Here is a 57,331-nt window from a genome sequence, read left to right as displayed (position 1 = left end):
TCGTGGGAGATGACGATCATCGAGCCGGGCCAGCCGTCGAGGACGTCCTCCAGCTGGGTCAGCGTCTCGATGTCCAGGTCGTTGGTCGGCTCGTCGAGGAAGAGGACGTTCGGCTCGTCCATCAGCAGCCGCAGCAGCTGGAGCCGCCGCCGCTCACCACCGGACAGGTCGCCGACCGGCGTCCACTGCTTCTCCTTGTTGAAGCCGAACGTCTCGCACAGCTGCCCGGCGGTCATCTCGCGCCCCTTGCCGAGGTCGACGCGCTCCCGGACCTGCTGAACGGCCTCCAGCACCCGCAGCGCGGGGTTGAGTTCGGCGACCTCCTGGGAGAGGTAGGCGAGCTTGACGGTCTTGCCCACCACCACCTTCCCGCCCACCGGCTGCGTCTCCCCCTCGCTCCGCGCGGCCTCGGCCATGGCCCGCAGCAGCGAGGTCTTGCCCGCGCCGTTGACCCCGACGAGACCGATCCGGTCGCCGGGACCGAGCTGCCAGGTCACATGCTTCAGCAGCACCTTGGGCCCGGCCTGGACGCTCACGTCCTCCAGCTCGAAGACGGTCTTGCCCAGCCGCGAGGACGCGAACTTCATCAGCTCGCTGCTGTCCCGGGGCGGCGGCACGTCCTTGATGAGTTCGTTGGCCGCCTCGACGCGGAAGCGCGGCTTGGACGTACGGGCGGGAGCGCCCCGCCGCAGCCACGCCAGCTCCTTGCGGACCAGGTTCTGCCGCTTGGTCTCCTCGGTGGCGGCGATCCGCTCCCGCTCGGCACGGGCGAAGACGTAGTCGGAGTAGCCGCCCTCGTACTCGAAGACGTCGCCCTTCTGCACGTCCCACATGCGGGTGCAGACCTGGTCGAGGAACCACCGGTCGTGGGTGACGCAGACGAGCGCGGAGCGGCGCTCGCGCAGATGCCGGGCGAGCCAGGAGATGCCCTCGACGTCGAGGTGGTTGGTGGGCTCGTCGAGGACGATCAGGTCCTGTTCCTCGATGAGCAGCTTGGCCAGCGCGATACGGCGGCGCTCGCCACCGGAGAGCGGTGCGATGACGGTGTCGAGGCCCTGCGGGAAGCCGGGCAGGTCGAGCCCGCCGAAGAGTCCGGTCAGCACGTCGCGGATCTTGGCGTTGCCGGCCCACTCGTGGTCGGCCATGTCCCGAATGACCTCGTGCCGGACGGTGGCGGTGGGGTCCAGGGAGTCGTGCTGGGTGAGGACCCCGAGCCGCAGTCCGCCGGAGTGCGTGACGCGCCCGGTGTCGGCCTCCTCCAGCTTGGCGAGCATGCGGATCAGGGTGGTCTTGCCGTCACCGTTGCGGCCCACGACGCCGATGCGATCGCCCTCGGAGACGCCGAGCGAGACACCGTCCAGCAGGGCACGGGTGCCGTACACCTTGCTGACGTTCTCGACATTGACCAGATTGACGGCCATTTTGCTCCTGCCCAGGGGGATCGATCGACCCTCCAGGGTAGTCGGGCGCACGGGCGTCCCCGCGCCCCGCGTCCGTCCGGCCCGCTCCCCGCGGCGGAGGACGCCCGCTCAGGCTCCGCCGATCACCGTCGCACCCGGCGCCGGCCCCGCCGCCGTACGCACCGTCCGGCACGTCCCCGAGGCCCGCAGCGCGTCCGCGATCTTCGTCGCCGAACCGGCGTCACGGGCGAGGAACGCCGTGGTCGGCCCCGAGCCCGAGACGAGCCCGGCGAGGGCGCCCGCCGCGCCTCCTGCCGCCAGGGTGTCGGCGAGTTCCGGGAAGAGCGAGAGGGCGGCGGGCTGGAGGTCGTTGGAGACGGCCGCGGCGAGCGCGTCCGGGTCGCCCTTCGCGAGCGCGTCGAGCAGTTCCTCCGAGGCGACCGGCTCCGGGACGTCGAGGCCCTCGGTGAGCCGGTCGAACTCGCGGAAGACGGCCGGGGTCGACAGCCCCCGCTCCGCCATCGCGAACACCCACGAGAAGCCGCCGCCGGTGTCGAGGGCGCGCAGCTTCTCGCCCCGGCCCGTCCCGAGCGCGGCCCCGCCGACCAGGCTGAAGGGCACATCGCTGCCCAACTCGGCGCAGATGTCGAGCAGTTCCTCCCGGGAGGCGCCGGTCCCCCACAGCGTGTCGCAGGCCAGCAGCGCACCGGCGCCGTCCGCGCTGCCGCCCGCCATCCCGCCGGCGACGGGGATGTCCTTGGCGATGTGGAGGTGCACGGCGGGCTCGATGCCGTAGCGCTCGCCGAGCACGATCGCCGCGCGGGCCGCCAGATTCGTACGGTCGAGGGGGACCTGACCGGCGTCCGGCCCCGCGCAGGTGACCCGGAGCCCGTCGGCGGGCGTCACGGTCACCTCGTCGTAGAGGCCGACCGCGAGGAAGACGTTGGCCAGGTCGTGGAAGCCGTCGGGGCGGGCGGCGCCCACCCCGAGCTGGACGTTGACCTTGGCGGGGACTCGGACCGTGACGCTCACTGCTCGACCGGCTCCTTCGGGGACGCGGGGGCCTGTCCCCCGGACGACGCGGCCTCCGCGATACGCGCGAACTCCTCCACGGTGAGCGCCTCCCCGCGGGCCTGGGGCGAGACCCCGGCCGCGACGAGCGCGCTCTCGGCCGCCGCCGCCGAACCGGCCCACCCGGCGAGCGCGGCCCGCAGCGTCTTGCGGCGCTGGGCGAAGGCCGCGTCCACGACGGCGAACACCTCGTCCCTGGACGCGGTCGTCCTGATCGGCTCGGTCCTGCGGGTGAGCGCGACCAGCCCGCTGTCGACGTTCGGCGCGGGCCAGAAGACGTTGCGGCCGATCGACCCGGCCCGCTTGACCTCGGCGTACCAGTTGGCCTTCACGGACGGGACGCCGTACACCTTCGAACCGGGCGCCGCGGCGAGCCGGTCGGCGACCTCCGCCTGGACCATGACGAGGGTGCGCTCGATGCTCGGGAAGGTGGCGAGCATGTGCAGCAGGACGGGGACGGCGACGTTGTAGGGGAGGTTCGCGACGAGTGCCGTCGGCGCGGGGCCGGGCAACTCGGTGACCTGCATGGCGTCGGAGTGCACCAGCTGGAAGCGGTCCGCGCGGTCGGGCATGCGGGCGGCGATGGTGGCGGGGAGCGCTCCGGCGAGTACGTCGTCGATCTCCACCGCGGTCACCCGGTCCGCCGCTTCCAGGAGGGCGAGGGTGAGTGAGCCGAGACCCGGGCCCACCTCCACCACGACGTCGTCGGGCTTCACCTCGGCGGTGCGGACGATTCGCCTGACCGTGTTCGCGTCGATCACGAAGTTCTGGCCGCGCTGCTTGGTGGGGCGTACGCCTAGAGCTGCCGCCAGTTCGCGGATGTCCGCGGCACCGAGGAGGGCGTCAGAGGAGGGGCTGGTCACGTGGACAGCCTAGCTGCGGGCCGGTGAGGGTCGAGCGCGCCCACCTGGCGGAGCCGCACCTCGATACGGCCCCGCGCCCCTAGTGTCCTGGTCTTGAGTTCTGCGGTCTGATGGGTGTGTGCCTGGACCGCGGTTAGACCCGCTCGTGCTGTCTGAGGACGAGCGGCAGATGCTTGAGGGATGGGCGAACCGCCGGAAGACCGCTCAGGGCTTGGCCCAGCGGGCGCGGATCGTCCTGGCGTGTGCCACGGGGCAGTCCAACAGTGCCGTGGCACGGGATTTGGGGGTGGCCCGTTCCACGGTGAACACGTGGCGGGCCCGGTTCCTGCGGGACCGGCTGGATGGCCTGGCGGACGAGCCGCGTCCCGGAGTGCCGCGCACCATCACCGACGCTCAGGTGGAGGAGGTGGTGGTGCGCACCCTGGAAGAAGTCCCCGAGGGCGCGACGCACTGGTCCAAGCGGGAACTGGCCAAGCGGGTGGGGATCTCACCGACCAGCGTGCACCGCATCTGGCGGGCGTTCGGCCTCCAGCCGTGGCGCGTCGAGGACTTCAAGATCTCCCCGGACCCGCTGCTGCTCGACAAGATCCGGGACGTGGTCGGTCTGTATCTGGCGCCGCCGGCGAATGCCGCGGTGTTCGCGGTGGACGAGAAACCGCAGATCCAGGCGCTGGAGCGGACCGCGCCCGTGCTGCCGATGGTGCCCGGCACGCCCGAGCGGCGCAGTTTCGACTACGTCCGGCACGGCACGGTGGACCTGTTCGCCGCGCTGAACACGGCCACCGGCAAGGTGATCGGTCATCTGTCCGCGCAGCACCGGGCGGTCGACTTCCGTGACTTCCTCGACGAGATCGACCGCCAGACCGGGCCCGGCCCGGCGATCCACGTGATCTGCGACAACCTCTCGGCCCACAAGGCGCCCGTGGTGCACCGCTGGCTGGTCGAACATCCCCGCGTGCAGTTGCACTTCACCCCGACCTACTCGTCCTGGATCAACCAGGTCGAGCGGTGGTTCGCCGAGCTGGAACGACGCTGCCTGGAGCGCGGCACATTCTGCTCGCTCGACGAGCTCAAGGCCGCACTCGAAGCCTGGATCAAGACCTGGAACATCAACGCCCGGCCCTTCCACTGGACCAAGACCGCCGACCAGATCATCGACCGCATCTGCCGCTACTGCACACGAATCTCCAGACCAGCTCACTAGGTGGGTCCGTGCAGCCTGGTTCCGCAGTGCGGCCAAGGACTCGCACCCCGTCGTACGTACAGCTTCTTCGCCCTGAACGTCTGCTCCGCCGCCGGGGCGTCCTGGGGGCGGCCGGAGCCGCCCAGGCCCTGCCAGGTCCTCGTGTCGAACTGGTAGAGGCCGCCGTACGTCCCCGACGGGTCCACCGCGTTCGGGCGGCCGCCCGACTCGCAGTGGGCCAGGCCCTGCCAGTTGAGGTGGTCGGCGCCCTGTACGGATGTGGGCATCGGTTTCGTGCCGACCTTGACCACCTGGTCGCGGGGCTCCCGGACGACCTCGGTCCGGATGCGGCGGGGCTTCTGCCTGACGCCGTTGACGGTGCGCAGGGAGTAGGTGACCCGGCGGACGCCCGGCACCCCCGCCTGTTCAACGACCTCCGTGCCCTTGAACAGGGACGGGTCGTCGTCGCGCTTCTCGCGGAAGGGGATGCGCTCCTCGCGGATCTCCTTGGTGCCGGTGATCCGCAGCACCGTGACGGTCTGCCCGTCGCGCGGGAAGCTGCCCGGGGCCACCGAGGTCGTGTCCATGCCGCTCAGGGTGACGCCGGCCTCCTCGACGGCCTCGCCGACGGTCGCCGCGTTCGTGCGGATCGTCCGGGCCCGCCCGTCCGCCATGACGGTCACCGAGCGCTCGGTGCGCACGTCGAGCGCGAGCCCTTCGCGGCCGATCCGCCGGGAGCGCGAGGTGGAGAGGTATGCGCCCTCGGCGCGCACGCCGAGCTGTTCGAGCGCCCCCTCCACGGTCCGCGCGGTGGTCCACACCTCGCGCCGCTGCCCGTCGAGGGTGAGCCGCACGGGACGGCCGTAGTGCACCGCGACCTCGTCGCCGCTGGAGAGCCGTTCGCCGGGCGCGGGCGCGATGACGTCGTGCGACCCCACCGCCACGCCCTCCTGGGCGAGCAGTTCGGTGACGTCGTCGGCGAAGGTGTGCAGCGTGCGCGGGGTGCCGTCGACGGTCAGCTCGATCGCCTTGTCCTTGGCGACGAAGGCGCTGGTGCCGCCCGCGAGGAACGCCACCACCAGTGCCTGCGGGAGCAGCCGCCGCATCGCGCTGTCCGGCCGCTCGGTGTACCGCGTCCGGCGCCGGCGCGCGGCCCGGCGGCCCGCCAGGGCGCGCGCGTCGGGGACCGTCTGGTGCGGCAGCGTCGACCCGGGCGTCTCGTAGGCGGGGCGGTAGGTGTCCTCGTGGTGGAGGTCGCCGTACGGCGACTGCGCCGTACCGGGCGCGGGGTACGGCGGAGGGTCGTACGGCTCGGTCGGGCCGTAGGGCTCGTACGCCGTCCCGTACTGCGAGTACTGCGGGCTGCTCACGCCGACACGCTCCAGGGGCCGAGGGGTCCAGAGGGGTCCGGATCGGGCCCACAGAACCTAGCGGAGCGACCGTCACTCTCCAAAGCGACGCGGCTACCCGGAGTTACGTTCGAGTGGGGTCAGTACCCGAAGGCGCGTGCGGTGTTGGCGCCGAGCGCGGTGGCCAGCGCGTCCTCGTCGATGCCGCGCACGGCGGCCAGGGCGCGCACCGTGACCGGAACGAGATAGGGGGCGTTGGGCCGTCCGCGGTACGGCACCGGCGTCAGGAAGGGCGCGTCGGTCTCCACCAGGAGGAGCTCCAGCGGGGCCACCGCCACCGCGTCCCGCAGGTTCTGGGCGTTCTTGAAGGTGACGTTGCCGGCGAAGGACATGAAGTAGCCCTCGCGGGCGCACACTTCGGCCATCTCCGCGTCGCCGGAGTAGCAGTGGAAGACGGTGCGCTCGGGGGCGCCCTCCTCCTTCAGGACGCGCAGCACGTCCTCGTGGGCGTCGCGGTCGTGGATCACCAGGGCCTTGCCGTGCCGCTTGGCGATCTCGATGTGGGCGCGGAAGGAGCTCTCCTGCGCCTCCTTGCCCCCGGGCCCGGTGCGGAAGTAGTCGAGGCCGGTCTCGCCGACGCCTTTGACCTGCGGGAGTCCGGCCAGCCGGTCGATCTCGGCGAGCGCCTCGTCGAGGGCCGCCGTGCCGCCCGCCCGGCGTGCGCCCTGGCGCGACCAGCCGTCGGGGTCGCCGTGGACGATGCGGGGCGCCTCGTTGGGGTGCAGGGCGACGGCCGCGTGGACGGCGTCGTACCGCTCCGCCGTCTCGGCCGCCCACCGCGAGCCGCGCAGGTCACAGCCGACCTGGACGACCGTGGTCACCCCGACCGACGCGGCTTTCGCGAGGGCCTCCTCCACGGTCCCGTCCTGCATGTCCAGGTGGGTGTGGGAGTCGGCGACCGGCACCCTGAGGGGCTCCGGCAGCGGCGGTGCCGCGTTCTTCTCGCGGGGGCTGTTCGAAGGCATGCCCCGATCCTACGAAAGGGGCACGCCCACCCGGACTCCGGTCAGCTCGCCTTGCGCTGGAAGACGTGCAGGAGGTCGGAGAGATGCCAGTGGTGCTGCTCGCCCGGCTCCGGCGCCCCGTCCGCGCTCGCCGGCAACGCCACGGGTCCGGCGGCGGGGGTGCGGTGCTGCCGGTGCGCCGCGTCGCGGGCGGACGCGACCCGGCCGGGCCGCATGATCCGTACGACGTGGTTGTCGCAGTTGGCGCACGTGGGCCGGGACAGCGGGGAGGGCACGACCTGTCCGTTCACCACGTACTGCACGAATTCCCGGCCGTCACCGTCGACGTGGTGCTCTATCTCGTACGACTGCTCCCACCCGTGCCCGCAGCGCATGCAGGCGAAGGAGTAGGACTCGTTGACGACTGCCGTGGCACCCGGGTGCCCTGCGATCTCGCTCATGCCAGCTCCTGTGTGTCCGCTGGATCGAGGGACGGGTACGTCCCTCACCCCAGTGGACGCCTCCACGAGCACGATGGCGACAACCCTGTCGACTGTTGGAGCCGATTTGGACGTTCCTTGCCAAACCGCCTCGCCGCGGGCCCTGTGGCTTTGCATTCCAAGACGCCGCTTTGCACGCACATGGGGCGCACGCTCAAAAGCCATGCGCCCTGCTCAGAGGGGGTGTGACCCACCTCATGCGGCTCATCGGGACGCGGTGTTCTTCGCCGCGACAACCGCATCGAACACCACCCGCTTGGGAACGCCCGCCTCGACGGCCACGGCGGCGATCGCCTCCTTGCGCCGCTCCCCGGCCTCCTCCAGCACCCGCACCCGCCGCACCAGCTCGTCGTCGGAGACCTCCTCGGCCCCCTTCTCCGGCGCCCCCTCGACGACGACGGTGATCTCCCCGCGGACGCCCTCCGCGGCCCACTCGGCGAGCGCCCCCAGCGCCCCCCGCTTGACCTCCTCGTACGTCTTGGTCAGCTCCCGGCAGACCGCGGCCCGCCGCTCCGCCCCGAACACCTCGGCCATCGCCGCGAGGGTGTCGTCGAGCCGGTGGGGCGCCTCGAAGTAGACGAGGGTGCGCCGCTCGGCCGCGACCTCCCGCAGCCGGGACAGCCGTTCGCCCGCCTTGCGGGGCAGGAACCCCTCGAAGCAGAACCGGTCCACCGGCAGCCCGGACAGCGCGAGCGCGGTCAGCACCGCGGACGGCCCCGGTACGGCGGTGACGTGGACGTCCTTCTCCACCGCGGCCGCGACCAGCCGGTACCCGGGGTCCGACACCGACGGCATCCCCGCGTCGGTGACGAGCAGCACGCGGGCGCCGCCGAGGAGTTCCTCGACCAGTTCGGGGGTCCGCGCGGCCTCGTTGCCCTCGAAGTAGGAGACGATCCGGCCCTTGGGCGTCACGCCCAGCGCCTGGGTGAGGCGCCGCAGCCGGCGGGTGTCCTCGGCCGCGATCACCTCGGCTCCCGCCAGTTCCGCCGCCAGCCGGGGAGGAGCGTCCGCGATGTCGCCGATAGGGGTGCCCGCCAGGACAAGGGTTCCAGTCACGCCCCCATCCTCCCAGGGGCCACCGGATCGGGACGCATCCGCACCTCTACCACCCATGCACGGGACGCACACAGCACGGTTCCCTACGATGGCGCGGTGACCAGTACCGCGTCCTCCACGGACACCCGGCATGAGCAGGCCCCCCAGGACCGGCGGCCGTCGTGGCAGCAGAGGCTGCGCCGTTTCGGCTACACCGCACCGGACAGAGTCGATGTGCGCGAGCGCCTGGTGCCGCCGTACGCCGCGCCCAGTCCGCGGATGTGGCAGGTGCTGGGCGTGCCGGGGGCGCTCGCCGACCGGATCACGCGCTGGTCGGGCTGGCTCGGTCCGCTGCTGGTCACGCTGGTCGCGGGCGTGATGCGGTTCTGGAACCTGGGCAGGCCGAAGGCGGTGATATTCGACGAGACGTACTACGCGAAGGACGCGTGGGCGCTCGTCCACCGCGGCTTCGAGCTCAGCTGGGACAAGAACGTCGACAAGCTGATCCTGTCGTCGAACGGCAATGTCCCGCTGCCGACGGACGCCGCCTACGTGGTGCATCCGCCGGTCGGCAAGTACGTCATCGGGCTCGGCGAGCTGATGTTCGGGTTCGATCCGTTCGGCTGGCGGTTCATGACGGCGCTGCTGGGGACGCTGTCCGTCCTGATCGTGTGCCGGGTGGGCCGGCGGATCTTCCGCTCGACCTTCCTGGGCTGTCTGGCGGGCGCGCTGATGGCCGTGGACGGCCTGGCGTTCGTGATGGCCCGCACGGCGCTGCTCGACGGCGTGCTGATGTTCTTCGTGCTGGCCGCGTTCGCGTGCCTGGTCATCGACCGTGACAGAGCGCGGCGGAAACTCGCGGCGGCGCTGCCGGCCGACGAGACGGGACGGGTCCGTCCCGACGCCCTCGTCGGGGACACCCTGCGCCTCGGCTGGCGCCCCTACCGCTGGCTGGCCGGCGTGCTCCTCGGCCTGGCCATGGGCACCAAGTGGAACGGCCTGTTCTTCCTGGTCGCCTTCGGCATCATGGCGGTGCTGTGGGACGCGGGCTCCCGCAAGGTGGCGGGCGCCAGGAACCCCTACGCTGCGGCCTTCAAGTACGACACGGGCATCGCGTTCGTGGCGATGGTGCCGGTCGCGGCGGTCACCTACCTGGCCTCGTGGACCGGCTGGATCCTCTCCCCCGCGGACGGCACCGGCGGCTACTACCGCAACTGGGCCGCGACCGACGGCAAGGGCGGCAGCTGGACGTTCCTGCCCGACTGGTGGCGCAGCCTGATCCACTACGAGCACGAGGTCTACAAGTTCAACATCGGCCTCCAGTCGCCGCACACCTACATGTCCAACCCCTGGAGCTGGCTCGTCGACGGCCGCCCGGTCTCCTTCTTCTACGAGTCCCCCGCACCCGGCACCGACGGCTGCCCCGCCGACGCGGGCGGGAACTGCGCCCGCGAGGTCCTGGCGATCGGCACCCCGCTGCTGTGGTGGGCCGCCTGCTTCGCGGTCCTGTACCTGCTGTGGCGCTGGTTCTTCCGCCGTGACTGGCGGGCGGGCGCCATCGCCTGCGGTATCGCGGCGGGCTACCTCCCCTGGTTCCACTACCAGGAACGCACGATCTTCTTCTTCTACACGATCGTCTTCGTCCCCTTCCTCTGCCTGGCGGTGGCCATGCTCGTCGGCGCCCTCATCGGCCCGCCCCGGGCCTCCGACACCCGCCGCGTGGCGGGCGCCACGGCAGCGGGTGTCCTGGTCCTCTTGATCGCCTGGAACTTCATCTACTTCTGGCCGCTGTACACCGGAACCTCGATCCCGATCGACGACTGGCGGTCGCGGATGTGGATCGACACCTGGGTCTAGGGGGCCGAGGTTCACGTATGTGATTGAGCACCTGCTCCGGCCAATCGGGAAACTCTTGCCCCGGTTGTCACACCACCCGCTTAGAGTGCCCACAGCAACGGGGTAATCGGGGAGGGGGCCGGACATGGCCAAGGGGGTGAAGGTCGCTGTCGTCAGCACGGTGTTCGCCGTGATGGTCGGCGGGGCCGGATACGGGGCGTACAACTTCGTGTCGGCGCTCAGCGACGACGGGGGCGCGAGCGTCAAGCGGAGCGGACCGCCCGACGCCGACGAGATCGAGAAGACCTCGCGGGACTTCTTCGCGGCCTGGGAGAAGGGCGACGCGGCGCGGGCGGCGGCGCTGACGAACAACAGCACGGCGGCCGAGGTGCTGCTGACGGACTTCGGTACGGACGCGCACATCGGTGACGTGCGCGTCACGCCCGGCAAGGCGACCGGCGCGACCGTGCCGTACGCCGTGAAGGCGACCGTGTCGTACGACGGGAAGTCGAAGCCGCTGGCGTACCGGAGCAAGCTGACCGTCGTGCGCGGGGTGACCACCGGGAAGGCGCTGGTCGACTGGCAGCCCTCCGTGGTCCATCCGCAGCTCAAGGACGAGGACCGGCTCGTCACCGGCGAGTCCGCGAACCCGTCCGTCGAAGCGCTGGACCGCGGCGGCAAGGTGCTGACCAAGGAGAAGTACCCCTCGCTCGGCCCGGTCCTGGACGCCCTGCGCGAGCGGTACGGCGACAAGGCCGGCGGCACCCCCGGGATCGAGCTGGTCGTCAAGCACCCCGACCGCACGCCCGACACCTCGCTGCTCACCCTCGCCGAGGGCAAGGCGGGCAGGCTGGAGACCACGATCAGCGCGACCGCGCAGGCCGCTGCCGAGAAGGCCGTGAAGCTGTACGGCGAGTCGTCGCTGGTCGCCGTCAAGCCCAGCACCGGCGAGGTGCTGGCCGTCGCCAACAACCGCGAGGACGGCTTCAACGCGGCCTTCGAGGGCACCAAGGCCCCCGGCTCCACGATGAAGATCGTCACCGCCGCGATGCTCATCGACAACGGCGTGACGTCGATGAACGGCCCGGCGCCCTGCACGGCCGACGCCGTCTGGCAGGGGCAGACCTTCAAGAACCTCACCGGTATGCAGCCCAACGAGGGTGCCTCGCTGGCCAACAGCTTCATGCGGTCCTGCAACACCGCCTTCATCAAGCTGATCGACGAGAAGCCGCTCACCGACGAGTCGTTGACGCTGGAGGCGCAGAACCGGTTCGGGATCGGCGAGGACTGGAAGACCGGCGTGGTCTCCTTCGACGGCAAGGTGCCCGCGGTCAGCGGCCCCGACCGTGCGGCGGGCGCGATCGGCCAGGGCCAGGTCCAGATGAACCCGCTGAACATGGCGTCGATCACGGCCACCGCGATCACCGGCGACTTCCGCCAGCCCTACGTGGTCTCCCCCGAGCTCGACGGCCGTGAACTGGCCACCGCCAGGGGACTGCCGTCCACCACCGCCTCCCAGCTCAAGCAGATGCTGCGGCTGACGGCGACCCAGGGCACCGCGGCCAAGGCGATGGCGGGGCTCGGCGGCGACATCGGCGCCAAGACCGGTTCCGCCGAGGTCGACGGACAGCAGGTCTCCAACAGCTGGTTCACCGGTTTCCGCAACGACGTCGCGGCGGCGGCCATGACCGAGGAGGGCGGCCACGGCGGCGACGCGGCGGGCCCGATTGTCGCAGCTGTGCTACGAGCTGCCGGCTGAAGTCACCCGTGCAGGACAGGGACTCTAGGCTGTTGGCGTCGTTGGGATGCATGAGGGCAACGGGGACCCTGGGATAGCGCGGAGGAAGCGTAAGTCGTGGGTAACAGAAGGCGCGTCGCCGAGCGACGGAAGACCAAGCCCGCCGTGGTCGGCGGGATGATCGCCGTGGTCGTGGGCGGCGCCGGCTTCGGCGTCTACGCGCTCTACGGCGGCGGGGCCGCGGCCGACGACCGGACGGAGAACACGTCCGCGTCGGCCGACCACAAGCCGAAGGTCAAGACGGGCCCGCTGTCCACGGCCGAGGTGACCTCCACCGCGACCGCCTTCCTGACCTCCTGGCAGCAGGGCAAGGTGAGCACGGCCGCCGCCGCGACCAGCGACACCAAGGCGGCCACCGCTCTGCTCACCGGCTACACCAAGGACGCCCACATCACCGGCGTCACCCTCACCCCCGGCACCCGCACCGGCGGCAAGGTGCCCTTCTCAGTGAAGGCCACGGTGGCGTACAAGGGCCTCAGCAAGCCGCTGGCGTACAGCAGTTCACTGACCGTGGTCCGCAACACCGACACCGGCAAGCCGCAGGTCGACTGGGCCCCGGCGATCGTCCACCCGGACCTGAAGGACGGCGACACCCTCGTCACCGGCGAGTCCGGGACCCCGCCCATCAAGGCGGTCGACCGGGACGGCGGTGAGCTGACCGCGGCCAAGTACCCGTCCCTGGGTACCGTGCTGGACGGGCTGCGCGAGAAGTACGGCAAGAAGGCCGGCGGCAAGGCGGGCGTCGAACTGCGGGTGATCCGCGCCGAGTCGGCCAAGTCCAAGGACTCCGACAAGACGCTGGTGGAGCTCAGCGAGGGCACCCCGGGCACCGTGAAGACGACACTGAACCCGGCGCTCCAGGCCGCGGCCGAGCGGCAGGTCAAGACGCAGGCCCGGTCCTCCGTGGTCGTCCTGCGCCCCTCGACCGGCGAGATCCTCGCCGTGGCCAACGCCAACCCCGGCTTCAACGCCGCCTTCCAGGGCTCCCTCGCCCCGGGCTCCACGATGAAGGTCATCACCTCCTCGCTGCTGATCGAGAAGGACCTCGCCTCGGCGGACAAGGCGCACCCGTGCCCCAAGTACTTCACGTACGGCGGCTGGAAGTTCCAGAACGACGACAAGTTCGAGATCAAGGGCGGCACCTTCAAGGCGAGCTTCGCCCGCTCCTGCAACACCGCCTTCATCAGCCAGGCGGGCAAGCTGGACAACGACAGCCTGACCAAGCAGGCCCAGCAGGTCTTCGGTCTCTCCATGGACAACTGGGCGATCGGCGTCCCGTCCTTCGACGGCTCGGTGCCGGTGCAGAGCGCCGCGCAGAAGGCGGCCTCGCTGATCGGCCAGGGCGGGGTCCGGATGAACCCGCTGAACATGGCGTCGGTCTCCGCCACCGTCGAGTCGGGCACCTTCAAGCAGCCTTACCTGGTCTCCCCCACGGTCGACAACCGCACCCTGGCCACGGCCTCCCGGTCGATGTCCGCGGGCACGCTGTCACAGCTGCGTGAGCTGATGGCGTACACGGCGGGCTACGGCACGGCGGCCGAGGCGATGTCCGGGGTCACCGGCAACGTCGGCGCGAAGACCGGCTCAGCCGAGGTCGACGGCCAGAAGAAGCCCAACGGCTGGTTCACCGCCTACCGCGGCGACCTCGCGGCCGCGGGCGTCGCCCAGGCGGGCGGCCACGGCGGCGACACCGCGGGCCCGATCGTGGCGGCACTGCTGAAGATGGGCGGCTGACCACCCACAGCGGTCGGCCACGGACAGACGCGGTCAGCCCCGCACCGGCGCCGTGGCCATGTACGTACGGCGCAAGAACCTGAGCAGCGCCTTCTGCTCGAACTGCACCACCGACACCCCGTGCGGGGAGTGGAACTCGACCACGGCCTGCACCCGCCCGCACGGCCAGACCCGGACCTCACCGCTGCCGACCGGCGCACGCAGCCCCTGCTCCAGCAGGGCGCGCGAGAAGGTCCATTCGTCCGTCCCCGGCAGACCGACCCGTACCGAGCGCGGGTCGGCCTCGGGGTCGTAGCGCAGGACGACCGGGACGGCCGCGTCATCCGCGATGTCCGCGTCCGAAACGATGTGGGCTCGTGCGTACTGTTCGACTACAGACATCGTGACGAACCTCTCACGCTGCGTAACCTGTGCGGAAGCTGTGCATCCATTCTGCTCCCAGCGTCGCACATTTCCCGGATCCCGCCCCCGGAGCCGGAAGCCTGCGACTTGCTGTTCGTGTCACACCTCTCTTGCAAAAGGTTCGCAACAAGCCACATCATCTAACGGTGCATGTGCCTGACGGATTCATAGACGCCCCCATCTCGGCAGCGACCGGAGTGGTCGCCGCGGCCGCCGTGGCGGTGAGCCTGCGCGGCGCCCGCCGTGAGCTTGACGAGCGCACCGCGCCGCTGGCCGGGCTGGTCGCCGCGTTCATCTTCGCCGTGCAGATGCTGAACTTCCCCGTCGCCGCGGGCACCAGCGGACACCTGCTGGGCGGCGCGCTCGCGGCGATCCTGGTGGGCCCCTACACCGGGGTCCTCTGTGTCTCCGTGGTCCTGCTCATGCAGGGCATCCTCTTCGCGGACGGCGGCCTGACCGCGCTCGGCGTGAACATCACCGACATGGCCGTGGTCACCACGGTCGTCGCGTACGCCGTCTTCCGCGGACTGGTGAAGGTGCTGCCGCGCAGGCGCGGTTCGATCACGGCCGCCTCCTTCGTGGCCGCCGTGCTCTCCGTTCCGGCCGCCGCCGTCGCCTTCACCCTGATCTACGCGATCGGCGGCACCACCGACGTCTCCATCGGCAAGGTCGCCACCGCGATGATCGGCGTCCATGTCCTCATCGGCGTCGGCGAGGCCGCGATCACCGCGCTGACGGTCGGCGCCGTCGTCGCCGTACGCCCTGACCTGGTGTACGGCGCGCGAGGGCTCCAGCAGAAGCTCAAGCTGCGGGTCGGCGACGAGCTGGTCGACGTACCGGACACCGCGCCGGTCGCCGCCGCCCGTTCCCACCGCAAGGTGTGGATCACCGGTCTCGTCACCTCCCTGGTCCTCGCCGGGTTCGTGAGCTTCTACGCCTCCGCGAACCCGGACGGCCTGGAGAAGGTCGCCGCCGACAAGGGCATCGACGCGAAGACCGAGGAGCACGCCACCGCGGACTCGCCGCTCGCGGACTACGGCGTGAAGGACGTCGAGAACGCCCGCCTGTCCGGGGGGCTGGCGGGCGTGATCGGCGTCGGCGTGACCGTGGTCGCGGGCACCGGGGTGTTCTGGGCGGTCCGCAGGCGTCGTACGGCCGACGTCTCGCCCGTCCGCACGAGCAGCGTCTGACATGGGTGCGGGGCACGCTCACCGGCTCTACCGGCACGGGCACTCGCCCGTGCACGCCCTGCCGCCGCACACCAAGCTCGCCGCGGTGTTCGCCTTCGTGGTGGTCGTCGTCTCGACCCCGCGCGAGGCGATGTGGGCGTTCGGCCTGTACGCCGTCCTGCTGGGCGTCGTCGCGTACGCCGCCCGCGTGCCCGCCGGGTTCCTGCTGAAGCGGCTGCTGATCGAGGTGCCGTTCGTGGCGTTCGCGGTGCTGATGCCGTTCGTCGCGGAGGGCGAGCGGGTCGAGGTGCTCGGGATGTCGTTGAGCGTCAGCGGCCTGTGGGGAGCCTGGAACGTGCTCGCCAAGGGCACGCTCGGCGTCGCCGCGTCGGTCCTCCTCGCCTCCACCACCGAACTGCGCGAACTCCTCCTGGGCCTCCAGCGGTTGAGGCTCCCGCCGCTGCTCGTCCAGATCGCGTCCTTCATGATCCGCTACGGCGATGTCATCACCGACGAGATGCGGCGGATGCGGATCGCGCGGGAGTCGAGGGGGTTCGAGGCGAGCGGCGTCCGGCACTGGGGCGTCCTCGCGAAGTCGGCCGGGGCCCTGTTCATCCGCGCCTACGAGCGCGGCGAGCGGGTGCACCTGGCCATGGTGAGCCGGGGCTACGCCGGTTCGATGCCGGTCATCGACGAGGTGACCGCGTCCCGGGCGCAGTGGTCGTACGCCTTCGCGCTCCCCGTGGCCGCCCTCGCCGTCTGCGTGTTGGGATGGACCCTGTGACTGCTTCCCTCGAAGTGACCGGACTGGCCTTCGCGTACCCCGACGGGCACCAGGCCCTCTTCGGCGTGGACTTCTCGATCGCGCGCGGCGAGCGGGTCGCCCTGCTCGGCCCGAACGGCGCCGGCAAGACGACCCTGGTGCTGCACCTCAACGGCATCCTGAGCGGCGGGGTGGGCTCGGTGCGGGTGGCCGGGCTGCCCGTCGGCAAGCAGCACATGGCGGAGATCCGGCGCAAGGTCGGCATCGTCTTCCAGGACCCCGACGACCAGCTCTTCATGCCGACCGTGCGCGAGGACGTGGCGTTCGGGCCGGCGGCGGCCGGGCTGAAGGGGGCCGAGCTGGAGGAGCGGGTGCGCGGCGCCCTGGAGCAGGTCGGCATGGCGGACTTCGCGCAGCGGCCCCCGCACCACCTCTCCTTCGGCCAGCGGCGCCGGGTGGCGGTGGCGACCGTGCTCGCGATGGAGCCGGAGATCCTGGTCCTCGACGAGCCGTCCTCCAATCTGGACCCGGCCTCGCGCCGTGAACTCGCCGACATCCTGCGCTCGTTGGACGTGACGGTCCTGATGGTCACGCACGACCTGCCGTACGCCCTGGAGCTGTGCCCGCGCGCGCTGGTCCTGAGCGAGGGCACCATCGCCGCGGACGGTCCGACCGGTGGGTTGCTGGCCGATGACGAGCTGATGCGGGCCCATCGCCTGGAGCTGCCGTTCGGCTTCGATCCCCGTTCCGCCGCGGCGGCCCTCGGCCGTCCGTGACAATGGGCGCGTGACGAACGAAGAGGACCCCGGATCACTGCTGCTCGACGAGCAGTTGTGCTTCGCGCTGTACGCCGCCCAGCGCGCGGTGACCGCCGCGTACCGGCCGCTCCTCGACGAACTCGGCCTCACCTACCCGCAGTACCTGGTGCTGCTGGTGCTGTGGGAGCGCGGCGAGACCACCGTGAAGGAACTCGCGGGGGCCCTGCGCCTGGACTACGGCACGGTCTCGCCGTTGCTCAAGCGGCTGGAGAGCGCGGGCCTGGTACGCCGGCAGCGCGCGCCGAGCGACGAGCGCTCGGTCCTCGTCGCGTGCACGGGGCGCGCCGAGGAGCTCCGGGAGCGCGCGGCCCGGGTGCCCGGCGCGCTGCTCGCGGCGACGGCGCTCGACGGCGCGGAGGCCGCGCGGTTGCGCGAGGAGCTGCGGCGGCTCGCGCAACGGGCTGACGCGGCGGCCGAGCGCCCCCACTGACCTCCTGTTACCCCCAGTCACTACCCCCTGGTAACCCAGCAGCGACCTACTGGCCGGTACCTTGTGCACGATGTACTTGCGCGCACTCGTTCCTTGGGGGCCAGCCATGAGTGACGACACCGTCGTCGACACCCGTCCGACGAAGATCATGTACGTCGCCGAGGCCACCGCGCACGGCGGCCGGGACGGCTATGTCACCAGCCAGGACGGCCAGATCGAGCTGAAGGTCGCGATGCCGCCCGCGCTCGGCGGGGACGGCAACGGCACCAACCCGGAGCAGCTCTTCGCCGCCGGCTACAGCGCGTGCTTCCACAACGCGCTGATCCTCGTCGGCAACCGCGAGGGCTACGACCTGACCGGCTCCACGGTCGCCGCGAAGGTCGGCATCGGCCCCAACAAGCACCGCGGCTACGGCCTCGCGGTCGCCCTCAGCGTCTCCCTGCCGGTCCTCGACGCGGACCTCGCGGCCAAGCTGGTGGACGCGGCCCACGAGGTCTGCCCGTACTCCAACGCGACCCGCGGGAACATCGACGTGACCATTCTGCTTGGCTGAGAGAGGTACGGAGCAGCGGCAGGAGGAGTACGGGCGTGGACGTGAACGGTGCGGTCGCCGAGGGGTTCGAGCCGGTCAGGGACGTGTTCGCACGGAACTTCGAGACGCTCGGGGACCGGGGCGCGGCGCTCGCCGTGTACCGGGACGGGCACAAGGTCGTCGACCTGTGGGCCGGCACCCGGGACATCGACGGCACCGAGCCCTGGCGGCGCGGCACCGCACAGATCGTGCGCTCGGCGACCAAGGGAGTCGCCGCCGTCGTACCCCTGCTGCTGCACCGGCGCGGGGAGCTGGACCTGGACGCGCCGGTGGCCGAGTACTGGCCCGAGTTCAAGGCGCGCGGCAAGGAACGGGTGCTGGTCCGGCACGTCCTGAACCACCGGGCCGGGCTGCCGCTGCTCGACCGGCCGCTCACCCCCGAGGAGTCCCTCGACCCGCTGAAGGGCCCGGAGGCGGTCGCCGCACAGGCACCCGTCTGGGAGCCCGGCACGGACCACGGCTACCACGCGCTGACGTACGGCTGGATGCTGGACGAACTGGTGCGCCGGGTGACCGGGATCGGGGCCGGGGCGTGGATCGCGCGGGAGATCGCCGGGCCGCTCGGGGCCGCGTTCTGGCTCGGGCTGCCCGCGGAGGAGGAGGCCGCCGGGCGGACGGGACGGGTGGGCCGGGTCGAAGGAGCGGAACCCGCCGGTGGCCTGCGGGCCCGTCCCAAGCGGTCCGTCACCGAGGCCTACGACGATCCGGACTCCCTGACCCGCCGCGCGTTCGCCGCGATCACGCCCTTCCCCGACCAGAACGACCCGGCGTACCGGGCGAGCGCGCTGCCCGCGACCAACGGGATCGCCACGGCCGACGGGCTGGCGCGGGTCTACGCGGCGCTGATCGGCGAGGTCGACGGGGTACGCCTCTTCGACCCGGCGACGGTCGCACTCGCCCGGACCGAGGAGTCGGCGGGCCCGGACCGGGTGCTCGTGGTGAACACCCGGTTCGGCCTCGGATTCATGCTGCACGGCAGCGCGTCGCCGTTCCTCGCCCCGGGCTCCTTCGGACACCCCGGCCGCGGCGGCTCCCTGGGCTTCGCCGACCCGGAGTCAGGCATCGCCTTCGGCTACGTCACCAACGGCTTCCGCAAGACGGTGACGGCGGACCCGCGGGCCCAGGCGCTGGTGCGGGCGGTACGGGCGGCCTTGTAGGCAAGGGCCCTAACCGGCGTGCAGCATCAGCCCGATCCCCACGACCAGAAGCCCCGCGGCGGCGATCCTCGGTGCCCCGAAGCGCTCCTTGAAGAAGACGGCGCCGATGGCCGCGCCGACGATGATCGAGGACTCGCGCAGCGCGGCGATCGGTGCCAGTTCCGCCTTGGTCTGGGCCCACAGGACGAGGGCGTACGCCGTCACGGAGAGGGCGGCGCCGAGGAGGCCGACCCGGGCGAACGGCCGTAGCTCGGCGGCGAACCGGCCGCGCCACCGACGCAGGGCGTACACCGGGATCACCGCCCCCTGCACCGCCATCAGCCAGGCGATGTACCCGAGCGAGGAGCCGGAGGCGCGGACGCCGAGGCCGTCGACGACGGTGTACGCGGCGATGGTCAGCCCGGTCGCCAAGGCGGCCCCGATCGCGGCCCAGTCGGGCTTGCGCCCGCGCAGCCCCCACAGCGCGACGCCGGTGAGTCCCGCGCAGGACAGGGCGATTCCGGCGGCGGCCCAGCCGTCGGGCACCTCGTGCGCGAAGAGCGCGGCCAGGAGGGTGACGACCAGGGGCGCGGTGCCGCGCGCGATCGGGTAGGCCTGCCCGAAGTCCCCGAGCCGGAACGACGTCATCAGCAGCGCGTAGTAGGCGATGTGGATACCGGACGAGGCGATGAGATACGGCCACGCGCCCGCCGCCGGCACCGCCGTGAACGGGATCAACGCCAGGCCGATGAGCATCCCGCCGCCCGAGATCAGCGTGAACCCGACCAGCTTGTCGGTGATCCGGTGCGCGATGGCGTTCCAGCCGGCGTGCGTGACGGCCGCGAGCAGGACGGCCGCCGTGACGACGGGGGTCACTCGCGCACGTCCACCAGCACGGCCCCGGCGTGGGCCACCAGGTCCCCGGGCGCCATGGGGAACACGGCGTGCGGATTGCCCGCGGCGGCCCACACGATGTCGTGCCCGAGCAGCGAACGGTCGGCCAGCACCCGGGTCCGCGTCCGGTGCCCGAACGGCGGCACACCCCCGATGGCGTACCCCGTCGTCTCCCGCACCACCTCGGCCTCGGCCCGCGTCACCTTCTCGGCCCCGAGCTCCCGCCGCACCAGCTCGACATCGACCCGGGACGCCCCGTCCATCAGCACCAGCACCGGCACCCCGTCCGCCGCGAAGATCAACGACTTGCAGATCTCGCCGAGTTCGCACCCGATCGCCGCGGCGGCCTCGGCGGCGGTCCTGGTGGCGTCCGGGAACCGCCGGATCCGCCCGCCCAGATGAGCGAGCCCCATCTCCCGCAGGGCTTCGGCGAATCGGGGGTGCGCGGCGTCCGGTGTCGTCATGCCGCCACGCTAGCGGTGGGTGTACGGGGCACGCGACGGAGTTCTCGACCCACGGCACATCCGGCTACCGCGGCCGCGGGCCGTCCGGCAGCGGCGGCAAGCCCCCGCTCCACCGCACCGCCCTGCCCCGCCAACTCCCCGAACAGCCACGGCAACCCGGGTCGACGTGAGGACCGCCGCCCTCTGGCCCGACCCGATCCCCCTCGTGCACGATGCTGCGATGACCCCCTCTCCCGCCATACGCCCCTACGGCCCCCAGGACCGTGACGCCCTCGACGAGATCTGTGTGCGCACCGCGCACCTGGGGCAGGACAGCCGGCCGCACTACGTCGACCCCGGGGTCTTCCCGGCGGCCTTCGCGGCGCCGTACGCGTATCTGGAGCCGGAGCTCGCCTTCGTGCTGGACGACGGGGAGGGCCGGGCCGTCGGGTATGTCGTGGGGACCGCCGACACGTGGCGGTTCGTCGAGGAGTACCGCGCGCGGTGGCTCCCGCTGGCAGCCGAGCGGTATCCGGAGCCCGGCCGCCCGCCGCGGACCCCGGACGAGGAGATCGTCGCGCTGCTGCACCGCCCGGAGCGGATGCTGGTGCCCGAAGTCGCCGGATATCCCGCCCACTTGCACATCGATCTGCTGCCGGAGTGGCAGGGCCGGGGGTACGGGCGGGCGCTCATGGCGGCGCTCTTCCGCGCGCTGCACGAGCGGGGCGTGGCCGCCGTACACCTGTGCATGGTCTCCGCCAACACCCCCGCCCGCGCCTTCTACGACCGTCTCGGCTTCCACGAGATCGCCGTACCGGACGCCGGACCCGTCACCTATCTCGGCCGCCCCACGGCAGCGGAGAGCCGGTGAGGGGGCACCCTCACCGGCTCGTCCTTCTCCGAGGCATTGCCTCACACGCCGTGTCTCAGACGCGCACCAGCTCCCGGTCCCCGTCGGGGTCCGTGTCCTTCTCGTCGTGGGCGCGCAGTCCCTCGCCCTCGACGTCGACGTTGGGCAGCGCGCGGTCCAGCCACTTCGGCAGCCACCAGGCGCGGCGGCCGAGTCAATAGAGGAGCGGAGCACGCGCAGGCGGTCCGGCGCAGGCGGACCATGTCGAACGCGTGGTCGGCGGGTCGCTGAATGGTGGGACGGGTGTGCGGAAATCGTCTCTTCGTACGGATGACCAAGTAGGTTCACGTGTCATGAAGCTGGTGGTGCAGGTCAAGCTGTTGCCAACGCCCGTACAGACGGCGGCGCTTGAGGCGACCCTGCCTGCTTGCAACGAGGCCGCGTCCTGGGCATCCGAGGTCGCCTTCGCCACCGGCGTGACGCGGAACTTCGCGCTGCGCGAGCACACCTACTCCGAGATCAAACAGCGGTGGGGCCTGGGCGCGCAGGCAGCCCAGCACGTCATCAAGAAGACCTGTGACGCGTACACCACCCTCAAGGCGAACCTGAAGGCCGGGAACCTGGGCAAGCCGGGGTCCAAGCGGTACCGGCGGGCCGCCGAGAACCCGATCACGTTCCGGCCCGAGGGTGCACAGCCCTACGACGACCGGATGCTGTCCTGGCAGATCACAGACCGCACCGTCTCCCTCTGGACCCTGTCCGGGCGGGTGAAGGGCGTGGCGTTCACCGCCGCCCCGGATCAGCTGGCCCGCCTGGCTCGGTATCGCAAGGGCGAATCCGACCTGCTGCACCGGGACGGCATGTGGTTCCTGCTGGCCACCTGCGAGGTCCCCGAGGCCGAGCCGAACGCTGACCCGGACGGCTTCCTCGGTATCGATTTGGGCATCGTGAACATCGCCACCACCTCGGACGGGCAGATCATGGCTGGTCGCGCCCTGAACCGGGTACGGCTGCGTGAACGCACGCTGCGCACCAAGCTGCAAAAGAAGAACACCCCGTCCGCCAAACGCCGCCTCAAGAAACGTAGGCGCAAGGAGGCACGACGGGCCAAGGACATCAACCACAAGATCGCGAAGCATGTGGTGGCCGAGGCAGAACGCACCGGTCGCGGGATCGCCCTCGAAGACCTCACGGGCATCCGCGAGCGGGTACGGCTTCGAAAGCCCCAACGGGCCGCCCACTCCAGCTGGTCTTTTGCCCAGCTCGGAGCGTTCATCGCGTACAAGGCCCGTCGGGCGGGGGTGCCGGTGGTGTACGTCGATCCGGCGTACACCTCGCGCACCTGCGCCGAGTGTGGCCACACCGACACGGCGAACCGGGTCTCACAGGCCTGGTTCGCATGCCGGTCCTGCGGATTCGTTGACCATGCGGACCGGAACGGCTCCCGCAACATCCGCGCCCGTGCGGAAGAGTTGTGGCGACGCGGGGCTCAGTCAACCGCCCCAGACCCGCCCCCGACACCCGAGGGCGGGACCGGACGCAAGCGCAGCACCACAGCCAGTGGCGCCCGCTGTGCAAGCCCGTCGCCTTAGCGACTGGTCGTTGACGGCAGGGGTGATCAACCCGGTGGGTGGCAGGGGTGATCGGCCCGACGACGTGAGCGGGTACGTCAGGTGAGGGAGTTGCGGGGAGGGGTCAGTCGCTGGTGATGCCGAGGGCGGGGAGGACGACGGCGTCGATGTACGAAAGGAGGAACTCCTGCGTCGGCGGCAGTTCGTCGATCATCGTCCGGGCGGCGAAACCGCCCAGCATCATGTGCATCATGAACTTGATCGCCGGGTTGTCCGCACGGACCTCGCCCCGGTCGATCGCCCGCTGCACCACTCGGTGGAACTCCGCGAGCTCCGGTTCGATGAGGTGCGCGCGGAACGCCTGGAGGAGGTCCGGGTTGCCGTGGACCGCCATGGCCAGCCCTCGCATCAGCGCGGAGTTCTGCTCCATCTCGCAGTCGTCCGAGCGCTGGGTGAGGGCGTGCAGGTCGCCCCTGAGCGATCCGGTGTCGACCTCGTCGAGGCCGAGACCGCCGGGCTTGCTGTGCCGCACCGCCTTCGCCACCAACTCGGCCTTGCCGCCCCACTGGCGGTAGAGCGTGGCCTTGCTGGACCGGGTGCGCGCGGCTACGGCGTCCATGGTGAGGGCGTCGTAGCCGACCTCCCGGAGCAGGTCGAGCACGGCCTCGTACAACTCGGCCTCGCGCTCGGGGGTGATACGGCTGCGACGTGCTGTCGTGACCTCGGTCATGCCTCTCACCCTTCCCGATCCGGACTTTGAACGACACGGTTTCGTACGACGTTTCGTACGACACGAATGTAGCGCACTCGCCAGCGAAACGAAACGGTTTCGTTCGTGTTGTGGGTCACCCGGTCCGATGGCCGGGTGATTTTTCATAAGTTGCTCCGGTCCATCCCCCGGAAAAGCATGGGGAGGTGAGCTATCTGCGCCTTCCGCATCTGAGCGGCGACCTGCTGTGCTTCGTCGCCGAGGACGACCTCTGGCTGGCCCCTCTCGACGGCCCGGGCCGGGCCTGGCGGCTGACCGTCGACCGCACCAAGGTCGGCCACCCCCGCTTCTCGCCCGACGGGACCCGTATCGCGTACACGAGCTGGCGCAGTCTCGTGCCCGAGATCCACCTGGCCGACGTGGACGGCGGTCCCGGCCGACGGCTCACCTACTGGGGCTCCACCGACACCCAGGTCACCGGCTGGACCCCGAACGGCGAGATCCTCGCCGTCGCCTCCCACGGCGAGCCCTTCTCCTACTTCACCTGGGCCTACAAGGTCCCCACCGACGGCTCCCCCGGCCGCAAGCTCCCCTGGGGCCCGGTCTCCGACATCCAGGTCGCCGACCGCAGGACCCTGCTGCTCACCGGCACCCCGCCGCACGAACCGGCCGGCTGGAAGCGGTACCGGGGCGGCGCCACGGGCCGGCTCTGGCTGCACGGCGAACGCCTGCTCCCGGATCTCGCCGGCCACCTCCACTCCCCCATGTTCGTCGGCGAGCGGATCGCCTTCCTCTCCGACCACGAGGGCGTCGGCAACCTCTACTCCTGCGCCCCCGACGGCTCCGGCCTGCGCCGCCACACCGACCACGACGCCTTCTACGCCCGGCACGCGGCGAGCGACGGCACCCGGGTGGTGTACCAGTGCGGGGGCGACCTGTGGATCGTGGACGACCTCTCCTCGTCGCAGCCCCGCAAGCTGGACGTACGGCTCAGCGGGCCGCGCGCGGGACGCCGTACGTACCAGGTGCCGGCCGCCCAGCACGTGGACGGCATCTCGGTCGACGAGACGGGCCGCGCGAGCGCCGTCGTCGTACGCGGCAGCCTGTACTGGCTGACCCACCGCGACGGCCCGGCGCGCACCATCACGGACACTCCGGGGGTACGGGTCCGGCTCCCGGAGATGCTCGGTTCCGTCGGCCAGGTCGCGTACGTGACGGACGCCGAGGGCGAGGACGCCGTCGAGGTCGCCTATCTGCCCCGGGCGACCGGCGACCGCGAGCCCCGGCGGCTGGCCTCGGGCGAGCTGGGCCGGGTCCTGGAGCTGGTCTCCGACCCGAGGGGCGAGCGCCTGGCCATCGCGGCGCACGACGGCCGCGTCCTGCTGATCGACGCCACGGAGGACTCGAACGGGGAGGTCACGGAACTGATCCGGTCGGTCAACGGCCCGGTCCGGGACCTCGCCTTCTCCCCCGACGGCTCGTGGCTGACCTGGTCGCACCCCGGGATCGGCCGCTCCCTGCGCCAGATCAAGATGGCCCGTATGAAGGACCGCCTGATCGTCGACGTGACGAACGGCCGCTTCGAGGACGAGAACCCGGTCTTCACCCGCGACGGCCGCTATCTGGCCTTCCTGTCCTGGCGGGGCTTCGACCCGGTCTACGACGTCCACACCGGCGACCTGTCCTTCCCGCTGGGCTGCCGCCCCTACCTGGTCCCGCTGTCCTCGGCGACCCCCTCACCGTTCGCACTGAACCCCGAGGGCCGACCCGCCGCCGGGGGCCTCGACCCGGCCTCCGACGACGAGGGCGGCGACGGCAGTGCCGTCACGGTCGAGATCGAGGGCCTGGAGAGCCGGGTCACCCCCTTCCCGGTCCCCGCCTCCAAGTACTCGGCGCTGTACCCGGTCGCGGGCGGCGGACTGGTCTGGCTGCGCTGGCCGATCTCGGGCGCGCTCGGCGAGACCTTCGTCAACCCGGACGACACCTCCGAGCGCCCGACCCTCGAACACTTCGGCATCAGCAAGGCGAAGAAGTCCGAACTGGTCGAGCACCTCGACTGGTTCGCGGTCAGCGGCGACGGCTCACGGCTGGTCGTCGTGGACGAGGGCGAGCTGCGCGCCACGCCCTCGACGGAGTCCGGCGACAGCGACTCGACCGTCTGGATCGACCTGCGCCGCATCCTCCACGAGGTCGACCCGCCCGCCGAGTGGCGCCAGTCGTACGAGGAGGCGGGCCGTCTGATCCGGGCCTACTTCTGGGACCCGGGGATGTGCGGCATCGACTGGGACGCGGTCCTCGCCCAGTACCGCCCGCTGGTCGAACGGGTCGCCTCCCCCGACGAGTTCGCGGATCTGCTGCGCGAGGTCCTCGGCGAACTGGGCACCTCGCACGCCTACGTCACCGCGGCCCGCCGCAACGAGGGCCCGCCCCACTACCAGCGCCGCCAGGGCCTGCTGGGCGCCAACCTCGTACCGCGGGACGGCGGTTGGACCGTCAAGCGCATCCTCCCCGGCGACTCCTCGGACTCCAAGGCCCGCTCCCCGCTGGCCGGCACCGGCATCCGCGAGGGCGCGGTCCTCACCCACGTGGACGGCCGCCCGGTCGACGGGACGGCGGGCCCGTATCCACTGCTCGCGGCGGCGGGCGGTACGACGGTGGAGCTGACGTTCACCCCGGCCGAGGGCGAGGGCAGGTCCCGCCGGGTGGCGGTGGTCCCCCTCCTCGACGAGCGGCCGCTGCGCTACCAGGACTGGGTGGCCAAACGCCGGGCCGTCGTACGGGAGTTGAGCGGCGGCCGCTGCGGCTATCTGCACATCCCCGACATGGGCGGCTCGGGCTGGGCCCAGTTCAACCGGGACCTGCGCATGGAGGTCTCCCGCCCCGCCCTGCTCGTCGACGTACGCGGCAACGCGGGCGGCCACATCAGCGAGCTGGTGGTGGAGAAGCTGACCCGCACGATCCTCGGCTGGGACCTGACGAGGAACGCGCAGCCGGTGTCGTACGCCTCGAATGCCCCGCGTGGCCCGGTGGTCGCCCTCGCGGACGAGGCGACCTCCTCGGACGGCGACATGATCACGGCCGCGTTCAAGCTGCTCAAGCTCGGCCCGGTGGTCGGCCAGCGCACCTGGGGCGGGGTCGTCGGCATGACCGGCCGCCACCAGCTCGGCGACGGCACGGTGATCACCGTGCCGATGAACGCGGCCTGGTTCGACGCCTACGGCTGGTCCATCGAGAACCAGGGCGTGACCCCCGACCTGGAGATCCTGCGCACCCCGCTGGACTGGGCGGAGGGCCGCCACGCCCAACTGGACGACGCGGTACAGCTGGCGCTGGACCTGCTGGAGACGAGCCCGCCGGCGACACCGCCGGACTACCGGGACGTACCGAACAGGTCGCGGCCAAAACTTCCGCCCAGGTGAGTTGCCCTTAGGGGCGCGGGGAACTGCGCGACCAGCCCCCACCGGACCCGCACCCGAAGAACGACGCATGGGGCGCCCACAAGAACAGGGCACCCCATGCCGAAGGACCGAGCACCTACATGTCGTAGTCCTGGTCCAGCCGGTCCTGCTCCTCCTGCTGACTCCGCTCAGTTTCCTCGTCCCGCTGCTGCCCGCGCTGCCGCGCCTGCTCGGCCTTCTCCTTGGCCTGCTGCTGCCACTGCTCGGACTTGTCCTGGAACTGGTCCTTCATACCCATGTGGGTTCACTCCCGTGGGGGTGAGGGGAAGAGCCCCGGTCCGGGGCCTCGACCAGATTCACACGCGGGGACAGAGCGCGCATTTCGATCAGTCACGTTGCGTAGCGCGTGCCTGTTCGTCCGCCGCCCCACCTGCGCCGACGAGCCCCACCCGCATGCCCTCCAACCGCTGCCCGAACCGCCGCATCTCCCGCTGTCCGACGGTCCCGATGAGCCCCGGCAGATACCCGCGCATCCCCTGCATCCCGCGCAGCCACCCCTGCCCGTACACATGGCTCGACCGCCGCTCGATCCCGGCCACGATCCGCTCGACGGCCGGGCCCAGCGGGTAGGTCTTGCTGGCCGGCCACGGCAGCCGCTGCCTCAACTCCCGCATGACGTCGTCCTGGTCGGCCCCGCGCACCATGTCGGTGTCGGTCCAGGACAGGTAACCCACCCCGACCCGCACGCCCTTGTGCCCGACCTCGGCCCTCAGGCTGTGCGCGAACGCCTCCACACCGGACTTGGACGCGCAGTACGCGGTCATCATCGGCGCCGGGGTGATCGCGGCGAGGGAGGCGATCTGGAGCAGATACCCCCGGCTCTCCATGAGCACCGGCAGGAAGGCCCGCGCGGTGACGGCCGACCCTATGAGGTTGACCTCTATGACCCGGCGCCACGCCCGCGGATCGGAGTCGACGAACGGCCCGCCGGTCGCGACCCCGGCGTTGGCGACCACGATGTCGACCTTCCCGAACCGCGCCTTGACCTCCTGCGCGACCCGGGCCATCGCCTCGTGGTCGGTGACGTCGGCGTACCAGTGGTCGCTGTCGCCGTGCAGCCGCTCGGAGAGCTGCTTGAGCGCGTCCGGTTCGAGGCCGACCAGCGCGACCTTCGCCCCGCGCGCCGACAGCTTGCGGGCGAGCAGTTCGCCCACGCCCCGCGCGGCCCCCGTGACGACCGCGACCTGTCCTTCGAGTCCGACCCTGCTCATGCGCCCTCCTTGACCTGCACGTAGGTGGTGACGAGTTCCCGGATCCGCGCGCTGACCAGCTCGGGTGCCTCGATCGGCGTCATATGGCCGAGACCGGGCAGCTCGGTGACCCCGAGACAGTCCGGCAGCGCGGCGGCCAGCCGGTGGGCATGCGCGGGCGGGGTGAGCCGGTCGGCCGTACCGACGACGACGGCCGTGGGCACGGCGAGCCGCCGTACGCCGTGGTCCAGATCGAGCAGGTCGAGCACCTGGGACCAGGCGTGCCGCACCCTGGTCGGGCACGCGTGCACGATCCGCGCGCACGCCTCCACCATGTGCGGGGCCGAACCGGGGCCCATCGTCCCGTACTTGAGGATCCGCCGGGCGACCGGTGTGACCGGCCCGAGCGGCGCCCGCGCCCCGAGCACGTGCCGGGTCAGCCAGGTGCGCAGCCGTCCGGCCCTGATCGGTACGACGGTCGACTCGGCGACCAGCCGCGAGGAACCGGTGCTGCACAGCAGGACGGCCGCCGCGTGCGCCCGGAACCCCGGGCGTTCCGCCGCCGCCATCACCGTCATCCCGCCCATGGAGTGCCCGGCGACCACCGCCTTCTCACCGGGCGCGAGGGTCGCCTCCAGCACGGCTTCGAGGTCGTCGGCGAGCCCGTCCGCACTGCACGCCGGGCTCGCCGGACTGCGTCCGTGGCCGCGCTGGTCGTAGGCGATGACCCGGTGGTCGACGGCGAGTTCACGGATCTGCGCGGCCCAGAAGGCGGTGGAGCAGGTCCAGCCGTGCGCGAGGACGACGGGCGGCGCGGTCGCGGACCCGTGCACCTCGACGTGCAGTCGCGCTCCGTCGGCGGAGACGGCGGTGAGTTCGCGCGCCGGGGCGGGTGGGGCGTACGGCCCGGAAGTGACATGCGTCAGCCGGCTCATACGGCGGCCTCCGCGCTCTCGTCCGCTCCCGCGCTCGCGTCGGCGACCGCGCGCCCCGGCTCGGCGGGCGTGGGCCCGGCGGGCCGCAGCACCGTGTACTCGGCGAGGTCCACGCGCCGGGTGGCCCGCCGGAACTCGGTCGTGGTGCCGGGCCAGACGGTGGTGTTACGGCCCTTCGCGTCCAGGTACCAGCTGGTGCAGCCGCCGGTGTTCCACACTGTGCGCTTCATGCGCTCCTGCACCCGGTGGTTCCAGGCCCGCACCGCGGAGGGGCGGGCGTCGAGGGCCGCGCGTCCGCCGAGCACGTCGAGCTGCCGTACGAAGTCGGCCAGGTAGTTCAGCTGGGACTCGATCATGAGGATCATCGAGGAGTTCCCGAGGCCGGTGTTGGGCCCGATGATCGTCAGCCAGTTGGGGAAGCCCGCGGCGGACGCGCCCCGCAGGGCCTCCATGCCGCTGCCCTCCCAGGCCTCGGCGAGCGTCCGCCCGTCCGCGCCGACGACCCGGTCCGCGATCGGCATGTCGGTGACGTGGAATCCCGTACCGAAGACGATCACGTCGACCTCGGCCTCGGTGCCGTCGGCCGCGGTCACGGTCGACCCGTCGACCCGGCTGAGCCCGCTCGCGACGACGTCCACGTTGGGCTGGGCGATCGCCGGGTAGTACGTGCTGCTCAGCAGGATCCGCTTGCAGCCGATGCGGTAGTCGGGGGTGAGCTTGGCGCGCAGGGCCGGGTCCTTGATCGCACGGGCCATGTTGCGCTTCGCCAACTGCTCCACGGCACCCAGCTCGTTGGGGTGCTTGGTGAACGCCTGGACCTGCAACTCCCTGATGCCCCACAGCAGTCCGCGCCGGGCCTGGGTGGTGAAGGGCAGCTGCCGGTGCAGCCAGCGCTCGGCGCCGCTGATCGCGCGGTCCATGCGGGGCATGACCCAGGGCGGGGTCCGCTGGAAGAGGGTGACCTTCCGGGCGAGCGGCTGGATGGCCGGCACGATCTGGATGGCGGAGGCGCCGGTCCCGACCATGGCGACCCGCTTGCCGCGCAGGTCGTGGTCGTGGTCCCAGCGGGCGGAGTGGAAGACCTTGCCCGGGAAGGAGTCGAGCCCCGGGATGTCGGGGATCCTGGGGTCGGAGAGCGGCCCGGTGGCGGAGACGACGAGATCGGCCGACAGCTTTCCGCTGCTGGTCTCGATGTCCCACCGCAGCTTCTCGCTGTCCCAAGTCATCTTCAGGACCTCGGAGTTGAGGCGGATGTGCGGCCGGAGCCGGAAGACGTCCGCCACATGCTCCAGATAGGCGCGGATGTGCTCCTGGCCGGAGAAGGTGCGCGGCCACTCGGGGTTGGGCGCGAAGGAGAAGGAGTACAGGTGGGACGGAACGTCGCAGGCGCACCCCGGATAGCTGTTGTCCCGCCAGGTGCCGCCGACGCTGCCGGCCCGCTCCAGCACGACGAAGTCGGTGACGCCTTCCCGCCGCAGCCGTACGGCGGCCCCCAGCCCACCGAACCCGGACCCGACCACCGCCACCCGCACATGCTCGTGTTCGGCCATGCCGATGCCTTCCCTGCCCGACTCTGCCAGTGAACACTGGCGCAATGGGAGCGTAGAGCAGCTCCGTACTGATGGGTAGGGGTCGGGGGGAAGGAAAGTTACCGCGAGTACGACATAGGCTGCGGCCGTGACGGACAAGCGCGAATACCGCATGGAGGAACTGGCCGACCTGGCCGGCATCACAGTGCGCACCCTGCGCTTCTACCGCGAACGCAAACTCATCCCGCCCCCTCGCCGCGAGGGCCGTATCGCCTGGTACGACGACCACCACCTGGCCCGCCTGCGCACGATCGGGGCGCTCCTGGACCGCGGCCACACCCTCACCGGCATCGCGGAACTCGCCGAGGCCCTCGACCACGGCCGGGACGTCGCCGACGTCCTCGGGGTGACCCCGACCGAGGAGGAACCGGTCCGCCTCACCCCCGAGGAACTCGCCGCCCGCTTCGAGGGCGAGATCACCACCGAGAACCTCGCCCTCGCCATGGAACTCGGCTACGTCGGCACCGACGGCGACTTCGTGGTCCACATCAGCCGCCGCCTCCTGGACGTCTCCTCCGACCTCGTCCGCGAGGGCATCCCCCTCGCCGAGGTCCTCTCCGCCGGCAAGCGCGTCCGCCAGCACGTCGACGACCTGGCCGAGATGTTCGCCGAACTCGTCCTCCGCCACACGAGCGAGAACGACCTCCAACGCCTGCGCCCACTGGCCCGGAGCGTGGTGGAGGCGGAGCTGTCACTGGCGCTGGACCGACGGCTGCGGAGGGGCACCGAAGCACCTCCCTCCCGCCAGTAAGCGCGTTCTTCGACAAGATCACCCGCAAGGAGTACCTTCACGCGGAAACATCGAGTAGGCGTTCCATTTTTTGGAGACGCACGTTCACCAACGGAGAGCCGTGCCTAGTCGCATTTCCCTCGCCCTTGCCGTGACCGTAATTACCATGGCCATGACATCGGCCATAGTCGCCCGGCCGGGCGACTGCATCTGGAACAGAGAAGCCTCGGCTCCCGTATCCCACAAGGACCTTCAGGAGCCCGCGGCAACCCAGTCGACGAGCAGCTTGTCCAGCTCGTCCACCTCGGCGACGACCCCCAGCCTGCTGTAGATCCCCCGCGCTCGTTCGGCGTGGGCACACGCCTCCCGGACATTCCGCATCCGGAAATACGTCCGGGCGATACCCGCCAGCGCCCGCGCCGAACACAGTGAGTAGCTGTATTCGTCAGCAATCTCCAGCGCACTCCGATACGTCCCCAGCGCGACGCCCAGTCGCCCCGCCCCGTACTGGGTGTCCGCGGTGGCGAGCAGAACTCGCTGAAGCTCATACGAATTGTCGATTCGGCGAGAAATTTCCTCCGCCGAAGCGAATTGCGCCAGAGCCTGCTCCGTCGCCCCCGCCGCCGCATGTGTCTCACCGAGCCGTATCAGCGTGGTCACCTCTCCGATGGCATCGGCGACAGAGCGATGCCCGACGAGCGCCCGACGATAGAAGACCAGCGCGCGCTCCGACTGACCCATGACCTGGTACACGGCACCCAAATTGGTCTGGATGATCGAGACCTCACGTTTCCCACCGACCAGGAGCAGACGGTTCAGGGCCTGCTGGTAATGGTCACGAGCCTCCTCATATCGCCCTAGACCAAGCCACACATCCCCCATGTTGTTCCATGCGACCCCTTCACCCGAGACGTCTCCGAGCTCCCGGTGAATGTCGAGCATGCTCCGGAAACGCCGCATCGCCTCCCCGTACTCCGCCCGATGCACCAGCGCCGTCCCCTGCACGTTCAGCGCGGCGGCAATCCCGTGCCGGTCCTCCACTCGGCGGTAGAGATCCAGCGCCCGGTCCAGTTCCCGCAGGCACACCTCGCCCCGCCCCGCGCCCAGGTGGGAGCGGCCGATCTCCAGCAGGGCGTCCGCCCGGCCCCGGTCGTCGTCCAGGGATTCGAACAGACCCAGCGCCTCGGTCGCGGCGGCGAGGGCCGCGGTGTGGTTCTCGCGGGCCAGTACGCTCGCCCGCTCCACCAGGGTCTGGGCCAGCCCCGACCGGTCGCCGCACGAGCGGTGCGCGCTCAGCGAGGCCTCGTGCAGTTCGGCGGTGATCTCGTGGGTACCCCAGCGCCTGAGAGAGTGGGCGAGGACATGCGGGAACAGCGCCGCGAAATCCGGCAGGCCGGCCGCCGCCGTACGCGCCACGGCCAGCAGGTTGGCGCGCTCCACGGTGAGCCAGACAGAGGCCCCGTCGACCGCGGCCCCGGCATCGGGGGACGCGGCGAAGTCGGTGGCGTGCGGGGAGCGGAGTTCCGGCGGGACCTGCCGTCTGCGACGGCGCGGATAGGCCAGGCGGTCCGCACGGTCGGCGGTCGTCAGGTAGTACGCCGCCAGTCGCCGCAGAGCGGCCGAGCGTACCGACTCGGCGTCCTCGCGCCGCCCCAGCCGGGCACCGAACGCGCGCGCCAGGTCGTGCAGTCGGTAGCGGTCCCGGACCGGCTCGTCTAAGAGGTGCCGGTCGAGAAGCACGTCCGCCGCCCGTCGTACGGTCTCCGGGGAACCGTCCCCTGACAGTGCGGTCGCCCCCGCCAGCGTGATGTCGGGACCGGGGTGCAGCGCCAGGCGGCGGAACAACCGCCGAGCCGCCACGTCGAGATCGGCGCAGGAGAGCCACAGGGCGGCGGCCACGCGCTCGTCGAACTCGTCGAGCCGGTCGTCGGCCCGGGCCAGTCGGTCGGCCACATACTCCAGGTCCCAGGTGTTCCGGTGCCGGAAACGGCCGGCCAGCAATTGCACCGTGAGCGGATGGCAACCGCACATCTCAACCACGCGACGCAAGGAGTGCATGTCCGACACTCGGGCCGCGCCCGCGATCCGGGCGAACAGTGAGGCGGCCTCGGCCACGGACAGCACGTCCAACGGCAGGAAGGCGGCCCCGTCCAGTTCCGTGAGCGCGTTACGGCTGGCAACGATCGCGCGACAGCGGGACGAACCGGGCAGCAACGGCCGCACCTGCTCGGCGTCGCGCGCGTTGTCGAGCAGGACCAGGACACGGCGGTGCGCGGTCCACTCCCGCCAGCGCGCCGTCCGCTCGTCGAGCGTGGCGGGCAGTGGATCAGGCACGCCGACGGTGTGCAGCAGAAACGCCAGGGCGTCGGCGGGCTCGTACGGCGACTGATCACTATAAGCCCGTAAATCTATATAAAAAATGCCATCTGGATAGCTGGAGTACAGACGGTGCGCGGCATGGACAATCAGCGCGGACTTGCCCACTCCGGCCATTCCGTGCACGACGGTCAGGGGCAGTGCGGTGCCGCGGCCGTCAGGAGCGGGGTCCGCGAGCAGGAGTTCCAGTTCTCCTGCTCGGCCTGTGAAGTCCGGTGTATCCCTGGGCAGACTGCTGCCGCTGCCGGACTCCGGCAGATCCGGCTGAGAGACGGACGGTGCCGCACCGGCCTCTCGCACCGATGTGTCCCTGAGCGCCGGGTCCTGACCGAGGATGCGGACGTGCAGGTCCTGGAGTTCGGCGCCCGGGTCCATGCCGAGTTCGTCGTTCAGGCGGTGCCGGGTGCTGCCGTACAGGGCGAGTGCCTCGCCGTCCCGGCCGGAGCGGTGCAGGGCCAGCATCAGCGCGGCCACGGACTGCTGGGCGAGCGGGTTCTGGGAGACCAGTTCGTGGAGTTCGCCGACCAGGTCGGCGTGCCGCCCGAGTTCGAGTTCCAGCCGGATCCGCTCCTCCCGCACCCGGCGGTGGTCCTCGGTCAGCCGGGCGCGCGCCGAGGCCGCCCACTCGCCGGTGAACTCCGCGAACGGCTCCCCTCGCCACAGCGCCGCGGCGGTGCGCAGCAGACCGACGGCGTGCTCGCGCTCTCCGCGTCCGGCCGCCGCCCGGGCGTCGGCGCGCAGCCGCTGGAACCGTACGAGGTCCACGTCATCGGAGTTCTCGACACGCAGCCGGTAACGGCGCGGCGCGATGCGCTCGACCTGGGCCAGGCCGCCGACCGCGCGGTCGAGCCGGGTGCGGGTCCTGGAGAGATAGGTCCGCAGCGTGTCCACAGCGGTCGGGGGCGGGTCCTCGCCGTTCCACACCCGCTCGACCAGCGTGTCCACGGAGACCGGGTCTCCCCGCGCGTAGAGCAGTACACCTAATACGCAACGCTCTTTGACCGATCCAAGCCGGTATGGGCGCCCCTGGTGCCACAGTTCGAGCGGCCCCAGCGCAAGAAGGTCCACCGCATCCCCCAGGTGGTTCGCACGCGCAGACACCTGTTCACCTTTCACTGTTGCTGCTCGGCGAGTAGGGGTGGGGGGAGCGGAGCGGGGCGCACTGACGCGCGAGGGGCGCATGAGAGCCTCACGCCAGGCCTCTGACTTTCTGCAAGGTTTCTGCAAGGCCACCGTCCATACCCGTGGGCAGATACAGCTCGGTGGCCGTTGCCGGCCCCATCCACCCTGTCCGTCAACTCATGGATTCCACGGGGGAGTTCGTATGAGCCTGCTGATACCCGACACCGACCGGCGCCCTGCCGTACCGCTGCGCCTGGATGTGGAGCGCTGGGCCACCTTCAGGATCCGCAGGCGGGTGCTCGCCGTGGTCCATACGGTGACCTCCGCGCAGCGTCTGCTCGAAGCGGTCCGATTACTGGAGGGCGACCCCAGGATCCAGGTGGTTTTCACCATGGCGAACGACGTCTTCAACGACGGTGTGGAGCCGTTCCTGGAGAGCATCCGGGCTCTGGTGACGCCTTGGAGCCAGGCCCTCCACACGCATTTCGACCTCGCGCTGGCCGCGAGCCACGGAGGTCTGCACGAGCTGAACGTCCCGGTCGTCGTGCTCCCGCACGGGGCCTCGTACAACAAGCGGATCTCGGTGCCCGGCGGCCCGCGCGGGCGCAGTACGGCACCGCGCGAGGTGTACGGACTGGGCAGGCAGTGGCTGGTCCGGGACGGGGTGGTCGTACCCGCCGCGATCGCTCTGGCGCACGAGGAGGACCGCGTCAAGCTCGGCCGGCAATGCCCCGAGGCGCTGCCGGTCGCCGAGGTGGTCGGGGATCCCTGCTACGACCGTGTGGCGGCGAGCCTGCCGTTCCGCGCTCTGTACCGGGAGGCCCTGGGTACAGGCCCGGGCCAGGAACTGGTACTGGTCTGTTCCACCTGGGGTCCCGACTCCCTCCTGGGCCGCCAATGGGGCCTGCTGGAACGCCTGGTGGCCGAGCTGCCCCGGGAGCGGTTCCGCATCGTGGTGATGCTGCACTCGCACGTCTGGAACGCGCACAGCGAATGGCACATCCGCAGCGCTTTCGCCGGTCTCGCACGTGCCGGTGTCGTCCTGGTCAGTCAGCACGCGGACTGGTCCGGCGCGGTGATCGCCGCCGACTATGTCGTGGGCGACCACGGTTCCGTCTCCCTGTACGCGACGATGACCGGTGCCCGCATACTGACCGCGGGTTCCCCCGACACCGACCTCGACCCCGGTTCCCCGATGGCCGAACTCCGCACCCTCGCACCACGGATCCGCCGCGGCTGTCCCGTACGTCGCCAACTGCGCAGCAGCACCGCCGCCTACCGAACGGGCCAGTATGCCCCCGTCGCCGCCCGTCTCAGCTCGGAGCCGGGTCGCTTCGCGACGCTGATGCGTGCCCTGATCTACCGCAGGCTCCGTCTGCGCCCACCGGTGTCCCGCACCGTCGCCCAGCGAGCGGTCACACCGTTGACGGTGAGGTGCGACGGCTCATGAACTCCACTCCACAGGAAACGGCGCGCCTGTACGGCAGCGAGGACGAGTCGAGCACATCGGCCGAAGCGCCGTCTCCCGCAGCGGCCGATCCGGTCCCGGCACACCTCGTCACAGCCCATCTGGTCCTTGCCCATCCAGCCCCCGGTCGCACCGTGGTGGACCGGCACCTGCGCGTCGCTCTCCCCGCCCCGCTTCCCTGGCCGTTGCTCGCCGACGTCCTGGTGACACCCGGATCACACGCAGGCGTGGCCGATCGGCTGGCCTCCACTCATCCGGGCGCGGCGGTGGTGGCCGTGCACTGCGGCAGCGTCTGCTGGCTACGTCTCGGACCGGACCTCGGCCCCGCCGACGTCGTACGGCTGACCCTCACCGCACAGCATGCCGCCCTGCGTTCCTGGGCGGCCTGGGCCTCGCTCGCCCACGCCTGGCTGGTCGCGGGGCTGTCGCCGGCACATCTGCCAGAGACAGCGGGACAGACGGTGATACGGCTACGGGTACGCGCCGCCGGTCCACACCGGGCTCAGCGGCCCGTACCGGCACCGGGTCCCTCGTCCTCTCCCCACGCCCGCAACCGCTCACGCACCTCGGCTGCCGGCACCGGACGGCCCACCACGACATAGAGGTCCAGCGCTTCCTGGTACCGGTCCCGGGCGAGGTCGCGTCGGCCCTGTCGCTCCGCTACCTCGCCCAGCACCTCCAGGGCCCGGGCCACCTCGTAGTGCGCGGCGACCTCCCGCAGCACGGCCAGCGCACTCGAGAGCCGTTCCTCAGCCTCTCCCGGTCGGCCCCGGCGCAGACAGATCCGGCCCAACAGGATCATGGCCCGCGCGGCGTTGTACGAGTCATCGACGGCCAGCAACCCCGCACGGGCCCCGGCGGCGTCGGCATCGGCCTGCTCCAGCCGGCCCTGGGCCAGGGCGATGTCGGCAGCGTTGAGGCGAGCGAGCGCACCGGCTCGGTGGTCGCCGCAACCGGGCAGTTCCGCCGCCGCGCGGGCGAACAGCTCGGCCGCCGCATCCAGTCGGCCCAGCCGGTGTTCGGCGAGCCCACGGTAGTTCAACGTACGCGCGTGACCGAGCCGGTCTCCATCGGCGGCGAAGAGCTCCGCCGCCAGCTCGAACATCTCCAGGGCGCACGCGTGGTCGCCCCGCCCCAGCTCGCCCAGTCCGCCGGAGGTGAGCATCCGACACTGGGCCGCGGTGTCCGACAACTCCCGCGCGGCGGCCAGCCCGTCACGATACGCGGCGCACCAGTGGTCGTAGTGCTTGCGCCGGATGAAGAACGGCCCCAGCGCGTCCGCCAGTTGCCAGCCGGCCTCCGCGACACCCGCCGCCCCCGCCCGGCGGATCACTGCCATCAAGGTGTGCAACTCCCTCTCCAGCCAGTCCAATGCGGCCTGCGTCCCCTCGCCGAAGTCCTCCGTGACCACCGGCCCGGGTCCGAACGACCGTTCCCGCAGCGGATGTCGGGGGTCGATGGCCGTCTCGGCACGGGTCGCAGTGGCCACGCAGTGGTCGGCGAACCGCCGGAACGCCGCCGCCCGCTGCTCGGCGGGCTCGTCCTCCTCCGCGCGGCCCGCGGCGTGCAGCCGCACGAGGTCGTGGAACCGGTAGCGGTCCTCACCGGTCTCGATGAGGAGATTGGCGTCATGCAGGAGATCGATCAAGTCTCCCACCGACGCGTCCGTGCCCGCCCCGCCGAAGAGCGCCCGGCCCGCCGCCGTCCCGAACTCCCGCCCCGGGTGCAGCCCGAGGAGCCGGTAGAGCCGTGCCGCCTCCGACGGCAGACCCTGGTAGGACAGGTCCAGCGCAGCCCGCACCCCCTGATCACCATCGATGGTCAGCGCGTCCAGTCGTCCCCGCTCCGCCGTCAGCGCCTGGACCATCGTGGTGATCCGCCGCCGCGGCCGGGCGGCGAGCCGCGCCCCTGCGATCCGCACCGCGAGCGGCAGTCCGGCGCACAGTGCGACCAGGGCACGGGCGTCGTCCGACTGGGTCGCCACCCGGTCGTCGGCGAGGGTGGCCGCCAGCAGTTCGAGAGCCGCGTCCGGGGCCAGCGGCTCCAGGTGCACCTGACGGCCGCCTTCGAGGGCCAGCCCCGACATCCGGCGACGGCTGGTGACCAATGTGACGTTCGGGCCGCCCGGCAGCAGGGGCCGCACCTGAGCTGCCGTGGCCGCGTCGTCGAGCAGCACCACGATCCGGCGTTCCGCGGTGAGCGAGCGATAGAGGGCGGCACGTTCCCCGATGCCGTACGGCACCTGCTCCGCCTGCAGACCGAGCCCGCGCAGGAAGCCGCCGAGCACCTCGCCCGGATCGGCCGGCCCGGTCGCCGACTGGGCACCCAAATCTGCGTACAACTGCCCACCCGGGCAGTCGGAGCGCAGCCTATGGAGCCAGGCCAGCGCCAGCGCGGTCTTGCCGACCCCGCCAAGGCCGCTGACCGTGGCCAATGTGGCATGCCCCTGTCGCACGGCACGAGCACGCAGGTCGTCAAGGTAGGCAACCTCGTCGGTGCGATCCGTCAGCGAGACCGGTTGGGGCAACTGCCACGGCCGCTCCCGGTCCGGGGTGTCACCGGTGCGGAAGTGGACACCGCCGTACACGGCCGACGCCTGGATGCTGGGACCATGCACGACGCCACCGCTCAGCTCGTTGCGGCCGCTCTGCCCCTGCCCTCGCACGCGTCACCCCTCCGACCGGTAAGCACCGTCCTCCAGGAGTGAGTCTTTCCATGCACACCGGTTCGTTACCAGCCGCCCCTGGCCATCGCTCTGTGACGTTCGTCGCCCGAACCCCTACTCGTACACAACCGTCACCGGCGCGTGGTCCGACCACCGCTCGGCATGCGTCGCCGCGCGCTCGACGTACCCCTTGACCGCCTTCGCGGCGAGCCCCGGGGTGGCGATCTGGTAGTCGATGCGCCAGCCGGTGTCGTTGTCGAAGGCGCGTCCCCGGTAGGACCACCACGAGTACGGCCCCTCCACGTCCGGATGCAGCGACCGTACGACGTCGACGTAGCCGCCGTCGGACACGTCGAGCACCCGGCTCAGCCAGGCCCGCTCCTCCGGCAGGAAGCCGGAGCTCTTCTGGTTGGCGCGCCAGTTCTTGAGGTCGGCCTGCTGGTGGGCGATGTTCCAGTCGCCGCAGACGACGACCTCGCGGCCGTCGGCGGCGGCGCGCACGCGCAGTTCCTTGAGGTGGGCGAGGAACTCGTCCATGAAGCGGACCTTCTCGTCCTGCCGCTCGGTGCCGACCTCGCCGGAGGGCAGATAGAGGGAGGCGACCGTCACACCCGGCAGATCGGCCTCGACGTAGCGCCCGCCGGCGTCGAACTCGGCCGATCCGAAGCCGACCTGGACCCGGTCCGGCTCACGGCGGCTGTAGAGGGAGACGCCGGCGCGACCCTTCGCGGCGGCGGGCGCGTGCGTCACGTGCCAGCCCTCGGGGGCCCGCACGCCCTCGGGCAGCTGCTCCGGCTCGGCGCGCACCTCCTGGAGGCAGAGCACATCGGCGGAGGTGTCCGCGAGCCACTCCACGAAGCCCTTCTTCGCGGCGGCACGCAGTCCATTGACGTTGACGGAGGTCACAGTGAGCACCCCGGCACGATACCGGCACACTGGAGGGCATGATGATCCGCCGCGTCCCCTTCGACCACCCCGACGCCGTCAAGCTCAACGACGAGGTCCAGGCCGAGTACCACGTCCGCTACGGCGACGGCGGCGACGCCACCGAGCTGGCCCCGACGGACTTCGAGCCCCCGAACGGCGTGTACCTGATCGCGTACGACGAGACGGACGCCCCCGTCGCCACGGGCGGCTGGCGCGCCCAGGACACCAACGGCGAGGGCAACCAGGACGGCGACGCCGAGGTCAAGCGCATGTACGTCACCGAGCAGGTCCGCGGCCGCGGCCTCGCCCGCCGCGTGCTGGCCGCCCTGGAGGAGGACGCCCGCGCGGCGGGCCGCCTGCGCATGGTCCTGGAGACCGGCACCAAGCAGCCGGAGGCGATAGCCCTCTACACCTCCAGCGGCTACGAACCCTGCGAGAAGTTCGGCTACTACCGCCACCACGAGGCGAGCAGATGCTTCGCGAAGCCGCTGTGAGCCCTCGGACCGCATAGCGACCGAACGGCAGAAGACCCGCTCCTGAATCAGGAGCGGGTCTTCATGATGCGTGGACCTGTGGGGATTTGAACCCCAGACCCCCTCGATGCGAACGAGGTGCGCTACCAGACTGCGCCACAGGCCCTTGCAACGAGTGAAACTCTAGCATCCCCGTCGGGGTGCTTGGAAATCCGTTCCCGGCTGGTCAGGGACGGGGGTTGCGATCCCGTCCCCGGGTCTCACTCGTTGGCCGCGCGCGGCCGTTCGCCGTCCTCGTACTGGTCGAAGAGCGGGGTGCGGCCGCGCTCGCGGGCGCGGCGGGCGGAGGCGGCGCGGCGGGCGTCGGTGCGGCCGTCCGCCGCCGGCTTGTCCTCCGCGTCGGCGGAGGGCTCCTCCGATCCCCCGTCCTCCGCGACGGGAGCCGCGTCCTGGCCGGAGTGCTCCGGCGCGACGGCACTGGACCGCGCGGAGCTCCACGCGTCCGGCGCCCCGAGGTCGACGTCGGCGGTGGCCCGCGGCGCGACCGGCGCGGTCACGTACGTCGGCAGCGGCACCGGCACCGGGTCCCAGCTGTCCCCGTGCCCGGGCCTGCGCTGCCGTTCGCGCTGCTGGTCGACCCACTCGGCGTGGTCGGTCTGCTCCACGAGGGCACGGCGGTCGGCGGCGAGCGCGGACAGCCCGGGATCCGTTTCCGGTTCTGGTCCCTCGTCCGGTTCGTCGGCGTCCACCCCGGTGGCGACGGACGCGCGCCGGCGCGGCTGGCGTGCCCGCTCCCGCAGCCGCTGCGCGGCGGCCTCGGCCCGGCGCCGGTCCATCTGGTAGGCGAAGCGGCGGCGTTCCTGGGTGCGCAGATACGCGATGTACGTGCTGAGCATCACGGCGGGCACCCCGGGCGCCCACAGGAAGGCGAGCCCGCCGACCGCGGCGACGACCGCGCCGAGGGTGAAGGCGACGAAGAGCATCACCGTGGTACGCCGACGGCGCGCGAGCACCTTCGTACGCCGGGCGCGCGCCGCTGCCGCTTCCGCGGAGGGCGAGCGCCGGGGGGCTGGTGCCTGGGGCTGGGACGGTGCCTGGGGCTGGGCCTGGGCCTGGACCTGGGCCGGCGGTTGGGCCGGTGCCGGTGCCTGTTTCCGCGCCGGGGGCTGGACCGGCGCCTGGGTCTGTGGACGGGTCGGGGGCATGGCGAAGGCCCGGACGTCCACCGAGTCGGTGACGGCATCCGGTTCGTCGGCGCCGCGCTCCTCCTCGTCGGTGGAACGCGCGCGCAGGTCCTTGGCGTACCGACGCTCCATCCCCGCCCTTCCGGACAGCAATCGGATGGCGGTGCTGAAGCGTTCCGTCGGACGGGCCTCGTTCAGCTCGTCCTGCCTACGGAGCCACATCGGCACCAGGTAGGCGGCCCAGGCCCCGACAATGACTGCGTAGATGAGGCCGCTGCTGCTCACGCCTCACACGGTAGAGGGGTTTGCGTGAGGCCATCCGCCAATTGAGTCGGTGTGTCGCACGATCCGGCTGATATTTCGAGCTTTTTTTGTGACCGATCCGATCAGCGGGCCGCCTCAGTCGCGAATTCAATGCCCTGAGGCGGTCATGCACCGATCATTTTCGAACACCTATTCCATTTCAGAGGTCACGCGGGATTGTCGTGCGGTGTGCTCCCGGAGCGTGCCCGCTGCCAGCGCCTGAGCAGCCCGTCCGGCACCTCTTCCGCGGTGAGCGCGAACACGAGATGGTCCCGCCAGGCCCCGTCGATGTGGAGATAGCGGGGCCTGAGGCCCTCCTCGCGGAATCCGAGTTTCTCCACGACCCGCCGGCTGGGCCCGTTCTCCGGGCGAATGCAGACCTCGATGCGGTGCAGTCCGACGGTGCGGAAACAGTGGTCCACGACAAGCGCCACGGACGTCGGCATCACCCCGCGCCCGGCCACCGACTGGTCCACCCAGTAGCCCACGTGCCCGGAGCACATCGAGCCCCAGGTGATCCCGGCGACCGTCAACTGCCCGACCAGCTGCCCCCGGTACTCGATGACGAACGGCAGCATCCGCCCCGCGTTCGCCTCGGACCTGAGGTGACGGACCATCTGACGGTAGGTCGGCCGGTGCGCGATCGGCCCGCTCGGCGTGGGCGGCGGAATGGTCGCCTCCCAGGGGCGCAGCCAGTCCCGGTTGCGCCGGTTGACCTCACGCCAGGTCCGCTGGTCGCGCATTCTTATCGGCCTCAGGACGACATCGCCGTCCGCCAGTACGACGGGCCATGACGGGCTGTTCAGCTCGCACCCCCACTGCCGGCGCCGGGTCTCGGGTGGTCGCCGCCGCGGATCTGGTCCACGGCATGCCTCAACAGGGGCTCCAGGACGGCCAGTCCGTCCTTCACCCCGCCACTGGAACCCGGCAGGTTGACGATCAGCGTGCCGCCCGCCACCCCGGCGAGACCCCGGGAGAGCGCGGCGGTCGGCACCTTCTCCCGCCCGAACGCCCGGATCGCCTCGGCGATGCCCGGCACCTCGTGGTCGATCACCGCGCGGGTGGCCTCGGGGGTGCGGTCGGTGGGCGAGATGCCGGTGCCGCCGGTGGTGACGATGACGTCGTAGGCCGCGTCCACGCCCGCGCGCAGAGCGGCCTCCACAGGGTCGCCGTCCGGGACGACCCGCGGGCCCTCGACGGTGAAGCCGAGGCCCGCGAGGCCGTCGGCAACCAGCGGGCCGCCCTTGTCCTCGTAGACCCCGGCGGCGGCCCGGTTGGAGGCCGTGACCACCAGTGCTCGATACGTCATGCCCGGCTCCAGTCGCCCGACTTGCCGCCCGTCTTCTCCTCCACCCGCACGTCCGTGATGACCGCCCCCTTGTCGACCGCCTTGACCATGTCGATCACGGTGAGCGCGGCGACGGAGACCGCGGTGAGGGCCTCCATCTCGACACCCGTGCGGTCCGTGGTCTTCACGGTGGCGAGGATCTCCACGGCGTCGTCCGCGACCGACAGGTCCAGTTTCACACCCGACACCGACAACGGGTGGCACAGCGGGATGAGGTCCGGGGTGCGTTTGGCGCCCATGATGCCCGCGATCCGCGCGGTGGCCAGCGCGTCGCCCTTGGGGACGCCCTCGCCGCGCAGCAGCTCGACCACACGGGGCGAGACGAGGACGCGTCCGCTCGCGCGCGCGGTGCGGGCGGTGACGTCCTTGCCGGATACGTCGACCATGCGGGCGGCTCCCGCGTCGTCGATGTGGGTCAGTCGGTCCTGCGTACTCATGGTTGTGCGGCGCTCCCGGTCCGGCCTGTTGTGCGCGACACGGTACCGCCAACCAGGGGTGCTCAGCCGAGCAGGACCACTTCGACCTCGGTGCCGGGCTCGACGGACTCCACGTCCTCCGGTACGACGATCAGGGCGTCGGCCTGGGCCAGGGCGGCGACCAGATGGGACCCGGCACCGCCGACGGGAACGGCCTCGCCGTCACGGCAGGTGGCGCGCAGGAACTGCCTGCGCCCCTTGGGCGAGGTCAGCGCCTTGTCCGTCCTCAGGGTGGCCCTGGTGCGGGTCCTGTGGACGTCGTCGAGGCCCATCAGGGCGCGGATGGCGGGGCGGACGAACAGCTCGAAGGAGACGTACGACGACACCGGGTTGCCGGGCAGGGCGAGCAGCGGGGTGTGGTCGGGGCCGATGGAGCCGAAGCCCTGGGGCTTGCCGGGCTGCATGGCGAGCTTGCGGAAGTCGATGCCGGCGCCCGCCTCGTCCTCGTCGCCGACGTGCGACAGCGCCTCCTTGACGACGTCGTACGCCCCTACGCTGACCCCGCCGGTGGTGACCATGAGGTCGGCGCGGACGAGCTGGTCCTCGATGGTGGAGCGCAGGGTCTCGGCGTCGTCGGCGACGGCTCCCACGCGGTAGGCGATGGCGCCGGCGTCCCGGGCGGCCGCGGTGAGGGCGAAGCTGTTGGAGTCGTGGATCTGGCCGGCGCCGAGGGCCTCGCCGGGCTGGACGAGTTCGCTGCCGGTGGACATCACGACCACGCGCGGGCGCGGGCGCACGCGTACGGTGCCGCGGCCGATCGCGGCCAGCAGGGCGATCTGCGGCGGGCCGAGGACGGTGCCGGCGTCCAGGGCGCGGTCGCCGGCCCGGACGTCGCTGCCCTTCGCGCGTACGTGCGCGCGTGCCTCGGCGGGCCGGTACACGTGCACGTGCCCTTCGGCGCCCTCGGGGGCGAGAGCGCGGGCGCGCATACCGGTCACCGGGCCCTCGCCGAGCCCTCCGTCGGTCCACTCGACGGGGACGACGGTCTCGGCGCCGGGCGGGAGCGGGGCGCCGGTCATGATGCGGGCGGCCTGTCCGGGGCCGACGTGCAGCAGCTCGGACTGGCCCGCCGCGACGTCCCCCATGACGTCCAGGACGGCCGGGAACTCCTCGCTCGCACCCGCGATGTCCGCGACCCGCACCGCGTACCCGTCCATCGAGCTGTTGTCGAAGGGGGGCAGGGACAACGGCACCGTGACGTCCTCGACCAGAACGCAGCCCTGGGCGTCGAGCAGCTGGAGCTCGATGGGTTCCAGGGGGCGGACGGTCGCGAGGATGTCCTCCAGGTGCTCGTCCACCGACCAGAGGTGGTCCTGGCCGGCGGGGCGGGTCGCGGCGCTGCTCAAATCGCTACATCTCCTCGGCTACGAAACTGCGAAGCCAGGTCCGGAACTCCGGGCCCAGGTCTTCACGTTCGCACGCGAGTCTGACAATGGCACGCAGATAGTCGCCGCGGTCCCCGGTGTCATAGCGGCGACCCTTGAAGACGACGCCGTGCACCGGGCCGCCGACCTTCTCGTCGGCCGCGAGCTGCTGGAGGGCGTCGGTGAGCTGGATCTCGCCGCCGCGGCCGGGCTCGGTCTTGCGCAGTATGTCGAAGATGTGCGGGTCGAGGACGTAGCGGCCGATGATGGCGTAGTTGGACGGGGCGTCGGACGCGGACGGCTTCTCGACGAGGTCGTGCACCTTGACCACGTCGCTGTCCTCGGTGGCGTCGACCGCCGCGCAGCCGTAGAGGTGGATCTGCTCGGGCGCGACCTCCATGAGCGCGATCACGCTGCCGCCGTGCCGCTCCTGGACCTCGACCATCCGCTTGAGCAGCGGGTCGCGCGGGTCGATCAGGTCGTCACCGAGGAGGACGGCGAAGGGCTCGTGACCGACGTGCGGGGCCGCGCACAGGACGGCGTGACCGAGGCCCTTGGGGTCGCCCTGGCGGACGTAGTGCATGGTGGCCAGGTCGCTGGACTCCTGCACCTTCGCGAGCCGGCTGGCGTCGCCCTTCTTCTGAAGGGCGGATTCCAGCTCGTAGTTGCGGTCGAAGTGGTCCTCCAGGGGGCGTTTGTTGCGCCCCGTGATCATGAGGACGTCGTCGAGACCAGCGGAGACGGCCTCCTCGACCACGTACTGGATCGCCGGCTTGTCGACGACCGGCAGCATCTCCTTGGGAGTGGCCTTGGTCGCCGGCAGGAAGCGGGTGCCGAGACCGGCTGCCGGGATGACAGCCTTGCTGATCCGAGGGTGCGACTGAGTCATGTCCGCAACCTTATCCGGTGCCTTTACGAGGAATCTGTGGCTCCGGTTAATAAGCTCTCATATGAGCGTATTAGGAAGGGTACGGGTGCAACCTTTGAGTCACGCCGGACGTCCGGCCGAGTCTGACAAGCGAACGTTGCGGCGGGAGTTCCTCTCGGTGAGGAACAGGTTGACGGCCGATGACGTGCGGGAAGCCGCGGCCGCGCTGGCCGACCGGGCGCTCGACCTGCCCGAACTGGCGGACGCGCGCACGGTGGCGGCGTACGTCTCCGTGGGCGGCGAGCCCGGCACCCTCGCGCTGCTGGACGCGCTGCGCGAGCGGGGCGTGCGCGTGCTGCTCCCCGCGCTCCTGCCCGACAACGACCTCGACTGGGGCTCCTACACAGGCGAAGGCTCGCTGGCGCGCGTCCAACACGGCGGAAAAATGGCCCTTTTCGAGCCCTCCGGCGAACGTCTGGGCCCGGACGCCGTGACGGAGGCCGACGCGGTGCTGCTGCCCGGTCTGGCGGTGGACGGGCGCGGGATGCGGCTGGGGCGCGGCGGGGGGTCGTACGACCGGGCGCTCGCGCGCCTGGAGCGCGCGGGCGCGCGACCGGCGCTCGTGGTCCTGCTGTACGACGCCGAGGTCGTGGCCCATGTCCCGGAGGAACCGCACGACCGCCCGGTGCACGCGGTGGTCACGCCGTCGGGTGTGCGCCGCTTCCCCGCGGGCGCGTGACGGAGCCCCCGCCACGCATGCGCGTGGCGGGGGCTCCGTCATGGACCTGCCGCCGAGGGCTACGGCTTCAGGACCAGGGTGTCGTTCGTGCTCTTGTCGACGGCGGCGTCCGAGAAGGCCCAGTCCAGCAGTTCGCCCTTGACCCACTTGTCGGTCTGGTCGGTGTAGTGCGCGCTGTAGGCGTGCCCGGAGGCGCCGGTGAGGTTGATCCACTTCGACTTGTCGAGGTCGCCGAGGTTGACGACCATGCGCATCGAGGGGACCCAGACGACGCCGTAGCCGCCCGCCGCGTTCCAGCCGGTCGCGTTGACCGTGGCCTCGCCGCCGCTGAGCTTCCAGGGGCCGCGGTTGAGCATGTACTTCAGGAAGCCGGGGCCCTCGGTGCCGAGCGTCTGGTTCTTCAGGAACAGGCGGTGCAGCCGGCCCCAGCTCCAGGTGTCGATGTCCTTGCCGAGCTTGGCGGTCAGCTCCCAGCGGGCGTCGATCATGGCGCGCTCGAACAGCTCGTCGCGGTTGCTGGCGGCGGGGCGGTCGCCCACCCCGGCCGGGGTCTTCCACCAGTCGCTGTTCTGGTCGTCCATGAGGTTGCGCACGACCTCGAACCAGCGGTCGCCGCCGTCCGGCTGCGCCTGGTCGGCGTCGCGCTGGCCGCACTCGCGGACCTTGTCCGTCTCGTCGGCGGGCCCGGTGGTGCTGACCGGGTCGACCCACAGGCACTGGCCCTTGACCCGCAGCTCCTTGGGCAGCTTGTTGCCGAAGGCGAGCTTGAGGATGTTGCGCCAGACGGAGTTGAAGTAGGCGGCCGCCGCCGAGTCGGCGTCCTGGGTGTAGTCCCAGCCCTCCAGGAGCTCCTGCGCCTCGCGTACGTCCTTGTCGGCGATGTCGATCTTCAGCAGCTTGGGCACCAGCAGCTTGGCGATCTCACTGCTGTTGTCGAGCTGCATCTGGCGCATGTCGTCGGTGGAGATCTTGCCGCCGCCCTTGATCTTCTGCTCGATCAGGTCGGTGATGCGCTGGCTGCGGGTGCCGTAGCCCCAGTCCGTGGTGAGCGTGTAGGGGTACTTGTCCTTGTCGATCACGGCCTGGTTGGCGGTGACGATGTAGCCGCGCTCCGGGTTGTACTCGTAGGGCAGTTCGTCCTGCTTGATGTACTTGCCGGTCCAGGTGTACTTGGAGTCCCAGCCCGGTGCCGGCAGGGAGCCGTCGTCGCCCTTGGAACGGATCGGGATGCGGCCGGGCAGGGTGTAGCCGATGTTCTCGGAGTCGGCGTAGACGAGGTTCTGCGAGGGCACGTCGAACAGGGTCGCGGCCTGGCGGAAGTCGCTCCAGTCCGACGCCTTGTCCATCGCGAAGACGGCGTCCATGGAGGTGCCGGGGTCGAGCGCGGTCCAGCGCAGCGCGACGCCGTAGCCGTCTCCCCGGTCGGGTGCCGCGTTGTCGACGGTGGCCTTCTTGCCGACCTTCACGAGTTCGTCGTCGCGGTCGGACAGCAGGGGGCCGTTGTTCGTCTCCCGGACGACGATCTTCTTGGACGCCCCGCCGGCGACCTTGATGGTCTCCTCGCGCGTGGTGAAGGGCTTGACCTTGCCGTCGTAGAGGTAGCCGTCGCCGGAGAGCTTCTCCAGGTAGAGGTCGGTGACGTCGACGCCGGAGTTGGTCATGCCCCAGGCGATCTTGGCGTTGTGGCCGATGATCACGCCGGGCATGCCCGCGAAGGTGTAGCCGGTGACGTCGTACTGGCACTTGCTGGAGACGGTCCGGCAGTGCAGGCCCATCTGGTACCAGACAGACGGCAGGGAGGCCGACAGGTGCGGGTCGTTGGCCAGCAGCGGCTTGCCGGTGATGGTGTGCGAGCCCGCCACGACCCAGGAGTTGGAGCCGATGCCCTGGCCGTTGACGCCGACGGCCGTGGGGACGTCGTCCAGGACGTTGTAGAGGCCCGTGAGCTGGCTCTGGAGGGCCGAGGAGGCCGAGCCGGAGGTCGAGGACGAGGACGACGCCGTGGTGCCCGTGGTACCGCTCGTGGAGGTTCCGGTGCCTGAGGTGCCTGAGGTCCCTGTGCCGGAGGTTCCGGTGCCGGAGGTTCCGCTGCCCGACGAGCCGCCGTTCTGCTCGAACGACTGGGTCAGCTCGCTGTACTGGCCCTCCTGGACGATCGTCTGGTTGCGGCTGTACGGGTACTGCGGGTACAGATCGGCGATCTGCTTCGGGCCGAGGCGGCTGGTCATCAGCGCGCGGTCGATCTCGTCCTGCATGTTGCCGCGCAGGTCCCAGGCCATCGCCTTCAGCCACGAGACCGAGTCGACCGGGGTCCACTTCTCGGGCTTGTAGTCGTTGGTGAAGCCGAGCGCCGCGTACTCCAGGGAGATCTCCTTGCCGCTCTTGCCCTGGAGGTAGGCGTTGACTCCCGCGGCGTACGCCTGGAGGTACTTCTTGGTGGCGGCCGACAGCTTGGTGTCGTACTCCTCCTTCGCCACCCGGTCCCAGCCGAGCGTGCGCAGGAAGGCGTCGTTGTCGACCTGGCCCTTGCCGAACATCTCCGACAGGCGCCCCGAGGTCATGTGCCGGCGCACGTCCATCTCGTAGAACCGGTCCTGCGCCTGGACGTAGCCCTGCGCCATGAACAGGTCCTCGTCGGAGGAGGCGTAGATCTGCGGGATGCCGTAGCCGTCGCGCTTGACGTCCACGGGGCCCGACAGCCCCTTGAGCGAGATCGAGCCCTTGGTCTGCGGGAAGGACGCCCGGACGGTGCTCACCGACCAGTACCCGCCGTAGGCGACAGCGCCGACGAGGGCCAGTACGAGCACGAGAACGATCAGACGGGCTCTGCGCCCCTTCTTCCTGCCGGACTTGCCGGGCTGCTGACCCGATGAGGCGGTGGTGGTGGGGGGCATCGCTGTCCTTGCTGTCCTAACGCGAGCGGCAGGGCGGGCTGTGCTTTTGACGGAGAGCCTGTGTCACATACCCGGCCGGATCAGCGCGCGGCGTCCGGCCGGGTATGTGACGCAGGCTCTGCGCGTTGGAGCAACCATAGGCGCAGGGCTCGGCGCGACTTGACGCGGAGTCGGGAACCGGCGCGGACGGGCGTTCGATCATGCCTCGCCGAGCGTCAAGAAATCGTCAAGAGTTAGGTAAGGTAACGAAGTACTTGGATGCGGAGTCCTCACCCTTCGTGTCCTATGTACGTGAGCTCACGCGCGTGACGCGGTGTGAGCCAGGGAAGGGAACGGCCGCTGACTGTCCACCACCTCAACCAGCTCCTGCTCGTCTGCTCGCTCGTCCTGCTCGTCGCCGTGGCAGCGGTCCGGATCTCCTCGCGCAGCGGGCTCCCCAGCCTGCTCGTGTACCTGGGGATCGGCATCGCCATGGGCCAGGACGGCGTCGGCGACATCCACTTCGACAACGCCGAACTGACCCAGGTCATCGGGTACGCGGCCCTGGTCGTGATCCTGGCCGAGGGCGGTCTCGGCACGAAGTGGAAGGAGATCAAGCCGGCCCTGCCCGCCGCCACCGCGCTGGCGCTGGCGGGGGTCGCGGTGAGCGTCGGGGTCACGGCGACGGCGGCGCACTACCTGATCGGCCTCGAGTGGCGCCAGGCGCTGATCATCGGGGCGGTCGTCTCCTCGACGGACGCGGCGGCGGTCTTCTCGGTGCTGCGCAAGATCCCGCTGCCCGCGCGCGTGACGGGCACGCTGGAGGCCGAGTCCGGCTTCAACGACGCCCCCGTGGTCATCCTGGTGGTCGCCTTCTCCCAGTCAGGTCCGGTCGAGCACTGGTACACGCTGATCGCCGAGATAACCCTGGAGCTGGCCATCGGCGCCGCGATCGGCATCGCGGTGGGCTGGCTCGGCTCCTGGGGACTGCGCCATGTCGCCCTGCCTGCCTCCGGCCTCTACCCGATCGCGGTCATGGCGATCGCCGTCACGGCGTACGCGGCGGGCGCGCTGGCCCACGGCAGCGGCTTCCTCGCCGTCTATCTCGCCTCCATGGCGATGGGCAACGCCAAGCTGCCGCACTGGCCCGCCACCCGGGGCTTCGCCGACGGGCTCGGCTGGATCGCCCAGATCGGCATGTTCGTCCTGCTCGGCCTGCTGGTCACCCCGCACGAACTGGGCGACGACGTACTACCCGGGCTCGTCATCGGGCTGGTGCTGACCATGGTCGCGCGGCCCCTGAGCGTGTTCCTGTGCCTGACGCCGTTCCGGGTGCCCTGGCAGGAGCAGGCACTCATGTCCTGGGCCGGGCTGCGCGGCGCCGTGCCGATCATCCTGGCGACGATCCCGATGGTGAGCGGCGTCGAGGGCAGCCGCCGCATCTTCAACATCGTCTTCGTCCTGGTCGTCGTATACACACTCGTCCAGGGGCCGACACTGCCGTGGCTGGCCCGCAAGCTGCGCCTGGGCGGGGACTCCGAGGCCGCCGACCTCGGCATCGAGTCGGCGCCCCTGGAGCGGCTGCGCGGCCATCTGCTGTCCGTCGCGATCCCCGACGGCTCCCGGATGCACGGCGTCGAGGTCAATGAGCTGCGGCTGCCAGCCGGGGCCGCCGTCACCCTGGTCGTCCGCGATGGAAAATCGTTCGTTCCGTCGCCCACCACGGTGCTGCGCCACCGGGACGAACTGCTCGTCGTCGCCACCGACCCGGTCCGCGACGCGGCGGAACAGCGGCTGCGCGCGGTGGGCCACGGCGGCAAGCTGGCCGGCTGGCTCGGCACGGGTGAGATCGACAACAAGCGTTAACACTGTGTTACGCACTGCCTGTACGATGATGGCGCACTTGATCGAACCAACTCTGCCTGACGCAGAGCTGGCGCGACCGTATGGCGGCCGAGACATCCCCTAGCAGTGGGCTTCGGCATCTACCGCAGTCCGCGCAAGAGGACAGCTCTCGGCGCCGTCCCTCGCAAGAGGGCCGCGCTACCAGGCGGCAGAAAGGCACGGGCCGTGGCATCCACGGTCACCTCCTCCCGCCCCGGATACGGACAGCTGCTGCGCACACGCGGCGCCTGGACGTTCCTGCTCCCCGGCTTCGCGGCACGCCAGCCGTTCGCGATGCTCACCCTCTCCCTGGTGCTGCTCGTGCAGCACACCACCGGCTCCTACGGCGCGGCGGGCGCCGTGGCGGCCGTCACCGGTGTCTCCATGGCACTGTTCGCGCCCTACAGCGGCCGCCTGGCCGACCGCTACGGACAGCGTGCCGTCCTGGTCCCCGGCGTCCTCGTGCACACCCTGGCGGGCCTCTCCCTGACGGCCCTCGCCCTCTCGCACGCGCCCCTGTGGGCGCTGTTCGCGGCGGCCGTGCCCACGGGTGCCTCGGTCCCGCAGGTCGGCCCGATGGTGCGCGCCCGCTGGGGCACGAAGCTCCAGGGCTCGCCCCTGATGACCACCGCGGCGGCCTTCGAGTCCGTCACGGACGAGCTGACCTTCGTCTTCGGCCCCCTGCTGGCCACCGCCCTGTGCACCGCCGTCCACCCCGCCGCCGGTCTGCTGACCGAGGCGTCGCTGACGCTGCTCGGCGGCCTCCTCTTCGCCGCGCAGAAGAGCACGCAGCCGCCCGTCGCGACCGGCACGCACACGCGCGTGGAGCACGCCTCGGCGCTGCGCGTCCCCGGAGTGCGGGTCCTGATAGTGACCTTCCTCGGCATCGGCACGGTCTTCGGCGGCATGCAGGTCTCGCTGGCCGCCTTCACCGAGTCGATCGGGGAACCGGGCCTGAACGGCGTCCTGTACGGCGTCTTCGCCGCCGGCAACATGATCTCCGGCCTGGTCTGCGGAGCGATCGCCTGGAAGGTGGCCCCGCAGCGGCGCCTGATGGTCGGATACGGCGCCCTCGCCCTGACGGCCTCCGGCCTGTGGGCCGCGCACTCCGTGCCGGTCCTGGCCGGCCTCGGCCTCCTGGTCGGCATGTGCATCGCGCCCGCCCTGATCACCGGCTACACCCTGGTCGAGAGCCTCGTCCCGGCCGGCGCCCGCACCGAGGCCTTCACCTGGCTGACCGGCGCGGTGGCACTGGGCCAGGCGGCCGCCGTCACGGTCGCCGGACAGCTGGAGGACCGCTTCTGGGGCGGCGCCGGGTTCCTGGTCCCGATGGGCGGCACGCTGCTCGCCCTGGCGACCCTGCTGGCGCTGCGTTCACGGCTCACGGGACGGCCCCGGAGCCGTACCGTCGCACGTGGCATCGGTCACCGAGTGCCGGTGGCAGTGGACTGATCCCCGGGAATACGTCACTATGGACCCTCGTTAGCACTCACTGAGTGAGAGTGCCAGGAGGAAGACAAGTGCCGACCTACCAGTACCAGTGCACCGAGTGCGGCGAGGGCCTCGAGGCGGTGCAGAAGTTCACCGACGACGCTCTGACCGAGTGCCCCAGCTGCGGTGGCCGCCTCAAGAAGGTGTTCTCCGCGGTCGGCATCGTCTTCAAGGGCTCCGGCTTCTACCGCAACGACAGCCGCGGCTCCTCGTCGAGCAGCTCCCCGGCGTCCTCGAAGTCGTCGACGTCCACGTCGTCCGACTCGGCGTCGTCCTCTTCTTCGACCTCCCCGACCTCTTCGTCCTCCTCGGACTCGAAGTCGTCGAGCTCGGGCAGCTCGTCCAGCAGCAGCTCCGCCGCGTAGGTCTGGCTTCGCAGGACCCGGTCGTCGTACGACGGCCGGGTCCTCTGCGTTCCCCTAGCCGGCCGCCGTGGGTTCTGGGCGCCGGATAGCGTACGGGGCATGGCGAACGCAGAGATCGGCGTAATCGGCGGCTCCGGCTTCTACTCGTTCCTCGACGACGTGACCGAGGTCCAGGTGGACACCCCCTACGGACCGCCCAGTGACTCCCTCTTCCTCGGCGAGATCGCCGGCCGGCGGGTCGCGTTCCTGCCCCGGCACGGGCGCGGTCACCATCTGCCGCCGCACCGCATCAACTACCGGGCCAATCTGTGGGCGCTCAGGTCGGTGGGGGCGCGGCAGGTCCTCGGTCCGTGTGCCGTGGGCGGGCTGCGTCCCGAGTACGGCCCGGGCACGCTGCTCGTGCCGGACCAGCTGGTCGACCGTACGAAGTCCCGGGCCGGGACGTACTTCGACGGACTGCCGCTGCCGGACGGCGGGGTGCCGAACGTGGTGCACGTGTCGCTGGCCGACCCGTACTGCCCCGCCGGGCGGGCCGCCGCGCTGAAGGCCGCCCGGGGACGGGACTGGGAAGCCGTGGACGGCGGCACGCTCGTCGTGATCGAGGGCCCGCGGTTCTCGACCCGCGCCGAATCGCTGTGGCACCAGGCGCAGGGCTGGTCGGTGGTGGGCATGACCGGTCATCCGGAGGCGTCGCTCGCCCGTGAACTGGAGCTCTGCTACACGTCGTTGACCCTGGTCACCGACCTCGACGCGGGCGCCGAGACCGGCGAGGGCGTCTCGCACGACGAGGTCCTGCGGGTCTTCGCGGCGAACGTGGACCGGCTGCGGGGGGTGCTGTTCGACGCGGTGGCCGCGCTGCCGGCGAACGAGGAGCGGGACTGTCTGTGCGTGAACGCGTTGGGCGGGATGGACCCGGGGTTCGAACTGCCGTAGTCGGTCGGCTGATTGATCGACTGGAGCGGAATCTCCCGTTCGGGTGAGGGAGTTATCCACAACCCGTGGGTAGTCCACGGGGCCCGGCGGGGATCGGCGCGAGGCTTCATCGTGGCAGGGCAGGCCAGTCCGATCCCTCGTCACAGGTGGTGCCCGTCATGTCCCTCACCCCGTTCCCCGCGCCTTCCTCCGCTCCCCCCGTCCCCGGCCCGCCCGGCGGCGACGCTCCCCCGACCTGCGAGGTCCCGCACTTCGCGCCGGTGCGGGTGCGTGGTGGGCGGTATCAGCTCCAACGGCTCGTACGGCACCGGAGGCGTGCCGTGGCGGTCGGGCTCGCCGTCACCGCTGCCGCGCTGGTGGCGGCGGGGCCGCGCGGCGACGACGGGGCGCGGGGACATCCCGTCGCCGAGCCCGTACGCAAGCACCGGGCCGTGGAGACGGTGTCGGCGCCGGTGCGGATCGCCGACGGGGAGACCGTCCGGCTGCTGCGTCCCGGGGACCGGGTCGACGTCATCGCCGCTGAGGACTCCGCCCTGGGCAGAGACGCCGAGGTGGTCGCACGCGGGGCGCGGGTCACCAGGGTGCCGGAGGCGGTGGACGGCGTGTCCGGGAGCGGGGCGCTGGTCGTCCTCTCGGTGCCGCGGTCGACGGCGGCCCGGCTCGCGGGCGCGAGCACCACGGCACGGCTGGCGGTGACGCTGTGTTGAGCCGTGTGGTGCGCCTCTTGCGCACGCTTGTGTCAAGTCCCCCTTTCGAGCTACCCAATTGGACAGGGTCGCCTCGCGTTGACGTAGGTTGCGGAGCTGTTTGTTCCACAAGCTGTTCGTGCGAGAAGAGGCCTCTGGGTGAGCGAGAAGAAGCCGAGCGTCTGGGAGGGCTTCAAGGCCTTCCTGATGCGCGGGAACGTCGTCGATCTGGCAGTCGCGGTGGTCATTGGCGCCGCCTTCACCAACATCGTGAACGCGGTGGTGAAGGGCATGATCAACCCGCTGGTCGGGGCGATCGGGACCAAGAACCTCGACAGCTACAGCTCGTGTCTAGAGGACCCGTGCAAGGTCGCGGCGGACGGCACCGTGCAGAGCGGCATCCCGATCATGTGGGGCTCGGTCCTCGGCGCCACTCTCAGCTTCGTGATCACCGCGGCCGTCGTCTACTTCCTGATGGTCCTGCCGATGTCGAAGTATCTGGCCCGGGCGGAGGCCCGCAGGAAGGCGAAGGAGGGGACGCACGAGGTCATCGAGGTGACCGAGCTGGAGGTCCTCAAGGAGATCCGCGACGCGCTGGTCGCGCAGCGGGGTTCCGGGCACGACGGGCGCTAGCGGTCCGGGCGGCGCGGGTCGCTCAGATGTGGTGGGGCGGCTTCTCGTCGAGGAAGCGCTTCAGGTCGGCCGCGCTGTCGCTCTCGGTGCGCGGCCGATCGCCCCAGCCCCGGTCGGTGTCGTCCGGGGACTGCTGGTCCAGCGGGTCGTCGAAGACCAGCGCGGCCCTCGGCTCGGAGGGTGTGGGGTCGGGGACGGTACTCACGGGTCCAGGGTACGGCAGCCGTTCCGGTGGCCCGTGGGACGCAGCTCCCCCACCCCTGCGGATTGTGAACGCGTTCAAAAGAATTTCCGGTCGGATTCTGCTGTGCTTGGGTCCATGACGTCCAGTCCGACTCAAAGTCCGCTGCGCAGACTCACCGCCCGCGGCCGGGACGAGGCTCACCGGGTCGCCTCGCCGCTGGAGCTCTTCTTCGACCTGTGCTTCGTCGTGGCCATCGCCCAGGCGGGCGTCGCCCTGGTGCACTCCGTCGCCGAGGCACACGCCGGCGAGGGGATCCTCAACTACGCGATGGTCTTCTTCGCCATCTGGTGGGCGTGGATGAACTTCACGTGGTTCGCCTCGGCGTACGACAACGACGACGTGCTCTACCGGGTCGTCACGCTGATCCAGATCGCCGGGGTCCTGGTGCTGGCGGCCGGGGTGTCCCGGGCGTTCGACGACCACGACTTCCTGGCCGTGCTGCTGGGCTATGTGATCATGCGGCTGGCGCTGATCTCGCAGTGGCTGCGGGTGGCGCGTTCGAGCGAGGGCTCGGAGCGGACGATGGCTCTGCGGTACGCCGGTGGTGTGCTGCTGTGCCAGGTCGGCTGGCTGGGGCTTGTGGTGCTGCCGGAGGGCGGGCGGCCCTGGGTCTTCCTGGTGATGGCGCTGCTGGAGATGTGTGTGCCGCTCTACGCGGAGAAGGACCACCCGACGTCGTGGCATCCGCACCACATTGCGGAGCGGTACGGGCTGTTCACGATCATCGTGCTCGGCGAGACCATTGCGGCCGCCACGGTCGCGGTGAAGTCCGGCATCGACGAGAACGACGCGCTGGACGAGCTTCTGCCGATCGCCGTGGGCGGGCTGCTGATCATCTTCGCCGCCTGGTGGATCTACTTCGTGGTGCCCATCCACGGACACCTGCGCTCCAACCGGCAGGCGTTCCTGTGGGGTTACGGCCACTACCTGGTCTTCGCCTCGGCCGCCGCGATCGGTGCGGGGCTAGAGGTCGCCGTGGAGCAGGCCGTCGGGAAGGCGCACATCTCGACGCTGGCCGCGTCCGCCGCGGTCACGTTGCCGACCGCGCTCTATCTGCTCACCGTCTGGGTGCTGCACTCCCGCTACTTCAAGGTGGGCATCGCGCAGCAACTGGTGCTGCCGGTGACGGCGTTGCTGGTGATCTGCTGCACCTTCCTGGGCGACTGGGCGGTGCTTGCGGCGGGGGTCGTGGCGGCGTCGGCGGTGGTGACGGGGACGACGTTGACCGCGCGGATGGTGTCGCGGGACGGGCGGGAGCGGCGGGAGTCGGTCGGGGTGGGCTGATCTCGGTGGGGAGGGGCTTTGGCGGGGGTGGTGGTTCGGCGGGGGTAGTGGCTTGGCGGGGGTAGTGGTTTGGCGCGGAGGGTGAGGCGGGTGGTGGTTCGGCGGGGAGAGTGAGGCGGGTGGTGGTTCGGCGGGGAGAGTGAGGCGGGTGGGCCCTCGGCGTCGGCGGTGAC

General features: G+C 71.1%; 51 protein-coding genes and 1 tRNA gene (1 of these 52 cut by a window edge). 25 read left to right on the top strand and 27 right to left on the bottom strand.

Annotated features, from left to right (window positions below; translation table 11 throughout):
• From G3I78_RS29600 to rsmA, 3 genes are all read right to left on the bottom strand, one after another.
• Positions 1-1,421 carry the 5' portion of an ABC-F family ATP-binding cassette domain-containing protein gene (locus G3I78_RS29600; protein ID WP_164430024.1) on the bottom strand. 382 nt of this gene lie to the left of the window's left edge, so the window shows 1,421 of its 1,803 coding nt (coding positions 1-1,421); the start codon lies at positions 1,419-1,421; its stop codon lies off the left edge, out of view.
• Positions 1,422-1,529: 108 nt separating this feature from the next.
• Positions 1,530-2,432 carry a 4-(cytidine 5'-diphospho)-2-C-methyl-D-erythritol kinase gene (locus G3I78_RS29595; protein ID WP_164430022.1) on the bottom strand — a complete coding sequence of 301 codons (903 nt, stop codon included), beginning with the start codon at positions 2,430-2,432 and terminating at the stop codon, positions 1,530-1,532.
• On the bottom strand, positions 2,429-3,334 hold the full coding sequence (gene rsmA / locus G3I78_RS29590; RefSeq protein WP_164430020.1) for a 16S rRNA (adenine(1518)-N(6)/adenine(1519)-N(6))-dimethyltransferase RsmA: 906 nt from the start codon (positions 3,332-3,334) through the stop codon (positions 2,429-2,431). Before rsmA ends, G3I78_RS29595 begins: the two co-directional genes overlap by 4 nt.
• Before the next feature lie 169 nt (positions 3,335-3,503).
• Here rsmA and G3I78_RS29585 point away from each other — a divergent pair, with 169 nt between their 5' ends.
• The gene (locus tag G3I78_RS29585) at positions 3,504-4,538 is read left to right on the top strand and encodes an IS630 family transposase (protein ID WP_164430019.1); all 1,035 of its coding nucleotides are present in this window, start codon (positions 3,504-3,506) and stop codon (positions 4,536-4,538) included.
• Here G3I78_RS29585 and G3I78_RS29580 read toward each other — a convergent pair.
• From G3I78_RS29580 to rsmI, 4 genes are all read right to left on the bottom strand, one after another.
• On the bottom strand, positions 4,535-5,887 hold the full coding sequence (locus G3I78_RS29580; protein WP_343243878.1) for a ubiquitin-like domain-containing protein: 1,353 nt from the start codon (positions 5,885-5,887) through the stop codon (positions 4,535-4,537). The two genes, G3I78_RS29585 and G3I78_RS29580, sit on opposite strands and share 4 nt — an antisense overlap.
• 119 nt (positions 5,888-6,006) lie before the next feature.
• Positions 6,007-6,891, bottom strand: a complete 885-nt coding sequence (locus tag G3I78_RS29575; protein WP_164430017.1) for a TatD family hydrolase — start codon at positions 6,889-6,891, stop codon at positions 6,007-6,009.
• A 41-nt stretch (positions 6,892-6,932) separates the two neighbouring features.
• Positions 6,933-7,331 (bottom strand): hypothetical protein, encoded by a 399-nt coding sequence (locus G3I78_RS29570; protein ID WP_164430015.1) that lies wholly within the window; start codon positions 7,329-7,331, stop codon positions 6,933-6,935.
• 243 nt (positions 7,332-7,574) lie between these two features.
• Positions 7,575-8,426 (bottom strand): 16S rRNA (cytidine(1402)-2'-O)-methyltransferase, encoded by an 852-nt coding sequence (rsmI, locus tag G3I78_RS29565; RefSeq protein ID WP_164430013.1) that lies wholly within the window; start codon positions 8,424-8,426, stop codon positions 7,575-7,577.
• A 96-nt stretch (positions 8,427-8,522) separates the two neighbouring features.
• Between rsmI and G3I78_RS29560 the strand changes: the two genes are divergently transcribed.
• The 3 genes from G3I78_RS29560 (at position 8,523) to G3I78_RS29550 (ending at position 13,773) form a co-directional block, all read left to right on the top strand.
• The gene (locus tag G3I78_RS29560; protein ID WP_164430011.1) at positions 8,523-10,262 is read left to right on the top strand and encodes a phospholipid carrier-dependent glycosyltransferase; all 1,740 of its coding nucleotides are present in this window, start codon (positions 8,523-8,525) and stop codon (positions 10,260-10,262) included.
• A 124-nt stretch (positions 10,263-10,386) separates the two neighbouring features.
• On the top strand, positions 10,387-12,000 hold the full coding sequence (locus tag G3I78_RS29555; protein WP_164429999.1) for a penicillin-binding transpeptidase domain-containing protein: 1,614 nt from the start codon (positions 10,387-10,389) through the stop codon (positions 11,998-12,000).
• Between the two features lie 96 nt (positions 12,001-12,096).
• The gene (locus tag G3I78_RS29550; RefSeq protein WP_164429997.1) at positions 12,097-13,773 is read left to right on the top strand and encodes a penicillin-binding transpeptidase domain-containing protein; all 1,677 of its coding nucleotides are present in this window, start codon (positions 12,097-12,099) and stop codon (positions 13,771-13,773) included.
• Positions 13,774-13,806: 33 nt separating this feature from the next.
• On the opposite strand, the gene G3I78_RS29545 is transcribed toward G3I78_RS29550, so the two are convergent.
• Complete coding sequence (locus tag G3I78_RS29545; RefSeq protein ID WP_164429995.1) at positions 13,807-14,154, bottom strand: SsgA family sporulation/cell division regulator; 348 nt, start codon at positions 14,152-14,154, stop codon at positions 13,807-13,809.
• 167 nt (positions 14,155-14,321) lie between these two features.
• Between G3I78_RS29545 and G3I78_RS29540 the strand changes: the two genes are divergently transcribed.
• From G3I78_RS29540 to G3I78_RS29515, 6 genes are all read left to right on the top strand, one after another.
• Complete coding sequence (locus tag G3I78_RS29540) at positions 14,322-15,365, top strand: energy-coupling factor ABC transporter permease (RefSeq protein WP_164429993.1); 1,044 nt, start codon at positions 14,322-14,324, stop codon at positions 15,363-15,365.
• A gap of 1 nt (position 15,366) precedes the next feature.
• Positions 15,367-16,128 (top strand): cobalt ECF transporter T component CbiQ, encoded by a 762-nt coding sequence (gene cbiQ / locus G3I78_RS29535; RefSeq protein ID WP_164429992.1) that lies wholly within the window; start codon positions 15,367-15,369, stop codon positions 16,126-16,128.
• The gene (locus tag G3I78_RS29530; protein WP_164429990.1) at positions 16,116-16,883 is read left to right on the top strand and encodes an ABC transporter ATP-binding protein; all 768 of its coding nucleotides are present in this window, start codon (positions 16,116-16,118) and stop codon (positions 16,881-16,883) included. The genes cbiQ and G3I78_RS29530 overlap by 13 nt, the downstream gene beginning before the upstream one ends.
• 10 nt (positions 16,884-16,893) lie before the next feature.
• A complete protein-coding gene (locus G3I78_RS29525) occupies positions 16,894-17,355 on the top strand; it encodes a MarR family transcriptional regulator (RefSeq protein WP_164429988.1) in 462 nt (153 codons plus the stop codon).
• A gap of 106 nt (positions 17,356-17,461) precedes the next feature.
• Positions 17,462-17,908 carry an organic hydroperoxide resistance protein gene (locus G3I78_RS29520; RefSeq protein ID WP_164429986.1) on the top strand — a complete coding sequence of 149 codons (447 nt, stop codon included), beginning with the start codon at positions 17,462-17,464 and terminating at the stop codon, positions 17,906-17,908.
• Between the two features lie 35 nt (positions 17,909-17,943).
• Entirely contained in the window at positions 17,944-19,104 is a 1,161-nt protein-coding gene (locus tag G3I78_RS29515; protein ID WP_164429984.1) for a serine hydrolase domain-containing protein, read from the top strand.
• Positions 19,105-19,113: 9 nt separating this feature from the next.
• Here the strand turns inward: G3I78_RS29515 and G3I78_RS29510 are convergent, their stop codons facing one another.
• Positions 19,114-19,959 (bottom strand): EamA family transporter, encoded by an 846-nt coding sequence (locus G3I78_RS29510; RefSeq protein ID WP_164429982.1) that lies wholly within the window; start codon positions 19,957-19,959, stop codon positions 19,114-19,116.
• Positions 19,956-20,441 carry a YbaK/EbsC family protein gene (locus G3I78_RS29505; RefSeq protein WP_164429980.1) on the bottom strand — a complete coding sequence of 162 codons (486 nt, stop codon included), beginning with the start codon at positions 20,439-20,441 and terminating at the stop codon, positions 19,956-19,958. The genes G3I78_RS29510 and G3I78_RS29505 overlap by 4 nt, the downstream gene beginning before the upstream one ends.
• 220 nt (positions 20,442-20,661) lie before the next feature.
• Here G3I78_RS29505 and G3I78_RS29500 point away from each other — a divergent pair, with 220 nt between their 5' ends.
• Positions 20,662-21,291, top strand: a complete 630-nt coding sequence (locus G3I78_RS29500; protein ID WP_164429978.1) for an N-acetyltransferase — start codon at positions 20,662-20,664, stop codon at positions 21,289-21,291.
• Positions 21,292-21,623: 332 nt separating this feature from the next.
• The gene (locus G3I78_RS29495) at positions 21,624-22,862 is read left to right on the top strand and encodes an RNA-guided endonuclease TnpB family protein (protein WP_164429976.1); all 1,239 of its coding nucleotides are present in this window, start codon (positions 21,624-21,626) and stop codon (positions 22,860-22,862) included.
• Positions 22,863-22,965: 103 nt separating this feature from the next.
• Here G3I78_RS29495 and G3I78_RS29490 read toward each other — a convergent pair whose 3' ends face one another.
• Positions 22,966-23,571, bottom strand: a complete 606-nt coding sequence (locus tag G3I78_RS29490; protein ID WP_164429975.1) for a TetR/AcrR family transcriptional regulator — start codon at positions 23,569-23,571, stop codon at positions 22,966-22,968.
• Positions 23,572-23,756: 185 nt separating this feature from the next.
• Between G3I78_RS29490 and G3I78_RS29485 the strand changes: the two genes are divergently transcribed.
• Positions 23,757-26,969 carry a S41 family peptidase gene (locus G3I78_RS29485; protein ID WP_164429973.1) on the top strand — a complete coding sequence of 1,071 codons (3,213 nt, stop codon included), beginning with the start codon at positions 23,757-23,759 and terminating at the stop codon, positions 26,967-26,969.
• 115 nt (positions 26,970-27,084) lie between these two features.
• Here G3I78_RS29485 and G3I78_RS51290 read toward each other — a convergent pair whose 3' ends face one another.
• From G3I78_RS51290 to G3I78_RS29470, 4 genes are all read right to left on the bottom strand, one after another.
• Complete coding sequence (locus G3I78_RS51290; RefSeq protein ID WP_203615691.1) at positions 27,085-27,246, bottom strand: hypothetical protein; 162 nt, start codon at positions 27,244-27,246, stop codon at positions 27,085-27,087.
• A gap of 88 nt (positions 27,247-27,334) precedes the next feature.
• Positions 27,335-28,219: an SDR family oxidoreductase gene (locus G3I78_RS29480; RefSeq protein ID WP_164429971.1), complete on the bottom strand. Its 885-nt coding sequence runs from the start codon at positions 28,217-28,219 to the stop codon at positions 27,335-27,337.
• Positions 28,216-29,133 (bottom strand): alpha/beta hydrolase, encoded by a 918-nt coding sequence (locus G3I78_RS29475; RefSeq protein WP_164429969.1) that lies wholly within the window; start codon positions 29,131-29,133, stop codon positions 28,216-28,218. Before G3I78_RS29475 ends, G3I78_RS29480 begins: the two co-directional genes overlap by 4 nt.
• Positions 29,130-30,683: an NAD(P)/FAD-dependent oxidoreductase gene (locus G3I78_RS29470; RefSeq protein WP_164429968.1), complete on the bottom strand. Its 1,554-nt coding sequence runs from the start codon at positions 30,681-30,683 to the stop codon at positions 29,130-29,132. The genes G3I78_RS29475 and G3I78_RS29470 overlap by 4 nt, the downstream gene beginning before the upstream one ends.
• A 127-nt stretch (positions 30,684-30,810) precedes the next feature.
• On the opposite strand from G3I78_RS29470, the gene G3I78_RS29465 reads away from it, so the two are divergent.
• A complete protein-coding gene (locus G3I78_RS29465) occupies positions 30,811-31,473 on the top strand; it encodes a MerR family transcriptional regulator (RefSeq protein ID WP_343243877.1) in 663 nt (220 codons plus the stop codon).
• Positions 31,474-31,704: 231 nt separating this feature from the next.
• On the opposite strand, the gene G3I78_RS29460 is transcribed toward G3I78_RS29465, so the two are convergent.
• Entirely contained in the window at positions 31,705-34,773 is a 3,069-nt protein-coding gene (locus G3I78_RS29460) for a BTAD domain-containing putative transcriptional regulator (protein ID WP_343243876.1), read from the bottom strand.
• Positions 34,774-35,152: 379 nt separating this feature from the next.
• On the opposite strand from G3I78_RS29460, the gene G3I78_RS29455 reads away from it, so the two are divergent.
• Positions 35,153-36,400 carry a hypothetical protein gene (locus tag G3I78_RS29455; protein ID WP_164429965.1) on the top strand — a complete coding sequence of 416 codons (1,248 nt, stop codon included), beginning with the start codon at positions 35,153-35,155 and terminating at the stop codon, positions 36,398-36,400.
• The gene (locus tag G3I78_RS29450) at positions 36,397-37,020 is read left to right on the top strand and encodes a transcriptional regulator (protein WP_164429963.1); all 624 of its coding nucleotides are present in this window, start codon (positions 36,397-36,399) and stop codon (positions 37,018-37,020) included. The genes G3I78_RS29455 and G3I78_RS29450 overlap by 4 nt, the downstream gene beginning before the upstream one ends.
• On the opposite strand, the gene G3I78_RS29445 is transcribed toward G3I78_RS29450, so the two are convergent.
• Both G3I78_RS29445 and G3I78_RS29440 read right to left on the bottom strand, forming a co-directional pair.
• The gene (locus tag G3I78_RS29445; RefSeq protein WP_164429961.1) at positions 36,921-39,083 is read right to left on the bottom strand and encodes a tetratricopeptide repeat protein; all 2,163 of its coding nucleotides are present in this window, start codon (positions 39,081-39,083) and stop codon (positions 36,921-36,923) included. The two genes, G3I78_RS29450 and G3I78_RS29445, sit on opposite strands and share 100 nt — an antisense overlap.
• Before the next feature lie 114 nt (positions 39,084-39,197).
• Positions 39,198-39,998 (bottom strand): exodeoxyribonuclease III, encoded by an 801-nt coding sequence (locus G3I78_RS29440; RefSeq protein WP_164429959.1) that lies wholly within the window; start codon positions 39,996-39,998, stop codon positions 39,198-39,200.
• A gap of 29 nt (positions 39,999-40,027) precedes the next feature.
• On the opposite strand from G3I78_RS29440, the gene G3I78_RS29435 reads away from it, so the two are divergent.
• Positions 40,028-40,504, top strand: coding sequence for a GNAT family N-acetyltransferase (locus G3I78_RS29435; protein ID WP_164429956.1), 477 nt, complete (start codon positions 40,028-40,030; stop codon positions 40,502-40,504).
• Positions 40,505-40,575: 71 nt separating this feature from the next.
• On the opposite strand, the gene G3I78_RS29430 is transcribed toward G3I78_RS29435, so the two are convergent.
• From G3I78_RS29430 to galU, 7 genes are all read right to left on the bottom strand, one after another.
• Positions 40,576-40,649, bottom strand: a tRNA-Ala gene (locus tag G3I78_RS29430).
• A gap of 94 nt (positions 40,650-40,743) precedes the next feature.
• On the bottom strand, positions 40,744-41,952 hold the full coding sequence (gene glpR / locus G3I78_RS29425; RefSeq protein WP_164429954.1) for a gephyrin-like molybdotransferase receptor GlpR: 1,209 nt from the start codon (positions 41,950-41,952) through the stop codon (positions 40,744-40,746).
• A gap of 185 nt (positions 41,953-42,137) precedes the next feature.
• Complete coding sequence (locus G3I78_RS29420) at positions 42,138-42,776, bottom strand: GNAT family protein (RefSeq protein ID WP_164430327.1); 639 nt, start codon at positions 42,774-42,776, stop codon at positions 42,138-42,140.
• Positions 42,773-43,279 (bottom strand): MogA/MoaB family molybdenum cofactor biosynthesis protein, encoded by a 507-nt coding sequence (locus tag G3I78_RS29415; protein ID WP_164429952.1) that lies wholly within the window; start codon positions 43,277-43,279, stop codon positions 42,773-42,775. The genes G3I78_RS29420 and G3I78_RS29415 overlap by 4 nt, the downstream gene beginning before the upstream one ends.
• Positions 43,276-43,755, bottom strand: a complete 480-nt coding sequence (gene moaC / locus G3I78_RS29410) for a cyclic pyranopterin monophosphate synthase MoaC (RefSeq protein ID WP_164429950.1) — start codon at positions 43,753-43,755, stop codon at positions 43,276-43,278. Before moaC ends, G3I78_RS29415 begins: the two co-directional genes overlap by 4 nt.
• A gap of 62 nt (positions 43,756-43,817) precedes the next feature.
• The gene (gene glp / locus G3I78_RS29405; RefSeq protein WP_164429948.1) at positions 43,818-45,140 is read right to left on the bottom strand and encodes a gephyrin-like molybdotransferase Glp; all 1,323 of its coding nucleotides are present in this window, start codon (positions 45,138-45,140) and stop codon (positions 43,818-43,820) included.
• A gap of 4 nt (positions 45,141-45,144) precedes the next feature.
• Positions 45,145-46,047 (bottom strand): UTP--glucose-1-phosphate uridylyltransferase GalU, encoded by a 903-nt coding sequence (gene galU / locus G3I78_RS29400; protein WP_164429946.1) that lies wholly within the window; start codon positions 46,045-46,047, stop codon positions 45,145-45,147.
• Between the two features lie 94 nt (positions 46,048-46,141).
• Between galU and G3I78_RS29395 the strand changes: the two genes are divergently transcribed.
• Complete coding sequence (locus tag G3I78_RS29395; protein WP_164429943.1) at positions 46,142-46,765, top strand: 5-formyltetrahydrofolate cyclo-ligase; 624 nt, start codon at positions 46,142-46,144, stop codon at positions 46,763-46,765.
• Between the two features lie 59 nt (positions 46,766-46,824).
• Here the strand turns inward: G3I78_RS29395 and G3I78_RS29390 are convergent, their stop codons facing one another.
• Positions 46,825-49,659, bottom strand: coding sequence for a penicillin acylase family protein (locus G3I78_RS29390; RefSeq protein ID WP_164429940.1), 2,835 nt, complete (start codon positions 49,657-49,659; stop codon positions 46,825-46,827).
• 315 nt (positions 49,660-49,974) lie between these two features.
• On the opposite strand from G3I78_RS29390, the gene G3I78_RS29385 reads away from it, so the two are divergent.
• The 6 genes from G3I78_RS29385 (at position 49,975) to mscL (ending at position 55,630) form a co-directional block, all read left to right on the top strand.
• Complete coding sequence (locus G3I78_RS29385) at positions 49,975-51,504, top strand: potassium/proton antiporter (RefSeq protein ID WP_164429939.1); 1,530 nt, start codon at positions 49,975-49,977, stop codon at positions 51,502-51,504.
• Between the two features lie 204 nt (positions 51,505-51,708).
• Positions 51,709-52,974 (top strand): MFS transporter, encoded by a 1,266-nt coding sequence (locus G3I78_RS29380; RefSeq protein WP_164429937.1) that lies wholly within the window; start codon positions 51,709-51,711, stop codon positions 52,972-52,974.
• Positions 52,975-53,042: 68 nt separating this feature from the next.
• Positions 53,043-53,378 carry an FmdB family zinc ribbon protein gene (locus G3I78_RS29375; RefSeq protein WP_164429935.1) on the top strand — a complete coding sequence of 112 codons (336 nt, stop codon included), beginning with the start codon at positions 53,043-53,045 and terminating at the stop codon, positions 53,376-53,378.
• 99 nt (positions 53,379-53,477) lie between these two features.
• Complete coding sequence (locus tag G3I78_RS29370) at positions 53,478-54,311, top strand: S-methyl-5'-thioadenosine phosphorylase (protein WP_164429932.1); 834 nt, start codon at positions 53,478-53,480, stop codon at positions 54,309-54,311.
• A 158-nt stretch (positions 54,312-54,469) separates the two neighbouring features.
• On the top strand, positions 54,470-55,018 hold the full coding sequence (locus G3I78_RS29365) for a hypothetical protein (protein ID WP_164429930.1): 549 nt from the start codon (positions 54,470-54,472) through the stop codon (positions 55,016-55,018).
• Between the two features lie 138 nt (positions 55,019-55,156).
• Entirely contained in the window at positions 55,157-55,630 is a 474-nt protein-coding gene (gene mscL, locus G3I78_RS29360) for a large conductance mechanosensitive channel protein MscL (RefSeq protein WP_164429928.1), read from the top strand.
• A 22-nt stretch (positions 55,631-55,652) separates the two neighbouring features.
• Here mscL and G3I78_RS29355 read toward each other — a convergent pair whose 3' ends face one another.
• On the bottom strand, positions 55,653-55,835 hold the full coding sequence (locus G3I78_RS29355) for a hypothetical protein (protein WP_164429926.1): 183 nt from the start codon (positions 55,833-55,835) through the stop codon (positions 55,653-55,655).
• 114 nt (positions 55,836-55,949) lie between these two features.
• Between G3I78_RS29355 and G3I78_RS29350 the strand changes: the two genes are divergently transcribed.
• Positions 55,950-57,158 carry a low temperature requirement protein A gene (locus tag G3I78_RS29350; RefSeq protein ID WP_164429924.1) on the top strand — a complete coding sequence of 403 codons (1,209 nt, stop codon included), beginning with the start codon at positions 55,950-55,952 and terminating at the stop codon, positions 57,156-57,158.
• Positions 57,159-57,331 lie beyond the last annotated feature (173 nt).

The organism is Streptomyces sp. SID13726, assembly GCF_010548375.1.
GTDB lineage: Bacteria > Actinomycetota > Actinomycetes > Streptomycetales > Streptomycetaceae > Streptomyces.
The sequence above is the reverse complement of the archived record's forward strand: the minus strand, read 5'-3'. Positions and strand labels throughout refer to the sequence as shown.

What these genes read in the sequence shown, in the direction of transcription:
- G3I78_RS29495 (WP_164429976.1), top strand. Translation starts at nt 21,624, where the DNA reads ATGAAGCTGGTGGTGCAGGTCAAGCTGTTGCCAACGCCCGTACAGACG.
- G3I78_RS51290 (WP_203615691.1), bottom strand. Translation starts at nt 27,246, where the DNA reads ATGGGTATGAAGGACCAGTTCCAGGACAAGTCCGAGCAGTGGCAGCAG.
- G3I78_RS29415 (WP_164429952.1), bottom strand. Translation starts at nt 43,279, where the DNA reads ATGACGTATCGAGCACTGGTGGTCACGGCCTCCAACCGGGCCGCCGCC.
- moaC (WP_164429950.1), bottom strand. Translation starts at nt 43,755, where the DNA reads ATGAGTACGCAGGACCGACTGACCCACATCGACGACGCGGGAGCCGCC.
- G3I78_RS29555 (WP_164429999.1), top strand. Translation starts at nt 10,387, where the DNA reads ATGGCCAAGGGGGTGAAGGTCGCTGTCGTCAGCACGGTGTTCGCCGTG.
- G3I78_RS29505 (WP_164429980.1), bottom strand. Translation starts at nt 20,441, where the DNA reads ATGACGACACCGGACGCCGCGCACCCCCGATTCGCCGAAGCCCTGCGG.
- G3I78_RS29500 (WP_164429978.1), top strand. Translation starts at nt 20,662, where the DNA reads ATGACCCCCTCTCCCGCCATACGCCCCTACGGCCCCCAGGACCGTGAC.
- G3I78_RS29455 (WP_164429965.1), top strand. Translation starts at nt 35,153, where the DNA reads ATGAGCCTGCTGATACCCGACACCGACCGGCGCCCTGCCGTACCGCTG.
- G3I78_RS29530 (WP_164429990.1), top strand. Translation starts at nt 16,116, where the DNA reads ATGGACCCTGTGACTGCTTCCCTCGAAGTGACCGGACTGGCCTTCGCG.
- G3I78_RS29435 (WP_164429956.1), top strand. Translation starts at nt 40,028, where the DNA reads ATGATGATCCGCCGCGTCCCCTTCGACCACCCCGACGCCGTCAAGCTC.
- G3I78_RS29470 (WP_164429968.1), bottom strand. Translation starts at nt 30,683, where the DNA reads ATGGCCGAACACGAGCATGTGCGGGTGGCGGTGGTCGGGTCCGGGTTC.
- G3I78_RS29480 (WP_164429971.1), bottom strand. Translation starts at nt 28,219, where the DNA reads ATGAGCAGGGTCGGACTCGAAGGACAGGTCGCGGTCGTCACGGGGGCC.
- G3I78_RS29520 (WP_164429986.1), top strand. Translation starts at nt 17,462, where the DNA reads ATGAGTGACGACACCGTCGTCGACACCCGTCCGACGAAGATCATGTAC.
- G3I78_RS29570 (WP_164430015.1), bottom strand. Translation starts at nt 7,331, where the DNA reads ATGAGCGAGATCGCAGGGCACCCGGGTGCCACGGCAGTCGTCAACGAG.
- G3I78_RS29575 (WP_164430017.1), bottom strand. Translation starts at nt 6,891, where the DNA reads ATGCCTTCGAACAGCCCCCGCGAGAAGAACGCGGCACCGCCGCTGCCG.
- G3I78_RS29490 (WP_164429975.1), bottom strand. Translation starts at nt 23,571, where the DNA reads ATGACCGAGGTCACGACAGCACGTCGCAGCCGTATCACCCCCGAGCGC.
- cbiQ (WP_164429992.1), top strand. Translation starts at nt 15,367, where the DNA reads ATGGGTGCGGGGCACGCTCACCGGCTCTACCGGCACGGGCACTCGCCC.
- galU (WP_164429946.1), bottom strand. Translation starts at nt 46,047, where the DNA reads ATGACTCAGTCGCACCCTCGGATCAGCAAGGCTGTCATCCCGGCAGCC.
- G3I78_RS29370 (WP_164429932.1), top strand. Translation starts at nt 53,478, where the DNA reads ATGGCGAACGCAGAGATCGGCGTAATCGGCGGCTCCGGCTTCTACTCG.
- G3I78_RS29350 (WP_164429924.1), top strand. Translation starts at nt 55,950, where the DNA reads ATGACGTCCAGTCCGACTCAAAGTCCGCTGCGCAGACTCACCGCCCGC.
- G3I78_RS29450 (WP_164429963.1), top strand. Translation starts at nt 36,397, where the DNA reads ATGAACTCCACTCCACAGGAAACGGCGCGCCTGTACGGCAGCGAGGAC.
- G3I78_RS29390 (WP_164429940.1), bottom strand. Translation starts at nt 49,659, where the DNA reads ATGCCCCCCACCACCACCGCCTCATCGGGTCAGCAGCCCGGCAAGTCC.
- G3I78_RS29585 (WP_164430019.1), top strand. Translation starts at nt 3,504, where the DNA reads ATGCTTGAGGGATGGGCGAACCGCCGGAAGACCGCTCAGGGCTTGGCC.
- G3I78_RS29365 (WP_164429930.1), top strand. Translation starts at nt 54,470, where the DNA reads ATGTCCCTCACCCCGTTCCCCGCGCCTTCCTCCGCTCCCCCCGTCCCC.
- G3I78_RS29545 (WP_164429995.1), bottom strand. Translation starts at nt 14,154, where the DNA reads ATGTCTGTAGTCGAACAGTACGCACGAGCCCACATCGTTTCGGACGCG.
- G3I78_RS29475 (WP_164429969.1), bottom strand. Translation starts at nt 29,133, where the DNA reads ATGAGCCGGCTGACGCATGTCACTTCCGGGCCGTACGCCCCACCCGCC.